We start from the raw sequence: 57,671 nt of genomic DNA, 5'->3' as shown, positions 1-57,671 counted from the left end.
ACCGCGTAACAGGGTCTCGGTGCTTTCCCAGTCAATACAAGCATCGGTTACTGAAACACCGTAGCGCATATCGGCACGAGGTTGCTCAGATGACTGATTACCCTCATGGATGTTACTTTCCAGCATCACACCCGTGATAGAACGATTACCCGCCTGAATCTGTTCAACCACAGATTCAGCAACCGCAACCTGACGACGGTAGTCTTTATTCGAATTACCATGACTGCAATCTATCATTAAGGATGGAACGAGTCCTGCATCCTGCATCTGTTTTTCACACTGAGCGACATCTTGTGCGCTGTAATTAGGTGTTTTACCACCGCGCAAAATCACATGACCATCTGGGTTGCCCTGAGTTTGCAGTAGGCAAACTTGGCCCGACTGGTTAATCCCCATGAAGCGGTGTGGCATAGCGGCGGCGCGCATCGCATTGATAGCAGTGCCCAAACTGCCGTCAGTACCATTCTTAAACCCAACTGGCATGGATAAACCTGAAGCCATTTCACGGTGAGTTTGCGATTCGGTGGTGCGCGCACCGATTGCCGACCAACTAAACAGGTCGCCTAAGTATTGCGGGCTATTCGGGTCCAGAGCCTCCGTTGCCAATGGCAATCCCATACCGACTAAATCCAGCAATAAACGACGGGCAATATGTAAACCCGCTTCCACATCAAAGGAACCGTCCATTGCCGGATCATTAATGAGACCTTTCCAGCCTACCGTGGTTCGTGGTTTTTCAAAATAGACTCGCATAACGATATACAGGCTATCACTCAATTGTGCAGCGAGGGTCTGCAAACGACGCGCATAATCCAGAGCGGCATCCACATCGTGGATCGAGCATGGGCCGCACACCACCAATAGGCGTGGATCGCGTCCCTGAACAATGTCAGCAATGGTTTTGCGTGCGGTTGCAATCGCATACTGATCATTGGCGCTCAATGGAAACTGGTTTTTCAGTTCTTCCGGCGTTATCAGTATTTGTTCAGCACTGATATGGACATTATTGAGCGCATCTTTTTGCATGATCATATTCTTTACCTGTCTCTGTTTAGCGGATGTCATTTTGCGTATTTATCGTTTGAGAGCTTTACAATACCATGACGTGTAAAGTTTTCAATCCATAAGTGTAAATAAATAATTACCACCGAGTTTACAGGCACATTTCAGTCTAACGTTTGCGGTAAGTCTCAGTTTACACCGATGGTCTCAACCTCCCTCGAAGGCCATGATAAAATGCGAGAAATTTGTGGAGGCTATATGTTAAGAGTCATCATCGTCGACGATGAACAACCTGCGCGTGAAGATTTACGCGAGAGATTAAGTGAAGAACAGGATATTGAGATCGTCGCCGAATGTAGCAACGCACTGGAAGCCATCCCTGCAATCCAGCGCCTACAGCCTGATGTCATATTTCTCGACATCCAGATGCCCAGAATAAATGGCCTGGAGCTGGCATCAATGCTGAATCCCGACAACATGCCACATATCGTTTTTGTCACAGCTTACGACGAATATGCCATTCGTGCTTTTGAAGAACACGCCTTTGACTATCTGTTAAAACCACTCGACCAGCAGCGGTTAGCCAAAACGCTAGCTCGCCTCAGAAGAGGTCTTTGTGTAAAAAATAATTTACAAAAAATCACAGAACCGATGCTGCGCCATATTCCTTGCTCTGGTCACAATCGTATCTTTTTACTCAAAATTGAGGAGGTGGAATATCTCAGTTCTGAGCTAAGTGGGGTGCATGTCATCGGAACGGTGCAATCCGGCTATACCCAGTTATCACTCAAAACTCTGGAAGAAAAAACCCCTTTTGTTCGCTGTCACCGGCAATATATGGTCAATACCGAGCAGTTAGGAGAGATTCAGTTGATGGACAATGGCTCCGCAGAAGTGATCACCCGTTCCGGTAAACATATTCCTGTCAGCCGTCGCTACCTGAAACCCCTAAAGGAAAAGTTGGGGATTAGCTGAGGGTTGGCAATCCCATAAGTTACGGACTATTGATAATTTAAAACCACAATGTAACGATAAATACATTTCGTTAGATAATTAACACATTAAAACAAAACAATATTAATACATTATTTTTACATTTTAACTTTTATATATCCTTAATTTTCCGGCATACCACTTTATTTAATTAGAAAAGTCAGCATGGCGATAAAAATAGAGGCAGCTCTCAGATTTAATTAATTACATAACTCAACAATACTCCCTTGATATTAGCCCAAATTTAATCAATGCAATTTATTCTCTGATAGAGAAAGACGAATAAGAGCCATACTCATTGCTTAAAAAAAGCAAATACCACACTGAATTTCATTCATGTCGGAAGCAAGGGAACGTTATGATAACACTGCAATTTATAATTATAATCCTCTGTCTATTACTGGGGACTCGCTACGGTGGTATGGGGCTAGGGTTAATAAGTGGTATTGGCCTCTTTATTCTAACCTTTATCTTTGGCCTCGAACCCGGTAAACCGCCAGTCGATGTCATGCTGACAATATTAGCCGTTATTGGTTGTGCTGCTGTATTACAAACTGCCGGTGGCTTAAATGTCATGATGCAATTTGCTGAACGATTATTACGAAAACATCCTCAGCACATTACGCTATTAGCTCCCTTCACAACCTGGTCATTAACCTTTTTATGCGGCACCGGGCATGTTGTTTATACCATGTTCCCTATTATTTCTGATATTGCCATTAAAAAAGGCATTCGCCCGGAACGCCCAATGGCGGTGGCATCAGTTGCCTCGCAAATGGCAATTACCGCATCCCCGGTATCGGTCGCGGTGGTGTCATTAGTATCAATTATTGGTGCCAATCATGGTATCGGCCATGCATATAGCATTCTGGAAATTTTAGCCGTATCAGTCCCAGCCTCTTTGGTCGGGGTACTGATGGCCGCATTATGGAGCCTTCGCCGCGGCAAAGATTTAGATAAAGATCCTGATTTTCAGGAAAAAATCAAAGACCCAGAACAGCGCGCTTTCATCTATGGCTCAACAGATACGTTATTGAATCAGGTTTTCCCAAAACAAGCTTATTGGTCGACCTGGATATTCTTCGCAGCTATCGCAATCGTAGTATTGCTTGGTGCCTTTGCTGATCTGCGCCCTGCATTTGAAGTTAAAGGTAAAATGCAATCATTGTCGATGAATCTGGTTATTCAGATGATGATGTTAATTGCCGGCGCAGTTATTCTTATTGGCTGTAAAGTTAAACCCAGCGATATCTCTAATGGTGCGGTGTTCAAAGCAGGTATGGTCGCCATATTCTCTGTATTCGGTGTTGCCTGGATGAGTGATACCTTCTTCCAGGCCCATATGGGTGAATTGAAGTTGGTATTAGAAGATGTGGTGAAGAGCCAACCGTGGACCTATGCCATTGTACTGTTCCTGGTATCCAAACTGGTAAACAGCCAAGCTGCGGCACTCGCAGCCATTGCACCGATGGGCTTACAGTTAGGTGTTGACCCTAAAATGCTGATTGCATTCTTCCCGGCGGCCTACGGTTACTTTGTTTTACCGACTTACCCAAGTGACCTTGCCTGTATCGGTTTTGACCGCTCCGGAACAACTAAAATTGGTAAATTCATTATTAACCACAGTTTTATCATTCCAGGTCTTATTGGCGTCATCTGTTCTTGTATTACCGGTTACCTGCTGGTAACGACGTTTATGTAATAGCGATTATAAAACCTCAGAGGCCGATTTATTTCGGCCTTTTTCATTTATTTCCAACTATTATCTGGCGATAAAGTCAATTATTGACATAAAAAGGTGGAGTATTTCGATGGTATATTCACCTCATTAACAATGATATCAACCGAGTGCTGCCATAGTTTATTATCGTTTTATGTTCTTTCACTTCAAAACACACTTTCCCTTTATTACATTTTAAGAATCAACTCATTGGAAAATGACAGTTGTTATAATTAATTATTTAATCGGAAATATCTTCTGAATAACTTTTATCACACCTGATACAATGCGGGCCGCATCACAACATCGTTTTTTCACCATAGGCCTATTATGTTCTCTTTGCGTCATACCAGGGCGTTGCCGTTTTATCTCAGCACACTCGCGTTATCTCTTTTCAGCACTTCTGTTCTTGCTGATGGGACTGTTTTTACTGCCTTAGACGATCCAGCCACAGCCAAAAAGAGCTTCGATGGTACCGTTGAAGCAGGCTATACCGCACAGTCAGGCAATACCACCAACTCGACATTGACCGCTAACTCAACCTTAACCTGGTTCCAGCCTAACACCGCTTATAGTTTGTGGGGAGCGGCCCGTAATACCAGTGCTAACAATGAGCGCTCTTCCGAACGTTATCAGTTAGGTGGCCGTACTCGCTACAATCTGACTGATCGTAACTATCTATTTGGGCAAGCCAGTTGGTTGAGTGACCGTTATAACGGTTTTGATTCCCGCTCTGTTTTAACCACGGGTTATGGTCGTCAGATTATGACCACACCACTGCATAATCTGCGGGTGGAATTTGGTCCGGGCGTTCGCCATGATGAGTTTTATGGCGGTGGACGTGCGACGAAAGCATTGGCTTATGGCGGTGCAAACTATACTTATCAACTGACCGATAATACGGTGTTCAGTGAAGGTGTTTCTGCATTAGCAAACGAAGAAACGACGTTGAACTCCGAAACGGCGTTGAATGTTGCTATCAATAAAAGTTTCGCATTACGCCTGGCTTATGTCGTGACCTACAACACTAAGCCACCTGCCAGTGCACCAAAAAATACTGATACCACAACATCGGTAACTCTGGTTTACGGCCTCTAATCATTATCTATAGCGTGGTGTGATGCCACGCTAATTCCCTCTGATATCCCTTCTATTTATCTTCTATACCCTAAATAATTCGAGTTGCACAAAGGCAGCAACGGAGTAAACCCCCTGGAGCTTGCACGAGTAAGTGACTGGGGTGACAAATCTGCTGGGAGCAGATTTGAACGCGGCTCGCAGCGAAGGCAACTAACGCATATGCAGCTTGAAGTATGACGAGTATAGGAATAAAAAAAGGGGTTAGCACATGGCTAACCCCTTCATAACTATTAACTTTTGGATGAAGCCTGAGCTGTACCTTAGTTAGTGCGGTTAAGGCGCTCTTTGATACGAGCAGACTTACCAGTACGCTCACGCAGATAGTACAGTTTCGCTTGACGAACGGCACCACGACGTTTCACAGTAATGCTGTCGATTACTGGGGAGTGAGTTTGGAATACACGCTCAACACCTTCGCCGTTGGAAATTTTACGAACGGTGAACGCAGAATGCAGACCGCGGTTACGAATAGCGATAACCACGCCCTCGAATGCCTGCAGACGCTTTTTAGAACCTTCAACAACCCATACCTTAACTTCCACGGAATCACCCGGACGGAATGCAGGCACGTCTTGCTTCATCTGCTCTTGTTCGATTTGCTTGATAATATTGCTCATAATAAGTCTCTTACCCTAGGTAAACTGATATATCAGGAAGTTGGCACGCGGCACAACATTCCTTTCATAGTTCTGTTGCTTCAGGGCTTGTGTTCCCGTTGGAACTCAGCCAGCAACACCATTTGCTCGTCAGTCAGAGCTAGGCTTTCCAGAAGTTCAGGTCTTCTAAGCCAGGTACGGCCCAGCGACTGCTTTAAGCGCCAGCGACGAATCTCGGCATGGTTACCCGACAGCAAGACTGGCGGTACTTCCATCCCTGCTAACACCTCAGGACGAGTGTAGTGTGGGCAATCCAGCAATCCATCAACAAAGGAATCTTCCTCCGCCGAAGCCTGATGACCTAGTACACCCGGAATAAACCGGGAGACTGAATCTATCAGCGTCATTGCTGGCAGCTCGCCACCGCTGAGAACGTAATCACCAATTGACCATTCTTCATCAATTTCGGTTTTGATTACGCGCTCATCAACGCCTTCGTACCGACCACACACCAGAATCATCTTCTGATTGGTAGCCAGTTCGCAAACACCCTGTTGGTCCAGTTTGCGCCCTTGAGGTGACAGATAAATCACCTTTGCTCCCTCGCCTGCCGCTGCTTTTGCTGCATGGATGGCTTCCCTTAGCGGTTGCACCATCATCAACATCCCCGGGCCGCCACCATATGGGCGGTCATCCACGGTACGATGCCGATCGTAGGTAAAGTCACGAGGACTCCAACACTGCACGCTCAGCAGGCCATTCTTTACTGCCCGGCCAGTCACCCCGTAATCGGTTATTGCGCGGAACATCTCGGGAAACAGGCTAATAACACCAATCCACATTGTTTTGTTCCACTCATTTTTGCCGTTTAATTCGGAGGTCAAAAACCAGGATCCCAATCTACTTCAACACGTTGAGCAGTGAGATCGACTTTCTTGATAACCTGCCCATGAAGAAACGGGACCAACCGCTCCTTCATACCGAATGCATCTTTCAGGTTTGCCTTCACTACCATCACATCGTTAGAACCGGTTTCCATCATATCGATGATTTTGCCCAGTTCGTAACCCGTGGTTGTTACTACCTGACAACCCATAAGGTCTTTCCAGTAGTAATCATCCTCTTCTAGTGTGGGTAGTTGCTTGGAATCTACGATAATCTCGCAATTAGTCAGTAAATTCGCGGCATCCCGATCGTCAACATCTTTAACTTTGATGATCAGATCTTGACTGTGGCGCTTCCAGTCTTCCAACTCGACATGCTGCCACTTACCACCCTGCTGGATAAACCACGGCTGGTAATCAAAAATGCTTTCGGCGTTCTCGGTGGATGAAAATACTCTGAGCCAACCGCGAATGCCGTAAGTTGAACCCATTTTACCGAGAACAATCGGCTGTTCGGGAACCACTGGATTGAGTTGCTTGCTCATAAAATAACCACCACCGCGACAGATTAAGCTGCTTTCTTAGCGTCTTTGATCAGCGCAGATACGCGATCAGAAACTGTTGCACCCAGGCCAACCCAATGGTTGATACGATCCAGGTCCAAACGCAGAGCTTCAGCCTGACCAGATGCGATCGGGTTAAAGAAGCCTACACGTTCGATGAAACGGCCGTCACGAGCATTACGGCTGTCAGTCACTACTACTTGATAGAACGGACGCTTTTTAGCGCCGCCACGAGCCAAACGAATTGTTACCATAACATCCTCATTAGTTAATAAAACAACTGGACCCCATCGGGGAACGGGGTCCAGTTGCAATATAAAAAGCCCGAAAATTTTACTCATTTTGGCGCAAAAAGCAATCTAAAGCGTAGATTCCTATGCGCTCACTTTGGAATGAGTACAATTTTCTTCGTTTACCGCCATTTTCAGCGGGAAATCTTTGCTCATCATACGCCGGTTAGCACCACTGCGTAAAATGATGTTTAGCGCCCTGGGAAACCCGGTGGCATCATACCTTTCATGCCACGCATCATTTTGGCCAGGCCGCCATTTTTCATTTTCTTCATCATGCGCTGCATGTCATCAAACTGCTTGAGCAAGCGGTTAACATCCTGCACTTGCACACCAGAACCAGTGGCAATACGGCGCTTACGTGAACCTTTGATGATTTCTGGCTTGGCGCGCTCTTTCGGCGTCATCGAGTTGATGATGGCCTCCATCCGCACGGTCACTTTATCATCCATCTGCGATTTCACGTTATCTGGCAACTGGCCCGCACCCGGCATTTTACTTAACATGCTGGCCATACCGCCCATATTGCGCATTTGCTTTAGTTGATCCAAGAAGTCATTGAGATCAAAGCCATCACCTTTTTTCAGCTTGGTGGCCAGTTTTTCCGCTTGCGCACGGTCAACTTTGCTTTCGATATCTTCAATCAGGGAGAGTACATCGCCCATCCCCAGAATACGTGAAGCCACACGATCGGGGTGGAAAGGTTCAAGCGCATCTGACTTTTCACCGACACCGAGGAATTTAATCGGCTTGCCAGTAATATGACGAATCGACAGCGCAGCACCACCACGGGCATCACCGTCAACTTTGGTCAACACCACGCCGGTGAGCGGCAGTGCTTCATTAAATGCTTTCGCTGTGTTAGCCGCATCCTGACCGGTCATGGCATCCACGACAAACAGAGTTTCAACCGGGTTAATCGCGGCATGAATCTGTTTGATCTCGTCCATCATCGCTTCATCGACGTGCAAACGACCGGCGGTATCGACAATCAGAACATCATAAAACTTAAGTTTTGCCTGTTGCAGGGCACGATTGACGATATCAATCGGTTTTTCCTGTGCATCAGACGGGAAGAAATCAATGCCAACACCCTCAGCCAGGGTTTCCAACTGCTTAATCGCCGCAGGGCGATACACGTCAGCGGAAACAACCAGCACTTTTTTCTTCTGTTTTTCTTTAAGGAACTTACCCAGCTTGGCCACACTGGTGGTTTTACCCGCACCTTGCAGACCAGCCATTAACACCACGGCTGGCGGTTGGGCGGCCAGATTCAGTTCGTTATTGACCTCGCCCATCGCGGCGATAAGTTCATTTTTAACGATTTTGACGAATTCCTGCCCTGGCGTGAGGCTTTTATTCACCTCATGCCCGACAGCACGCTCTTTTACCCGGTTTATAAAGTCACGAACCACCGGCAGAGCCACGTCAGCTTCCAGTAACGCCATGCGCACTTCACGCAGCGTTTCTTTAATATTTTCTTCTGTCAGCCGGCCACGGCCGCTGATATTGCGCAGTGTGCGCGATAATCGATCAGTTAAGTTCTCAAACATCGTCTCATACTCAACGTGGAAACAGGCCGCTCTGGCGACACAATGGGGGGATTATAACACGAAGCTTAAACGATCTCTGCCCTCAAGTCTGAGAACGGTTGGAGAGGAACGCGCTCAACGCTATACTGGCTATCTAATTCACTTAGCCGATGCTTAATATACCGCTATGCCTGTGTTCTCCATTTTGGCTTTGATCGCTTATTCACTCAGTCTGGGGTTGATTATCCCAAGTCTGGTGCAGAAAAACAGTGCTTACCGGCGATTAGCGCTGGTTTCTGCCGTCGTGGCGCTAGTGTGCCATGCTATTGCCCTAAAACATCAGATTTTTGATGTCGGCGGCGGACAAAATCTGACGTTATTGAATATCGGCTCAATCGTTGGGCTAATGATCTGCACTATCATGACCATTGTCGCCTCACGGGGACGTGGCTGGTTCTTGCTGCCCATTGTTTATAGCTTCGCTATGATTAATTTGGCACTGGCCAGCTTGCTACCCGGTGAGTTTATTACCCATTTGGAAGCCAGCCCCGAGATATTTGTTCACATTGGATTGGCGCTGTTTGCCTATGCAACACTTATCATCGCAGCTCTCTACGCGTTGCAGTTAGCCTGGCTCGACTATCAGTTAAAGAATAAAAAACTGACATTTAATGCTGACATGCCGCCATTAATGAGTATTGAGCGTAAGATGTTTCATATCACCCAGATTGGGGTGGTATTGCTAACACTGACGTTATGTACCGGTTTACTTTATATGGACAATATATTCAGTAAAGAAAATGTCCATAAAGCGGTGTTATCGATCATGGCCTGGTTTGTCTATATTGTTTTATTATGGGGCCATTATCACGAAGGCTGGCGCGGGCGCAGGGTTATTTGGTTTAGTTTTGCTGGCGCATTTCTGCTTACGCTGGCTTATTTTGGTAGCCGTTTGGTTCAGGAAATCATGGTTAGCTGATACATGTAACAGATGCCATCGTTAGTTACCCCGGCCACAGCCACTAGCTCATGGCCTGTTGAACTGGCAAGGTCCTCACCGTAATAAGGAACACTGCGTTGGATCACGTATCAACTAGCACGCTGATCATCATTCTGGTCATTATGGTCGTGGTTTCGGCGTATTTTTCTGCTTCCGAAACCGGCATGATGACACTTAACCGTTATCGTCTGCGACATCTCTCAAAACAAGGTAATCGAGCCGCTCGCCGGGTTGAAAAGCTACTACGCCGCCCCGATCGCCTAATAAGCCTGGTATTAATTGGCAATAATCTGGTCAATATTCTGGCTTCAGCATTGGCAACAATTGTCGGTATCCGCTTATATGGCAATGCCGGGGTCGCCATAGCCACCGGCGTATTAACTTTTGTGGTGCTTATTTTTGCTGAAGTGATGCCAAAAACAATTGCCGCCCTTTATCCTGAGCGCGTCGCCTTCCCCAGCAGCGTTTTGCTGGCTCCGTTACAAAAAATCATGATGCCACTGGTGTGGTTGCTCAATACCATCACGCGGATACTGATGCGTCTATGTGGTATTAGAGGGAATGTGCACAGCAGTGATGCGGTTAGCAAAGACGAATTGCGCAGTATTGTGAATGAATCACACTCACAAATATCCCGTCGTAATCAGGACATGCTGATATCGGTACTGGACCTGGAAAAAGTGACGGTTAGCGACATCATGGTGCCACGCAATGAAGTTGTCGGCATTGATATCAGTGATGATTGGAAGTCTATTATGCGGCAACTGACGCACTCACCTCATGGCCGCATCGTGTTATATCGCCAATCACTGGACGATGCCATCGGGATGCTGCGCGTACGAGAAGCTTATCGGCTCATGACCGAGAAAAAGGAATTCAATAAAGAGAACCTGTTGCGGGCAGCGGATGAAATCTACTTTATTCCCGAGGGCACGCCTCTGAATGTTCAGTTGGTTAAATTCCAACGGAATAAAGAAAAAGTTGGCATGATTGTCGATGAATATGGTGATATTCAAGGGTTAGTTACCGTTGAGGATATTTTGGAAGAGATCGTCGGTGACTTCACCACCTCCATGTCTCCTAGTCTGGCAGAAGAGGTCAATCCACAGAGTGATGGTTCGGTACTCATTGATGGGAGTGCCAGTGTGCGGGAACTGAATAAAGCGTTCAATTGGTCGCTACCTATTGATGCCCGTACTATCAACGGCATGTTACTGGAAGAACTCGAAGAAATCCCGCAAGTACACGCTCAGGTGCGGATAGGCAGTTACATTATTGATGTACTGGATGTTCAAGACAATATGATTAAGCAGGTGCGGGTAAAACCGATGGCTAACGGTAATAATTCTGAATAATCACCAGCCACACACTTTGCTGGACGAATAAAAAAGACGCCTTATCAGCGTCTTTTTTGCATTTCTCTTTCCAAAACTAGATATGTAGCTCAGCCAGTTTTGTTTCCGATAGCGCCAGTTTTTTACTGTCGTTAATACCCACACCTTGGTCAATAATCCTTTTGGCAATCACCTGCGCTTCTTCCAACGAATGCATATGATAAGTGCCACACTGATACTCATTCAGCTCAGGGATTTTCCGCTGGTCGGTTACCTGCAACACATCAGCCATTGCCGCTTTCCAGGCATCTGCGACACGTTGCTCATCTGGCGTACCAATCAAGCTCATGTAGAAACCCGTTCGGCATCCCATCGGCGAGATATCAATAATTTCCACACCATTACCATTGAGGTGGTCACGCATAAAACCGGCAAACAGATGTTCCAGCGTATGAATTCCTTTCTCTGGCAACACGTCTATATTCGGTTTACAGAAGCGTAAATCAAATACCGTTATCTCGTCACCATGAGGCGTTTTCATCGTCTTAGCAACACGTACAGCCGGCGCCTCCATGATGGTATGGTCTACGGTAAAGCTATCCAATAATGGCATTTAGTCGCCTCCTCATAAAAAAATAATTTTTTATCTGATCTTTTTTCGCAACCCGTGAAACTTTTTCGAATACTGAACGTCTTAATAGGTGAAAGACGCGCATTTGTTATCATCATCCCTGTTATCAGAGATGTTAATTTGGCCACAGTAATGTGGCCTTTTCTTTTTACTGACCGCCGTGAAGCACCAAATACTCTTCAAAGCTTAGCTTATCTTTAAGTTCCAGCTCACGTTGACGCAGCCAAGAAGCAGTCCCCTCTTCGGATAATTGCTCCTCAGTTAGTAATTCCAACGGTTCACTTTGCAGCATTTCCCTGTAGCGCTCCGCTAACTCAAGGCCAACACCGCCAATACCGCCTTCTTTCATCGTTTGCAGAATTCGTGCAGAGAACGTCAGGCTCGGATCATCAAAATATGCCACAAGCTCATCACAAACCTGTTGATATTCAGTGCTATTTTTGCCATCCAAGACTTCTGCAACCCGGCGCAAATCGGCAAACAGATCTTTTCCGACCTGTTGTAACGGCTCTCGGGTATCGTTACATCCCTGGCCGATAGTCTGCCCCGGTTTACGTCCTTCCAAGATGACCCGATTCCAGTTCTTACGGGTACACAGCAGCTCATCACTGCTCATTTCAGGCGCATCCGCCAGCACACACCAGATCAAGAACAGATCGAGGAAGCGCGCTTGTACCGCATCCACACCAATCGGTGAGAATGGATTGATATCCAAGGAACGGACTTCAATATATTCAATACCGCCACGCAACAAAGCATCAGATGGGGATTCGCCAGCACGGGTAACCCGCTTAGGTCGGATAGGGGCGTACAGCTCATTCTCAATCTGCAATACATTGGTATTCAGTTGCAGATGGCGCTCACCGTCTTTTAGCCCCAACGCTGCATATTCTTCTGATGGCGTGTGGATCGCACGCTTCAGCCCATCGACATAGGTATGCAGGTCATTAAACGTGATACCCAAATTGCTTTGTGATTTATTGGTATAACCGAGATCACTGAGGCGCAATGACGTCGCATACGGTAAATAACACATCCCTTCATCATTACGTTCAAACGGTAATGCGGTTTCACGCCCTTGCAGGAATGATGAGCAAATCGCCGGGGAAGCACCGAACAGATAAGGAATAACCCAGCCAAAGCGATAATAATTGCGGATCAGGCGGAAATAACCCGCTGATATCTCTTCTTTGCCACTTTTCTCATCGGTAACACCGGCCCATGCCTGCCAAAATTCCAGCGGCAAAGAGAAGTTATAGTGCACACCGGAAATAGTTTGCATCAACGCACCGTAACGGTTTTTTAAGCCCTCACGGTAAAGTGTCTTGAAGCGACCAATGTTAGAAGAGCCATATTTAGCCAGCTCAATATCCTGCTCGGCCCCAATAAAGCAAGGCATACTCAGTGGCCACATGCGTTCATCACCCAGCTTACGTGCAGTGTAACGGTGAATATCACGTAAGAAAGTCAGTAAATGGTCAATATCACCATCCACCGGAGTAATAAATTCCAGCAGTGCCTCAGCAAAATCAGTGGTAATCCATTGGTGTGTCAGGGCAGCACCCAATGACTCCGGGTGGCCCGTCGAGGCTAATTGGCCATCGGCAGTCACTCTCAATGTTTCCCGCTCGATACCGCGGCGGATCCCTTTCAGGGCTTTAGGGTGCGCTTCCAGCCAAGTCAGCGCGTGTGATACATCCGGGATCAAATCGACCTCCCGCTCTTGAAAACCATAACTCGCCAGCATACTGAAACTGCATAGATGTGACTACGTAAGTTTGTCACACGCTTTACTGCCACCAGGCGATTCCTTGTAACGTAATTACCGTTAACACGATATAACGCAACGCTTTTCCCAGACACAGAAAAAAAACCACAAGACCCCAGGGCATTCGCAACCAGCCTGCCAACACACACATCAAATCGCCTACTATCGGTAGCCAGCTCAATAACAGAGCCGCCGGGCCAAAGCGCTGGAGCCAGCCAAGTGCTGTGCTCATCCCACGCTGTGACTTTAGTTCCGGTAATAAACGGCCTATAACAATATTTGTTAGCCCCCCCAAGGTATTTCCGACAGTGGCAGATAACACCAGCATAATAGCCGGCGCACTGCTTGCCGTTAATAGGGTGACTAATAGAATTTCAGAACTTCCCGGTAAGAGCGTCGCACTGAGAAAGCTGCTGCCAAATAATGAAGCAACAGCCAGCGTGCTACTCACAGCAGACGCACATCAACAGCCGCCATATTTGCTCGCCTCGCGGCCTCGATACCAAAATCAGCATCTTCAAAGACCACACATTGTTCCGCTCTTACGCCCAATAATGCCGCGCAACGTAAAAATGTCTCGGGTTCGGGCTTATGTTGGGTAACATCATCAGCACCGACGATAGCATCAAAATACTTGCGCAGACCTAGATGGCGTAGAAGCAGCTCAGCCATAGCATGTTCGCTTCCGGTGCCTACAGCCATAGGTTTACGCCCATGATAGGCTTTCACCACGTCTATGAGCGGCAGAGGCTTCACATTGTCCAACAGCATCGTTTTCACCAATGCGGTTTTCTCTGCTGCCAGAAAATGTGGGTCCAAATCTGATTGATGATTGGTAATAATTACATGCGCAATCTGCCAGGTTGGTGAACCATTTAGCGCAACCATCGCCTGTTCATCAAAATGCATACCGTAAGGCTTTAGCACCTGCCGCCATGCCTGCCGATGGGTAGACTCGGTATCCAGAATGGTGCCATCCATATCAAAAATCAGGCCCTCATAGCGATCGTACATCGTAGCCCCAAGACCATGAATAAAATGAAAAGCTACTTTATCGCAAACTAACTAAATTGTCGCTCATTGTATAATCAATTGAATTTACTGAATAAAGAATAAGGAAGGCTAAATGAAGTTGCTATTTGATATAGGAGAAACCAATGAATTGAAGTGTTGATTGCAAGATAACAGAATTCAGGTATTTCGCTTTTGCGGGGTGATAGGGAGAAAGAGGCAAAGGCCATAAAGCAGAAAACCCCGCCGTAGCGAGGTTTCATAATATGGTGCACCCAGGAAGATTCGAACTTCCGACCGCTCGGTTCGTAGCCGAGTACTCTATCCAGCTGAGCTATGGGTGCGATTTTTATTTCTAATTTTACGGGGGCGTTTCACAAAGTGAAACTTAACAACAAGATGTATGACCTAGAAGATGGTGCACCCAGGAAGATTCGAACTTCCGACCGCTCGGTTCGTAGCCGAGTACTCTATCCAGCTGAGCTATGGGTGCAATTTAATTCTTTGACACTACCTGATGTTCATTTGACTATTTCACCATACTGCAAAATATGGTGCACCCAGGAAGATTCGAACTTCCGACCGCTCGGTTCGTAGCCGAGTACTCTATCCAGCTGAGCTATGGGTGCATAGTAAATGGCGGTGAGGGAGGGATTCGAACCCTCGATACAGCTTTTGACCGTATACTCCCTTAGCAGGGGAGCGCCTTCAGCCTCTCGGCCACCTCACCATACGCTTCTTTCGATTTGTACCTAACTTGCTTTTGAAGAAGCTCATCGGCACTGCGTGGCGCACATATTACTTTCCCGCACTTATAAGTCAAACAATTTTTCCCAACTCACGTTTATTTGCGCAATTCCCACACAACATGACCAGTTTGACGCCAAAAAGAGTGTTTTATCAACAGGCAAGATTGCATTTTATCAGATATCGCAAAACAGAGAAAAAACAGAAATGATGCAGAGCACGGTGATTAAGCAGCGAAAAAGGATAAATCGTCACGGCCACGGGATGTTAAAAAGAGGAAGAAACGGTGAAACGGGGATAATAAAGAGACTGTAATTAAAATTGTGTATCTGCCTGTTTTTGATATGTTCACTCCAACAATGGAGACAGGCAAATTATGGACGAAAAGAAACTCAAAGCGCTCGCTGCTGAACTGGCTAAAGGCCTTAAAACCGAAGCCGATCTCAATGCGTTTTCCCGCATGCTGACGAAATTAACCGTCGAAACGGCGCTGAATGCTGAATTAACTGATCACCTCGGCCATGAGAAAAATGCCCCAAAATCAGGCTCGAATACCCGCAATGGCTATTCATCCAAAATGCTGTTGTGCGATGATGGCCAGATTGAACTGAGCACACCACGTGACCGTGAAAACACCTTTGAGCCTCAGCTCATCAAGAAAAACCAGACACGTATCACACAGATGGACAGCCAGATTTTATCCCTGTACGCCAAAGGCATGACCACGCGCGAAATTGTCGCCACGTTCAAAGAGATGTACGATGCGGTTAAAGAACAGGTGACAGAGTGGCAAAACCGACCTCTGGACGCACTGTATCCCATTGTTTATCTTGACTGTATCGTGGTGAAAGTTCGTCACGGTGGCAGCGTGATTAACAAAGCCGTATTCCTCGCGCTGGGCATAAATACCGAAGGCCAGAAAGAGCTGCTGGGTATGTGGCTGGCCGAAAATGAAGGGGCGAAGTTCTGGCTCAGTGTGCTGACCGAGCTTAAAAACCGGGGGCTTCAGGATATACTGATTGCCTGTGTGGACGGCCTGAAGGGTTTCCCGGATGCGATAAACAGCGTTTATCCTCAGACACATATCCAGCTCTGCATTATCCATAGGGTGCGTAACAGCCTGAAATACGTGTCGTGGAAGGACTATAAAGCCGTCACCGGCGGGCTGAAAGCTGTGTATCAGGCTCCGACAGAAGAAGGCGCGCTGATGGCGCTGGATACGTTCGCGGATGCCTGGGACGATAAATATCCGCAAATCAGCAAAAGCTGGCGTGCGCACTGGGAAAATCTCAACACCTTCTTCGGCTACCCGCCCGATATCCGCAAGGCCATCTACACCACGAATGCCATCGAGTCGCTGAACAGCGTGATCCGACAGGCGATAAAGAAACGGAAAGTGTTCCCGACAGATGACTCAGTGCGAAAAGTTATTTATCTGGCGATCAAGGATGCTTCGAAAAAATGGAGTATGCCGATCCAGAACTGGCGGCTGGCGATGAGTCGTTTTATTATCGAGTTCGGTGACCGCCTGAGCGATCACCTTTAATACGTTGGCAGTTACACAGAATTATGGACAGGCTCATAATAAACAGCAGTAGCGCCTCGTGTAACACGAGACGCTGCTTCAAAATCAGTAAGTCGTCGGTTGAGACTTTTCTGCTTGGATGCGCTGGTAGATTTCTTCACGGTGAACAGAAACCTCTTTCGGAGCATTTACACCAATTCGAACCTGGTTGCCTTTAACCCCTAATACAGTAACCGTAACCTCATCGCCAATCATGAGTGTTTCACCAACTCGACGAGTCAGAATAAGCATTCTTTGCTCCTTGAAAAATTAAAAGAGTCGGGTCTCTCAGTTTCCCCGCCATTATCCATCATACACCGTGAAAACGTAAGCTATCACATTCACATAAAATGTAAGTAGCTTGGTCGAGTCTCTAACTAATACAAGTTTAGCTGAAGCAAACAACTTTGCGTTTAACTTTGTTTTCGAACTATGACAGGAAAATCGAAAAACGCCATACCTGGTACAGAGATATGGCGCATTGATTTAATAGATCATTATTTATTTACAACCGAGACGCTACCCATGCCTCTACGCTCGCTAATGCTGATGGCAATGCTTGCACATCAGTACCGCCAGCCTGAGCCATATCAGGGCGTCCACCACCTTTACCGCCTACCTGTTGGGCAATATCAGCGATTAGCTCACCCGCTTTCACTTTGCCCGTCAGATCTTTGGTCACACCAACAATCAAGCTCACCTTATCGTCTGCGGCCGTTGCCAGAACAATAATGGCTGAACCCAGTTGATTTTTAAGATCATCAACCATAGTCCGCAGCATTTTTGGTTCAACATTATCCAACTGACTGACTAACAGCTTCGCCCCTTTGACCAATTTAGCGCTGGAAGACAAAGACGCACTTTCCTGAGCTGCCTGCTGATCTTTTAGCTGTTGGAGTTCACGTTCAAGCATTTTACTGCGATCCAGCACCGCACGAACTTTATCTGCCAGATTATGGGTATCACCTTTCACCAGATGAGCAACATCCTGTAGCAGGTCACTTTGCTGATGTAGTTGCGCAATAGCACCTTCACCGGTCACCGCTTCAATACGACGGATACCCGCAGCCGTTCCTGACTCTGACAAGATACGGAACAGACCAATATCACCGGTACGGCTGGCATGGATACCACCGCAAAGTTCGGTAGAGAAATCGCCCATAGTCAAAACACGAACCTGGTCGTCATACTTCTCGCCAAACAGTGCCATCGCACCTTTTTCTTTCGCAGTATCCAGTTCCATAACTTCAGTTTCAACTGGCAAGTTACGGCGAATCTGCTCATTCACCAGATCTTCTACCTGACGGATCTGTTCTGGCTTCATCGCTTCAAAATGAGAAAAGTCGAAACGTAGATATTTGTCATTAACCAACGAACCTTTCTGCGCCACATGCTCACCCAAGGTCTTACGTAGAGCTGCGTGCAGTAAGTGAGTTGCTGAGTGGTTCAGGCGAATGCGATTACGGCGAGCGACATCCACTTGAGCGTCAACACTGTGATTAACCCGCAAAGTACCTTGAGTCAATTGGCCCAGATGACCAATAGCCTGGCCGTATTTCTGAGTGTCCACCACAGTAAAGACCGCAGTCGCATTTTTCAGTTCGCCTTTATCGCCAACCTGACCACCAGACTCACCGTAGAATGGCGTTTGGTTCAGAACAACAACGGCCTCTTCACCTGCATGAATCTCATCAACAGCTTCACCATTGCGGAACAACGCAGTCACGGTTGCCTGCTGATGAACATGGTCATAGCCCGAGAACTGGCTTGCGCTATCGACGCGGATTAAGCTGTTATAATCGGCACCGAAACCGCTGGACTCACGGGCTCGGCGGCGCTGAGCTTCCATTGCTTGCTCAAAGCCAGCTTCATCCACTTTCAGATTGCGCTCACGGCAAACATCAGCGGTTAAATCAACCGGGAAACCGTAGGTGTCATACAGGCGGAAAGCGGTTTCACCATCAAGGGTATCACCGGTCAGTTTGCTAAGTTCTTCATCCAGCAGGGCTAAACCGCGTTCCAATGTGCGAGCAAACTGCTCTTCTTCGGTTTTCAGCACTTGCTCAACCATTGCCTGTTGCTGTTTTAGCTCATCAGCGGCAGGCCCCATAACGGCGATTAATGGCGCAACCAACTTGTAGAAGAAAGTCTCTTTCGCACCCAACATATTTCCGTGACGAATGGCACGACGAATGATGCGACGTAAAACATAGCCACGGTTTTCATTCGACGGAATTACCCCATCAGAAATCAGGAAAGCACAAGAGCGGATATGGTCGGCAATGACTCTCAGCGATTTGCTGGAAAGGTCAGCCGCACCCGTAACTTCCGCTACCGCTTTAATCAAATCGCGGAACAGGTCAATTTCGTAGTTGGAGTTAACATGTTGTAATACCGCAGCAATACGCTCAAGCCCCATACCGGTATCAACCGATGGCTTAGGCAATGGCAGCATGGTGCCATCAGACTGGCGGTTAAACTGCATGAAGACGATGTTCCAGATCTCGATATAGCGATCACCATCTTCTTGCGCAGAGCCTGGAGGCCCACCCCAAATATGGTCACCATGATCAAAGAAAATCTCTGTACATGGGCCGCAAGGACCGGTATCCCCCATTTGCCAGAAGTTATCTGACGCAAAAGCACCACCTTTGTTATCACCGATACGAATAATACGTTCACAAGGAACACCAACTTCGTTAGCCCAGATTTCATAAGCTTCATCATCGGTTTCATAGACGGTTACCCAAAGTTTTTCTTTCGGTAAGTTAAACCACTGTTCGCCGGTCAATAATTCCCAGGCAAAACTGATAGCATCATGTTTAAAGTAATCACCAAAGCTGAAGTTACCCAACATTTCGAAGAATGTGTGATGACGCGCGGTATAACCTACGTTTTCCAGATCGTTATGCTTACCACCTGCACGCACACAGCGCTGAGAAGTGGTTGCACGAGAATAGGCCCGTTTGTCCAAACCTAAGAAAACGTCCTTAAACTGATTCATCCCCGCATTGGTAAACAATAGCGTCGGGTCATTATTAGGAACCAAAGAGCTGCTTGATACAACCTGGTGTCCCTTGCTATGGAAGAAATCGAGAAACGCTTGACGAATCTCAGCGGTGCTCTTGCTCATAATTGCCCCGGAAACAAGCTAAAAGAATGGCCCGTAAGCATATTGCGTATCAATAATTGATAGCGCCGTGGGTAAGCTCACGAACAAAAAGTGGGGATAAGATAAATTTTCTTAGGAGGGAAGTAAAATCCCGCGTGCAATCATTCGTCAAAATCATTGTAAATCGACTGAATTTCTTCCTGAAAGAAGCCACGATAGAGAAGATAACGCTGAACTTTGGCCTTTTCTTTCCATTCAACAGGCAAAGTTTCACTAAATTTACGTTGTGCAACTTCTTTTGCCCGCTGGCACCAGTCGATCTCACTGATTTCAAAAGCGGCCTGAATTCGTTCTTTAGCGACACCTTTTTGCATCAATTCCGAATGGATACGCTGTGGCCCATATCCTTTCCGACTACGGCTATTGATATAACTGGTTGCAAAGCGGGAATCATCTAGCCAATCGTGTTGATAGCAGTAAGCGATGACTTGTTCAATCATTTGAGGGGTGATATCTGCAACAGGGTCGCTATTTTCATTGCGGGTACGTTTCCCCCAATTTCCTTTTGCTGAAAACGGCTGTACTGCCAGCTTACGGCGCACTTCAGATTCACTATGGTCACGCTGAGATAGCAATCTCATCGCGCGACTTAACAGGTCATTCATATACCCTTCTTACTTGAAGTTACCACTGTGTTAGCTGCAACTCCAATTATATTGGTTATAGGCATACCTTGAAGCCTCTATGTTCACCATCATTTACTAAAACGGCCCACTTATTGAGTGAGCCGCTTGTTAACTGCTTAATTTATCAACCAGGTCGATAACCTTGTAGATTAAAACTCTTCGCTGGTTTCGTCAGTTTCATCGGCCAAGGCTGCTACAGCCACAACAGGTTGCTCTCCATTGCCACCATTGAGTAGCATTTCACGCAATTTTTTATCCAATTCAGCGGCAATTGCCGGATTTTCTTTTAAATAATTGCTGGCATTCGCTTTACCCTGACCAATCTTGTCACCGTTGTAGCTATACCATGCACCGGCTTTCTCAATCAGTTTATGCTTAACACCTAAATCAACGAGTTCGCCGTTAATATTGATGCCTTCGCCGTAAAGAATCTGGAATTCAGCTTGTTTAAATGGCGCTGCAATTTTGTTTTTTACTACTTTAACGCGGGTTTCACTACCGACGACCACATCACCATCTTTCACGGCACCGATACGGCGGATATCCAAACGAACCGAAGCATAAAATTTCAGGGCATTACCGCCAGTCGTGGTTTCAGGGTTACCAAACATAACGCCGATTTTCATACGAATCTGGTTGATAAAGATCAGTAAGGTATTTGCATTTTTTAGGTTACCAGCAAGCTTACGCATCGCCTGGCTCATCATACGTGCCGCAAGGCCCATGTGAGAGTCACCGATTTCACCTTCAATTTCAGCTTTTGGTGTTAATGCAGCTACGGAGTCGACGATGATAACGTCAACTGCGCCCGAACGAGTCAGCGCATCACAGATTTCCAGTGCTTGCTCGCCGGTATCTGGCTGAGAACACAGTAAGTTATCAATATCTACGCCTAACTTTTTAGCATAAATTGGGTCAAGAGCATGTTCCGCATCGATAAATGCGCAAGTTTTGCCTTCACGCTGCGCAGAGGCAATAACCTGTAACGTCAGTGTCGTTTTACCAGATGATTCAGGGCCATAAATCTCAACGATACGCCCCATTGGTAAACCACCCGCCCCCAACGCGATATCAAGAGAAAGTGAACCGGTAGAGATGGTTTCAACATCCATTGAGCGGTCTTCGCCAAGGCGCATGATAGAGCCTTTGCCGAATTGTTTTTCAATTTGGCCCAGTGCTGCTGCTAACGCCTTTTGTTTATTCTCATCAATAGCCATTTTTACTCCCTCTCTGGGATGCCGGGTTGCCCCTGTCATCACCACTGAATGTTGTTTTGTGCAGGAAATTACCGCTAATTATACTGTACAATCATACAGTATCAAGCCTATTTTTACAGAAAATCATCGAATAGTGTTTGTAGTGCGAAAACAGCCGCTTGCAGCCTGACTTCGTCACGATCACCGGAGAATATTTGTTTTTTTGCACTAGCCTGACCGTCACGCGTCGCAAAAGCGAACCACACAGTGCCTACCGGTTTCTCCGCAGTGCCACCATCAGGCCCGGCAATTCCGCTTATCGATACCGCGAAGTCTGCATTAGCCGCTCGCAATGCACCCCATGCCATTTCCCGAACAACAGCTTCACTGACTGCGCCATACTCGGCTAAAGTGCTTTCTTTTACACCCAGTAAATCATGTTTTGCCGCATTGCTGTACGTGACAAAGCCGCGGTCAAAATAGGCTGAACTGCCCGCGATATCAGTCAATGCTTTAGCAACCCAGCCTCCAGTACAGGATTCAGCACAGGTCACCCAAGCAGCCCGCTGTTTAAGCTTACCCCCAATAGCAATACTGAGCTGGCGTAATTGTTTCTCGCTCATTGTTGCCCCTATTTTAGTTAATTTTCCTCTGGCCGATAATAACACTTCTTTCGCTCGTAATAGTGGCCGCTGTTAGTTATGCGAAACGTCTCGCAGGATGTAATGAAAAAAAGTACATTCCCGTACAAAGCTTTACCTCAGGGGCTTAGCTGTTAGTATCCAAATAAAGAAGATGCGACTGGCGACATTTGGAGTACCGGTAATTCACCGGCATGATGAACTTAGGACGTGACAGTGAAAAAGATTCTCAACGCCTTCTTCCCCCTCTATAGCGCGACGGTGCTGATGCTATTAGGGTCAGGTTTATTAACCACCTATATCTCGTTACGCTTGACTGCCATCCATGTTTCCGGCGCATTAATCGGGGCAATCATCGCTGCAAATTATATTGGTTTGGTGATTGGAGGCAAAGTCGGCCACTTCCTGATAGCTCGGGTAGGCCATATCCGTACCTACGTAGCCTGTGCGGGTATTATTACGGCTGCGGTATTAAGTCATGGCCTTACGGAATATATCCCTGCCTGGGTGGTTCTACGCTTGATTATTGGTCTCTGTATGATGTGTCAGTTTATGGTGTTAGAAAGCTGGCTAAATGATCAAGCGGAGTCTAACCAGCGCGGCACCGTGTTTGGCTTTTATATGGCGGCAACCTATGCCGGTATGGCATTGGGCCAGGTCGTATTGATGCTTCAACCTGAGCTGGGTTTAAGCACTCTCATGATTATTGCCTTGTTTTTTGCCCTGTGTCTGGTGCCAGTTGCATTGACGACACGCAGTAATGCTCAGCAGATGTCACCCGCGCCGATGGAGTTAAAATTCTTTATCGGTTCGATTCCCAAAGTGCTTGCTTCAACACTCGTGATCGGCATGATTGTTGGCTCGTTTTATGGTCTTGCCCCGGTTTATGCCAGCCTGCAATCGCTATCAACACAAGAAACCGGGCTATTTATGGCATTGTCTATCTTTGCTGGGTTAGTCGCACAACTGCCACTGAGCTGGTTGTCAGATCGGTATAATCGAACCCTGTTAATTCGTATTAATGCCCTCTTACTGGCATTGACCGCGCTGCCATTAGCTTTGGTTCCCCATATTTCTTTCCATTTTTTACTGGGGCTGGGGTTTATCGTCAGTATGCTGCAATTCACGCTTTACCCGCTCGTAGTCGCCCTGGCTAATGATCTGATTGAACCAGAGCGTAGAGTGTCGCTGGCGGCTTGTTTACTGATGTCATTTGGTGTCGGGGCCAGTATTGGGCCGCTTGTGGTGGGTGCACTGATTCAACCTCTGGGTGGCAATATTCTGTATGCGTTCTTTGCGTTATGCGGTGTTGGCCTCATTACACTGAGCAGGACGGTTAAACAGGATCAGGATGAATTTGTCAACGATGCTCCTGTGCCACATATGGCTATACCCGACAGCCTGGTCAGTTCTCCGCTGTCACCGGCGCTAAACCCTAGCTTTGACGAGCAAATGATCCACGATGTTATGCCGCCGCCAGACCAATCAGAAGCAGAACAAAAACCCGAAGAAAGCCTGTCAGGAGGGAGACATCAATAGTAGTAACACCAATCATGACATACATGGGGATATCAATACCTGCTGATTTCCTTAGTATTAATTAACGTCAGCAAGCTACAACAAGCCGTGATCCATTCGACGGAATAGAGTAATGCCAATCGACATACTCGATACAAATACAGTGAGCCATCTATTTCGACGCCACCCTAATGTTTTGATAAACATACAACAGGTGAAACTTTCAGATATCGGTATCTCCAGTATTACAGAAGCTGAATTGCTCTACGGAATGGTAAAACGCTAAAAACAACAGTAGCAACCTTTCTGGGCTCGGTGACCTTGTAAACCTGGGATAGTGAGGCAGCAGAATGCTACAGCAAACTACGTGCAAAAATGGAAAAGAAAGGGCATGTGATGGGGGCGCTGGATCAATTGATTGCTACTCATGCGCCCAGTATTGGAGCCATTTTAGTGACAAACGATAAAGCATTTTCTATGGCTCCAGCCTCCCCAGTAGAAGACTGGGCCAAAGAAAGCAAGGGCTAATCAGTTGGGGAAATACCCGTTAGTGGGGTATGTATTCTTTTAGCACTAGCGATATAACTCAACTGCTGCCGGTGTCACCTGCAATTCATGTTGCCAATGGGTGAGCGTCAGGGTTGCCAGTTGAGCCAGCCCTTGATAAAACGGGTGCCCGGCGTCAGATTGCAGCAAAGCCAGATAGCGATAACCCCAAGGCAGTAAGTAATCTGCCAGTAACTCGGGTAAATCGGCTGGTTGATGCTCTGCCAGCCAGGCTGCCATCATTAGCATTAAACCAAACTGATCTTCCGGCTCATCCTGATCCAATGTTACTTCCACTTGCTGCTGCGCCATCCAGTGACGCAGTTTTAAGGTGGAATCACCAAATAACACATTCTCTTTATCGAGATAAACAGAACCCCAAAGCGGCGCAGGCAAAGCATAAGGGCCAATAAACAGCCGTTGCCAAGCCTCTTCTCGCGTTTCTTCGGTTACTGATTGTGCCAGTAAAGCCGCAATAGCTAGCCGTTGCTGCTCCGAGCCATAAGGCCACTGTGCCGCCCATAAACCATGACTTAATTGCGCCACAATATCATGGCATGCCGGGCTGTCTGGCTCGCAATAAAACAGTGCGCCCAACACCCGGCCTGTCAATGCAATCTGCTGATAAATCATGTCATTCCTACCGTCATATGCAGCCCGTAAAACACGCCGCGGCCAATCAATTCAGCGACAATAATCAATAACATGACAAATATCATCCCCAGTGTCATAGGTGTGCGCCCTCGAATTAAGGGGCAAATCCAACAGCCTAATCCTAATACCAGCAACACTAAACGCCAGACCATCAAGGTGCCGTAATCAGGGATGAGCTGAGAGGCTTGCTGCACCGAGCTGTAAATCAGCGGCAAACTCGCGGCCTGCGTAATGACACTGGCGAGACTGATAATCAGCGCTAACACACTGATCATCGGCAGCTGTAGCATCGCCCGCCCATTGATATCCGCCCATTGCAGCAGTAAATAACCCAACATTGGCCCGCCAATAAAGACGGTCAGCACGAAGCCCAGCGGGGTATAAAGGTTATCCCAGGTGGGTACTGTATCAATGGAGTAAACCCGACACATGGCATAAACGAATACCACGCCCAGCATCATTGCCACCACCAACCAGATTTTACCAAGCAGCGCGGGCATCTTATCCAAAATCGCCAGCAACCAGTAAAAACCCGCTACGGCAAAGAACACCGAACCGGCGGCTATCTCATTACTCAGCGCCGATTCTCCGACCCGATTTAACGAGTTGAATGCTCGCATGGGCGAACCCAAATGCAGTGTCGAGGCAATGAAAGCCAAGGCCATCAATATCCACAACGCAAACATGCTGCGGTGAACACGCTGTTGTTGCCCACGACTCAAACCGCCAAATATCAATGCCAGCCCAAGAACAATAAAGCCTCCGACTACGCACTGCCCCAGTACCGTAAAGACCATCAGTGGCCATTCATGCCATCCCATACCCATGCTATACCTCCTTCGGATTTGCCAGATGACCGGTGGTATCTCTGACCGGGCGGCTGTTGGCATTCGGTTTCACGACAATATTCGGTAAGGTGAAATGCGCGGCAGGCAGCGGAGCAACTTCGGCCAATTCACCGTATTTCTCACGCAGCTCATCGATAGGTGCCATATCCAGCGCTCGTAATGGGCAGGAGTCGACACAAATCGGCTTCTTACCGGCGGCGACTCTCTCATAGCAGCCGTCACACTTGGTCATATGCCCTTTTGCTTCGTCGTACTGCGGCGCACCATACGGGCAGGCCATATGGCAGTAACGGCAACCGATACAAATATCCTCGTTCACTACCACAAAACCATCATCGCGCTTATGCATCGCGCCAGTCGGGCACACTTTGGTACAGGCGGGGTCACTACAGTGGTTGCAGGCAATAGAAAGATAGTAAGCGAACACATTCTGGTGCCATGCGCCGTTAGCCTGCTGCCAGTCACCTCCGGCATATTCGTAAATGCGCCGGAAGCTCACATCGGTTGATAAGTTTTTGAAATCTTTGCAAGCCAGCTCGCAAGTTTTGCATCCCGTGCACCGGCTGGAGTCGATGTAAAAACCATATTGCGTAGTCATCAGTCAGCTCCTTATGCCTTGGTAACTTGAACGAGGTTGGTATGGGATGGGTTCCCTTTAGCCAACGGAGAAGGGCGCTGTGTGGTCAATACGTTGATACTACCCGCTCTGTCGATGCGATTTTCATCCGGGCTGTACCACGCCCCTTCCCCCAGTGCCACAACGCCCGGCATCATGCGCGGCGTGACTTTGGCGTTAATCTGAACTTCGCCACGGCCATTGAATATCCGCACCATATCGCCATTTTTGATGTCGCGTTCTCTGGCATCGAGTGGGTTAATCCACATTTCCTGACGGCAAGCGGCTTTCAGTACCTCGACGTTGCCGTAAGTCGAGTGAGTTCGGGCTTTGTAATGGAACCCGGTGAGTTGTAATGGATACTTCTGGTTTAGGGGATCGTCAAAACTTTCGAATCCCGCGGCATACACTGGCAGCGGGTCAATAACATCATCCGGTTGTAGCTCCCAGGTCGCGGCAATTTGCGCTAACTCGGCAGAGTAGATTTCAATTTTGCCCGATGGCGTGGTGAGCGGGTTAGCAACCGGATCGGCGCGGAAGGCTTTATAGGCAACATGATGCCCTGCCGGATCGCGTTTTTTGAAAATGCCCTGTTCGCGGAATTCCTCAAAAGAAGGCAGTTCAGGAATGGCTTCCTGTGATTGCTGATAGAGATGACGCAGCCAGCCCTCTTGTGTGCGCCCTTCGGTAAATTGCTGCTCCACCCCCATACGTTTTGCCAACTCACGGGTCATTTCATAGATGTTTTTGCACTCAAAGCGCGGTTTGATGACCTGATCGGCGAAGATCACATATGCCATGTTGCCACTCGATGCATCGAGGCAGAAGTCCATCTGCTCGGAAGCGGTACAATCTGGCAGAATGATATCGGCATATTGAGCTGACGAGGTCATATGGTTATCGATGACCACAATCATTTCGCATTTCTTATCATCTTGCAGAATATTATGAGTGCGATTGATATCTGAATGCTGGTTAATCAGGCAGTTGCTGGCATAGTTCCAGATAAACTTGATGGGTACATCCAGCTTATCTTTACCCCGGACTCCGTCGCGGGTCGCGGTCATTTCAGGGCCGCGCTCAATGGCATCAGTCCACAAAAACATCGAAATGCTGGTTTTAATTGGATTTTCCAACGTCGGCATTCGGACAAACGGCAGGCCATAGGAACCTTCACGCGCCCCAGAATTACCACCATTGATCCCCACGTTACCGGTCAAGATAGCCAGCATGGCAATTGCGCGACTGGTATTTTCGCCGTTAGCATGGCGCTGTGGCCCCCACCCCTGCGCGATATAAGCGGGTTTCACCGAGCCGATTTCGCGGCCCAACTTAATTATTTTTGCGGCAGGAATACCGGTGATAGCCTCCGCCCACTGTGGCGTTTTGGCGGTTTTATCTGTGCCCTGCCCTAAAATATAGGCTTTATAATGACTATTCTTCGGCGCACCTTCGGGGAGGGTTTTCTCGTCATAGCCCACGCAATATTTATCGAGGAACGGATGATCCACCAGATTCTCGCTGATCATGACATAAGCCAGTGCGCAGGCCAGTGCAGCATCCGTCCCCGGCCGCAGCGGAATCCATTCATCCTCACGGCCTGCGGCGGTATCGGTATAACGCGGATCAATAACAATCATTTTGGCGTTAGACTTCTCCCGTGCCTGCTCCAGATAATAAGTGACGCCGCCTCCGCTCATCCGGGTTTCGCCGGGGTTGTTGCCAAACAACACCACCAGTTTGCTGTTTTCAATGTCTGATGGGCTATTACCGTCGGCCCAACCGCCATAGGTATAATTCAGACCGGCTGCAATCTGTGCGGTGCTGTAATCGCCATAATGATTAAGATAGCCGCCGCAGCAATTCATCAATCGGGCCAATAAGGTTGAACCCGGTGGCCACGAGCGAGTCATAGTGCCGCCTAGCGTTCCCGTGCCGTAGTTCAAATAGATGGCTTCATTTCCATACTCATTAATGATGCTTTTCATGCTGGCAGCGAGGGTATCAAACGCCTCATCCCATGAAATACGTTTAAACTTGCCTTCCCCGCGTGCGCCCACGCGTTTCATTGGGTATTTCAATCGGTCGGGGTTATACACCCGCCGACGCATTGAGCGGCCGCGTAAACAGGCACGCACCTGATGCAAACCCTCAAAATCATCGTCACCGGTATTATCCGTTTCGACGTATTTAATTTCCCCATCAACCACATGCATCCGTAGTGGGCAACGGCTGCCGCAGTTAACGGTGCAAGCACTCCATATCACTTTGCCATCATTAGCCGGGTTTATTGCAGATTGAACAGCCTGTGCGGTGCGGGAAAACGGCAGCGAAAACGCCCCGGTTGCCACGGCAAGGCCGCCGACGACTGTCGTTTGGACAAGTTTTCGGCGCGTAATTTCTGCCGTTAACAGTCGGGATTGGTTGGTCTCTTTCATAAGACTCCCACTTGGTTGCATTCCAGAAAAAGGAGAACATCGCAAAGGATGAAATCCGATTAATTCAAAAAAATGAGTTATTCAGCGGGAGGGATGGTTAAGGCAGAGCGCAGTGGCTCAGTTATAGCCGTTGTTATAGTTAGGATATTAAATCGACCTTCCCGCAGCCATTGACCCTACCCCTTTTGGGTAGGGCGGGAGTTGTTTGGTATCAATAAAGTCATGAGGATTAAACTTTCCTCATGACTTTATAACCAATTTGTGACGAATAACCGTTCTTTCAGCAAGCTTGATGATAAAGCGTCATAATCTCATCAACCGAGGCTTCACGCGGATTGCCCCCCGTGCAGACATCGGCAAAGGCTGCAACCGCCAGTGCGGGAATATCATCAGCCCGCATCCCAACAGCACTGAGAGAAGCTGGGATACCAATATCACGATTCAGTGCAAATACCGCCTGAATGGTTTGCTCGCGCACCTGATCCAGCGGCAAACTTGATGCATTATCCAGCCCCATCGCCACTGCGATTTGACGGAAGCGCTCACCGGTATAAGCCGCGTTATAGCGCATGATATAAGGCAATAAAATGGCATTAGCTACGCCATGTGGCATGTTGTAAAACGCCCCAAGCGGGTGAGCCATGCCGTGGACCAATCCTAACCCCACATTGGAAAAGCCCATACCGGCAATATATTGCCCAAGCGCCATATCTTCGCTCGCTGTGGCATCACCTTTTACTGCTGCGCGCAGGGAACGGCTGATAATCTCAATGGCTTTGAGATGCAAAGTATCGGTCAGTTCCCAAGCGCCTTTGGTCAAATATCCCTCAATAGCATGGGTTAACGCATCAACCCCGGTCGCCGCTTTTAGCGCCGCGGGCATGCTGTCCATCATATCGGCATCAATAAATGCTACGGCGGGAATGGCATGAGGATCGACGCAAACAAATTTACGCCGCCGCTCTTCGTCAGTAATCACATAATTAATGGTCACTTCCGCAGCCGTCCCGGCAGTGGTAGGGATAGCGAGAATAGGTACGCAAGGTTTACGGGTATTTGCAACACCTTCCAGACTACGCACATCGGCAAACTCAGGGTTATTGATAATAATACCAATAGCTTTGCAGGTATCCTGTGGCGAGCCGCCCCCCAGGGCTATCAGGTAATCCGCCCCACTTTGGCGAAAAACATCTACTCCTTGTTGCACAATACTGATCGTCGGATTGGGTTTAACGGCATCAAAAATGGCGAAATCCAAACCGGCCTGTTCCAGGCGACTGATTAAACGGGTCGCCACACCACATTCGAGCAGCATTTTATCCGTGACGACCAATGCTTTTTGATAACCCCGCTGGGTAACCTCATCGGTCAATGCCGCCAATGAGCCACGACCAAACCACGCCGTTTCATTTAAAATCATTCTATTCATGATTGATTCCTCAGTGTTTTTGTCCACCTGCTATTTTTAGCCACAAGCTAGTCTTCAACCCGCAAACCGTAGGTTTTGAATTTCTCCAATACCACACTGATCTCTTCTTTCGATAACACCGGCACCTCATCAACAATCGGTAAAATCGCCAGTAGCAATGTGGCCAAAACCTCCACCTCATGGGCCAACCACAGTGCTTTCGCCAGGTTTTCTTCACAAGCAATCAGGCCATGATGCTGCAACAAAGTGGCTTTACGATTTTTCATCGCCACAGCGACATGTTCAGAAAGCGCTTTGGTGCCAAAGGTGGCATATGGCGCACACGGGATATCATCGCCACCCGCAGCAGCAATCATGTAATGAATGGCAGGAATCGGACGATTTAGAATCGAAACTGCCGTGCAATGAACTGAATGGTTGTGCACCACAGCATTAGCATCGGGCCGGGTTTGGTAAACGGCCTGATGAAAGCGCCATTCACTGGAAGGAACTTTGCCCGCCTCGTGGTGACCGTCGGCATCAATATAAACAATATGTGACTCGGTGAGCTTGTCATAAGCAATACCGGACGGCGTAATCAAAAAACCCTCTTGATAGCGCACGCTAACATTACCAGCCGTTCCCTGATTCAGGCCTAAGCGGGTCATTTCAAGGCAGGTATTAATAATGTCGCGCGCCAATGCTTCTTTTTTCATTTGTTCCTCTCCTGGGATGCAAATATCTAAATGTAAAAATGCATTAAATAATGTATTGGGTTAACAATCGTGAATATGAGACATATTTTTCGCTCATTTAATTAAAGTAAAAAATGAAGCACGCAAAAGTGTGAGCCAGGTCATAAGTATTCATTGTTTAATGCCGATTTAAGTATTGTTTATTTTTATAAAATGTCCGTTTGAAAATACAATATGACTAAACGGTCAAATATCCATTTACATATATATTTATGACTAATTGACCGTTTGTGACAGAAATAAAATAATCGGTCATTAGCTGTGTGTATTTGAAACACAATTCATTTCAAACGGTCATGAATTGTTTTTATTTAAAGTGATTACCATCACAAAATATCAGCATTGAGTTATCAATGTGATTCAGCTCATACTTTTTAGCTATTTTTACCTTATAAAGAACGGGACTTAACGCAATGAGGATATTTTAATTTGGACTCAGACAATTCATGTCGACCAGAGAGAAATATCATTCATTAAACAAAAAATTTCCGTCGAATATTACGAACTTTCGAACGAGTGAAGTATCTGACGAGGGCACCATGGGAAATATTTTAATACAAACAGATAGCACCAAAATTTCCGCCTCGGTAAGTGACGAGTCGGCAAATAAAAAAAGATATCTGATTCCTTTCGCGTTGCTGTGCTCGCTGTTCTTTCTTTGGGCAGTAGCAAACAACCTAAATGATATTTTATTACCTCAGTTTCAGCAGGCATTTACGCTAACCAATTTTCAGGCTGGCCTGATTCAATCCTCATTCTATTTCGGTTATTTCCTGATCCCCATCCCGGCTGGCATCTTGATGAAAAGATTCAGTTATAAAGCGGGGATCATCACCGGTCTTCTGTTCTACGCCTTTGGCGCAGCCCTGTTTTGGCCTGCCGCAGAGACGATGGATTACACTTTGTTTTTAATCGGTTTATTCATCATCGCAGCCGGTTTGGGTTGCCTGGAAACAGCCGCCAACCCCTTCGTTACCGTATTAGGGCCTGAGAAAACCGGCCATTTTCGGATCAACCTGGCGCAGACATTTAACTCCTTTGGTGCCATTATCGCCGTGGTATTTGGGCAAAGCTTAATCCTCTCCAATGTCCCCCATCAGACACAGGAAGCATTAGATAAATTGTCGGTTGAGGATTTGAATAGTTATCACCATAGCTTGGTCAAAGCGGTACAACTACCCTATTTGATTATTGTGGCAGTGGTTATTTTTGTTGCGCTATTAATTCTTATCACTCGGTTCCCTGCAATAAAAAGCGAGTCTGATGACACGCACAATGGCTCTTTCTTTGCATCATTACCACGTTTATTAAAAATAACCCACTGGCGCTGGGCAGTATTAGCGCAGTTCTGTTATGTCGGCGCACAAACAGCCTGTTGGAGTTATTTAATTCGCTATGCTATAGAAGAACTGCCAAATGTCACACCCGGATATGCTGCTAATTATTTAACGGCCACTATGGTGTGTTTCTTTATCGGCCGATTCAGTGGGACTTGGTTAATTACCCGCTTTGCGCCTGAGAAAGTATTAGCCGCTTATGCATTAATTTCAATGTTACTTTGTATTATCTCGGCAACCTTTGGGGGACATATTGGATTATTAGCGCTGACATTATGCAGCATGTTTATGTCAATACAGTACCCTACCATTTTCTCTTTAGGCATTAAGAATCTAAATCAAGACACCAAATATGGTGCGTCCATCATTGTAATGACTATTGTCGGTGGTGGTATTGTGACACCTATTATGGGGCTGGTCAGTGATGCAGCGGGAAATATACCGACAGCAGAACTTATTCCGGCACTGTGCTTCGCTATTATTTTTATTTTCGCCAAGTTCAAAACTGTACCTACGAATTAATTTCGCGGGCGACTGATAAATTAAATTTGCTACAGAACATAAGGATCTATTATGAAAAAGACAATTCAATTACCAAAAATTGGCATTCGTCCAGTTATTGATGGCCGTAGAATGGGGGTGCGTGAATCGCTGGAAGAACAAACCATGAAAATGGCTCGTGCCACCGCAGAATTTCTGCAAGAAGTGGTGCGCCATCCGTGTGGAACCCCTGTTGAATGCGTCATTGCTGATACCTGTATTGCTGGCATGGCAGAATCTGCCGCTTGTGATGATAAATTCAGCGCACAGAATATCGGGCTGACCATTACCGTGACACCTTGCTGGTGCTACGGCAGCGAAACCATTGATATGGACCCATTCCGTCCGAAGGCTATTTGGGGCTTTAATGGCACCGAACGCCCAGGAGCCGTTTATCTGGCAGCGGCACTGGCAGCACATAATCAGAAAGGCCTACCCGCGTTCTCAATTTACGGCCATGACGTACAGGATGCCAATGACACCCGTATCCCCGCCGATGTGCAAGAAAAGCTGCTGCGTTTCACCCGTGCAGGGTTAGCCGTCGTCAGCTTGAAAGGCAAAAGCTACCTGTCACTGGGGGGCGTCTCTATGGGGATTGCCGGCTCCATCGTTGACCATAACTTCTTTGAATCCTGGTTAGGGATGAAAGTGCAAGCGGTTGATATGACTGAATTGCGCCGCCGTATTGATCACAAAATCTATGATGAGCAAGAACTGGAACTGGCGTTATCCTGGGCCGATAACAACTTCAAGTTCGGGCCAGATAAAAATGCCGAACAGTATCGCCGCTCACCACAAAGCAGCCGCGCGGTTCTGCGGGAAAGCCTGCAAATGGCCATTTGTATCCGCGATATGATGCAAGGTAACGCTAAGCTGGCAGCCAAAGGTTTTGGTGAAGAAGCCTTGGGTTATAACGCCATCGCGGCCGGTTTCCAGGGGCAGCGTCACTGGACGGATCAATACCCGAACGGTGATACCGCCGAAGCACTGTTGAACAGTTCATTTGACTGGAACGGGGTGCGTAAACCTATGGTTATCGCCACCGAAAATGACAGCCTAAATGGAGTGGCGATGCTGTTTGGTCATACCCTCACCGGCACCGCACAAATCTTTGCCGATGTGCGTACCTATTGGTCACCGGAAGCAGTATTACGGGTAACAGGGCATCAACTTGAAGGAGCAGCCGAACACGGCATTATCCACTTGATTAACTCGGGTTCCGCCGCACTGGATGGCACTTGTTGCCAAAACGATGCGCAGGGTAAACCCACCATCAAACCACACTGGCAAGTCAGCCAGCAAGAAGCCGATGCCTGTTTGGCGGCGACTGAATGGTGCCCGGCTATCCATGAATACTTCCGTGGCGGTGGCTTCTCTTCACGCTTCCTGACTCGGGGTGGTGTGCCATTTACCATGAGCCGTATCAACCTGATTAAGGGAGTCGGGCCAGTATTGCAAATTGCTGAAGGCTGGAGTGTTGAGCTGCCAAAATCGGTGCATGACACGCTGGATAAACGCACCGATTCAAGCTGGCCAACAACCTGGTTTGCCCCACGCCTGACTGGCAAAGGGCCATTCAGTGATGTGTATTCGGTAATGGCGAACTGGGGGGCTAACCACGGCGTACTGACTATCGGCCATGTGGGTGCCGACTTGATTACATTGGCATCGATGCTGCGTATTCCGGTTTGCATGCATAACGTGGAAGAAGAAAGTGTTTACCGGCCAACGGCTTGGGGTGCACACGGTATGGATATTGAAGGACAGGATTACCGTGCTTGCCAGAATTACGGCCCATTATATAAAAAATAATACGGTGTTTGAGTAAGGTCGCAGGGAAGCGGCTCTTATCAGACGGCTAATAACATCAAACCAAGAGGAAAGCCCCTTGGTGCGAGTGACAGGAGCCTTTATGAAGCGCGATGTGGTCATCGTTTTAGATTGCGGCGCAACCAACATCCGGGCGATTGCAGTCAATCCTCAAGGTGTCGTGGTGGCCAAAGCCGTTCAGCCAAACCACAGCCAGCCCGATCCGGCCAATCCGCAATGGCAATTGTGGCCGCTGGAGGGCATTTTGCAGAGTTTTGCCCAGTGCTGCCGCCAACTATTGCCGCAGATCTCTCAATGCAAGATCCACGCGGTGACCGTAACCACCTTTGGCGTGGACGGCGCTTTAGTCGACGCCAGTGGCAACATGCTGTACCCGATTATCAGTTGGAAGTGCCCGCGCACAGTGGCGGTCATGGACGATATTACCCGCTATATGTCTGCCGAAAAACTACAGCAGATATCCGGCATTGGTCAGTTCAGCTTTAACACCTTATACAAGCTAATTTGGCTGCAAGAGAATCGGCCAGATTTAGTCAAGCAGGCCCACGCCTGGCTATTTATTTCATCATTGATTAACCAGCGCCTCACCGGGGAATTTACCACGGATCGCACGATGGCTGGCACCAGCCAGTTGTTAGATGTGAAACAAGAACAATTCAGTAGCGCTATTTTACAAAAGATAGGTATTCAGGCCGATTTATTCCCTCCGATGGTCGCCGCAGGGGAAATCATCGGCCAGTTGTTACCGGGCATCGCCTCCGACCTGGGGTTACCGGCAGGTTTACCGGTGATTTCAGCCGGTCACGATACTCAATTCGCTTTATTTGGTTCAGGTGCAGATTTAGACCAACCGGTACTGTCATCCGGCACTTGGGAAATTTTGATGGTGCGCACGCCGAATGTGAATACCACCCTGCTGCCACAATTTGCCGGTTCGACCTGTGAGTTGGATAGTTGCCCGCGCTTATTTAACCCCGGTTTACAGTGGCTAGCCTCTGGCGTGTTGGAGTGGGTCCGCCAACTCTATTGGCATGACGATGCCTGTGCCAACGTTTATCAGCAGATGATTGCCGAAGCGACCACTATTGCACCCGGTGCTGAGGGCATGCGCATGGATTGTAACTTGCTGGGAAACTCGCACCATAACTTGTCCGGCGGTTGGCAAGGTGTTTCGCTGTCGAGCCGACGTGGGCACTTTTACCGATCCGCATTAGAAAGTCTTGCCTGGCAATTGAAAGATAACCTGGCGGTGCTGGAAAGGATTGGTGAGTTCCGTACTCGGGAATTGCTGTTAGTCGGTGGTGGCAGCCGCAATGCACTGTGGAACCAGATCAAAGCCGACGTGCTAAATCTGCCCGTCAAAGTTATTGATGAGTCTGAAACAACCGTGCTGGGGGCGGCGCTGTTTGCCTGGCACGCAACAGGTTATTACGCCAGTGCTGAAGAGGCCCGCGCACAGGTCAATTATCACTATCAATATTATCAGCCAGGCGACCAACAGCCGCTTTATCAGGCAATTACCGCGATGGCTGCGACTATATCGCTAAAAGGAGAGTGTCATGCTTAAAACCATCTCGCCACTGTTGTCACCACAACTGCTAAAAACATTGGCAGAAATGGGCCACGGCGATGAAATAATTTTCTCTGATGCCCATTTCCCCGCCCATGCCATTGGTAAAAATGGTGGGCCGCAAGTGATTCATGCCGATGGGCTATCGGTCAGTGCCTTGTTGCAGGCCACCATCCCTTTATTCGAATTAGACAGTTATGCCCCGCCACTGGTGATGATGGCGGCAGTCGATGGCGACACGCTGGATGCTTCAGTGGAGAAACGCTATTTACACGCCCTCTTCGGCACAGAAAACCCCTTGCCGGTAGAGCGCATTGACCGCTATGCCTTTTACCAACGCGCCGAACAAGCATTTGCGATCGTCATCACAGGAGAGACCGCCAAGTATGGCAATATTCTATTAAAGAAGGGGGTGACGCCTGTTTTTTAAATCGATGATCACGTAACCTCACGCCTTTAGCCATGTATTTAGTGCTGGTATTAATCTGGCATAAGATACATGGCATCGCTGATGGAGAAGATCATGAAAGCGTCCCGTCACCAGGAAATCCTGCAACATATCAAACAGCATGAAACGCTGACGACGGCAGACTTGGCTAACTTACTTGCGGTCAGTCAGGAAACTATTCGCCGCGACCTGAATGAACTCCAGACGCAAGGCTTGATCATCCGCCAGCACGGGCGAGCCAAAAGCATTAAACGCGCCACTAAAGACAGTGGTGATCCTTTCACCACCCGTCTGAAAAGCCATCTCTCCAGCAAAGCCAGCATTGCCGCACATGCTTTATCTCTGATTGATAGTGGAATGGTGATAGCACTGGATGCCAGTTCCACCTGCTGGTATTTAGCCAAAAAACTGCCGGATATTGATATCACGGTGTTTACCAACAGTGTGCGAATTTGTCAGGAATTGGCGAAACACCAAAATATCGAATTGATCAGTGCCGGGGGGCAGTTACAACGCAAATATGCCTGTTATGTGAATCCGGCTCTTTTTTCGTTACTGAAAACTATCGAAATTGACCTGTTTATCTTCTCATGTGAGGGTATCGATACTGACGGCATTATGTGGGATTCCAACCCATTTAATGCCGAATTCAAGACCATGATCCTTAAGCGCGCCACACAATCCATTTTGCTGATTGATAAAAGTAAGATGTGCAGAACCGGCGAAGTGAAAATCGGCACACTTGATGATGTTGAACAGGTTATTTCGAATATCGATGCTGAATAACGCCCTGTGGCGTAGTCGCCATCAGGCGGGGCAAACAATAGGGCCATAGAAATAGCCGGTACATGTGGTGCCCAATGCGGAAAAAAACTCAATGTTAAGAACACACATTGAGAAATTTAAGCGCACCACCGAGGCGCTGAACACTGTCATGTAACTGTGTGACATGCAGAATTTAGCGATAAAAAACAGGCTTATTGCAGCGTTAGATATTGGCAGTCGGTCAGTGTCCCACCATCATCCTGCCAGCACCATCGATAAGTGCGGAAAATGAGATCCACCCTTTATAAACAGGGCGGAGCCATCGCCTCGCACCGACAATCTATAGTAAAATTCTTGTTAAAGTCATATCCCCAAAGAGATTGCAGCGGCAGGTAGGCGGCAAGTAAATGACAAATCGGTCGGAGAGCGGTTTGAACAGCGCTTGTGCTGGCCCGTAGGGTGAGTGAACGCCGCTAACCCCCAGTGGCTTCAAGTTCGAAGGGGAAACAAAAAATATCGGCTTGGTTCCACTAACGATTGTTTCTGTTACCGAACACTTTCGCTAACTGATGTTGAATGTGAGAAAAATATGTCAAACAAACCGTTCCACTATCAGGATCCCTTCCCGTTAAAGGAAGACGATACTGAGTATTACCTTGTCAGTAATAATCATGTTTCGGTCACACAGTTTGAAGGCCACGACATGCTGAAAGTCGAGCCAGAAGCCCTGACTCTCCTCGCCCAACATGCTTTTCACGATGCCTCGTTCCTGCTCCGCCCCGCTCACCAAAAACAAGTTGCGGCCATTTTGGATGACCCACAAGCCAGCGAAAACGATAAATACGTAGCCCTGCAATTCCTGCGCAATTCTGAAATCTCCGCCAAAGGGATTTTACCGACCTGTCAGGATACCGGCACCGCCATTATCGTGGGGAAAAAAGGCCAGCGCGTTTGGACCGGCGGGAATGATGCCGAGGCACTGTCGCGCGGCGTATATAACACGTTCATTGAAGACAACCTGCGCTACTCGCAAAACGCGGCGCTGGATATGTACCAAGAAGTGAACACCGGCACCAACCTGCCAGCGCAAATCGATCTGTACAGTACCGAAGGTGAAGATTACAAATTCTTATTTGTCACCAAAGGCGGTGGTTCGGCGAATAAGACTTACTTGTATCAGGAAACTAAGGCTCTGCTCTCTCCGGGGAAATTGAAAGACTATCTGGTTGAGAAAATGCGCACCTTGGGTACGGCTGCCTGCCCGCCATACCATATCGCCTTTGTTATTGGCGGCACCTCGGCTGAAAGCACGCTCAAAACCGTTAAACTGGCTTCCACCAAGTATTACGATGGTCTGCCAACTGAGGGCAATGAGCACGGGCAAGCTTTCCGTGATATCCAATTGGAGCAAGAACTGCTGGAAGCCGCACAGGATTTGGGTCTGGGCGCGCAATTTGGTGGTAAATACTTTGCGCATGATGTGCGGGTGGTGCGTTTGCCGCGTCACGGAGCCTCCTGCCCAGTCGGCATGGGGGTTTCCTGCTCTGCTGACCGGAATATCAAAGGTAAAATTAACCGCAAAGGTATCTGGCTGGAGAAATTGGAGCAAAACCCAGGAAAATATATCCCTGAGCACCTGCGCCATAGCACCGAAGGCAAAGTGGTTAAAATCGATCTTAACCGCCCGATGGCCGATATCTTAAAAGAGCTGTCACAGTATCCGGTATCAACCCGCCTGTCGCTGACCGGCACTATTATTGTTGGCCGTGATATTGCTCATGCCAAATTAAAAGAACGGCTGGATAACGGCGAAGGTTTACCGCAATACATTAAAGATCATCCGATCTACTACGCGGGGCCTGCGAAAACCCCGGAAGGTTATGCTTCTGGTTCACTAGGCCCCACCACCGCTGGGCGCATGGACTCCTACGTTGATCTGCTGCAATCCCACGGCGGCAGTATGATCATGTTGGCAAAAGGCAACCGCAGCCAGCAAGTCACCGATGCTTGCCACAAGCACGGCGGCTTCTATCTGGGCAGCATTGGCGGCCCCGCAGCCGTCCTGGCGCAAAACAGTATCAAGAGTTTGGAATGTGTGGAGTACCCTGAGCTGGGTATGGAAGCTATTTGGAAGATTGAAGTGGAAGACTTCCCGGCCTTTATCCTGGTGGATGATAAAGGTAATGATTTCTTCCAGCAGATTCAGGCATCAAGATGTAATCGTTGCGGCTAAATAAACTGAGTGAAATCGGCCCTGATGATTGATATCGGGGCTTTTTTTGCGCGTAATGCTGCACATAAGGACAAATCTCACACTCTTGCTCGCAATAAAAATGTGATCATAATCGAAATTTTGTCGTCAATATTATTACCACTCAATGACTCAATTCACTTCGACAGATGCTTCGCTGTCGACTCATCAGTGGTCGCATCATTCTCCACCACACTCAACAATACATCCAGCAAGCCTGGGAAGCGGGCATCGATATCATCACGCCGCAGTGACAGCAAACTCTCGCGCCCACAAGGGCGTTGCCAGATAACACCACTTTCCCGCAGCACCCGCCAGTGATGGGTCAGCGTGGATTTAGATAAGCCGTGTACCAAAGTACCACAGGCATGTTCTCCCCCCGCTGCCAGCCTGCGCACTACTGCCAACCGCAACGGATTACCTAAAGCCGTCAGCACATTTTCCAGCCGGATCTGCTCACGCTCAGGATGATTTGCAATCATAGTATTCCTATAAATAAGTGACAGGCCAAACTGCCTGATTCGGCTACTGCGACACGCTCTTAGCGCGCGGCAATATAGCCTATTCCCCATGCTGACCCTACAAATAAGTCTAGTACTACGCTGCCACCTCAGGCATTACTCGCGGCTATTGTTGCACAATTTAAGAACTAATAATTAAATTGTACGTGTATATTCGTACAATTAGAATATACTGATCACGATCATATGAAGGTAAACAGTAACGTAAAACATAAACCAACAACTTCCCGGCAGAGCAGCAAACCGCCCGCCCCGAAATTGCCATTATCTTTTAAGGACTTAATATGGCACGTAAAACTCCTATCGAGCGCTATCGCAACATCGGTATCTCCGCCCATATCGACGCCGGTAAAACCACCACCACTGAGCGTATTTTATTCTACACCGGCGTCAGTCATAAGCTGGGGGAGGTGCATGATGGTGGTGCGACAACTGACTGGATGGCTCAGGAGCAGGAACGTGGCATTACCATTACATCGGCTGCCGTGACCTGCTTCTGGCAAGGGATGGACAGAACCTTACCCGAGCACCGCATTAATATTATCGACACCCCCGGGCACGTGGATTTCACCATTGAGGTGGAACGCTCCATGCGGGTACTCGACGGTGCAGTCATGGTGTATGACGCGGTCGGTGGTGTGCAGCCACAATCGGAAACCGTCTGGCGTCAGGCCAATAAATACCGGGTTCCACGGCTGGCATTCGTCAATAAAATGGACCGTCCGGGCGCTGATTTTTTCCGCGTACGCCAGATGATGATTGATCGTCTGAAAGCCAATCCAGTGCCAATTGTGATTCCCATCGGCAGTGAAGAGCACTTTACTGGCGTGGTCGATTTACGGCTGATGCGTGCCATTATCTGGGATGAAGCCTCTCAGGGCATGACGTTTAGCTATGAGCCAATTCCGGAAAACTTACTGGCAACCGCCAATGAGTGGCGTGAGGAAATGGCCTCCGAGGCGGCTGAAGCCTCTGAAGCGTTGATGACAAAATATCTGGAGACAGGCGACCTGACGGTGGATGAAATCACCCAAGGGCTGCGTATGCGTACCATTGCCGGCGAAATCCAGCCAATGCTGTGCGGCAGTGCCTTTAAGAATAAAGGCGTGCAACGGATGCTTGATGCGGTAGTTGAATTGATGCCCTCGCCAGTGGATATTCCGCCGGTCAGTGGCACCGATGAAGATGGCAACGACGTCAGTCGCCGCGCCGATGATAATGAAAATTTCTCGGCGCTGGCGTTCAAACTGATGACTGACCCTTACGTCGGCCAGCTAACCTTTGTGCGAGTTTATTCCGGCGTACTGAGCAAAGGTGACAGCGTGTACAACCCGATTCGCGGTAAGAAAGAGCGTATTGGCCGCATCGTCCAAATGCACGCCAATAACCGGATAGAAGTGGATGAAATCCGCGCTGGTGATATCGCCGCTTGTGTGGGGTTGAAAGATGTCACCACCGGAGAAACCCTGTGCGACCCGGATGCCGTCATTACCCTGGTGCGCATGGAATTCCCAGAGCCGGTGATTTCGCAGGCGATTGAACCAAAGACCAAAGCCGATCAGGAAAAAATGGGGATCGCGTTGCAACGGTTGGCGTCAGAAGATCCGTCTTTCCGTATTCGTACTGACGAAGAGTCCGGCCAGACCATTATCTCCGGTATGGGTGAGTTGCATCTGGAAATCATTGTTGACCGCATGAAACGTGAGTTCGGTGTCGAAGCCAATATCGGTAAACCGCAGGTGACCTACCGTGAAACCGTGCGCAAAACCGTAACCGACGTTGAAGGTAAATTCGTGCGCCAGTCCGGAGGGAAAGGGCAATATGGTCATGTGGTTTTCACCCTCGAACCACAACCCACAGGTAGCGGCTTTGCCTTTGTTGATGCGACTAAAGGCGGCGTGGTGCCGCGTGAGTTTATCGGAGCCGTCGAAAAAGGTGTGCTCGAAGCCACTAATACTGGTGTGCTGGCCGGTTATCCGGTGGTGGATGTGAAAGTCACCTTGACGTTCGGTTCCTATCACGAAGTGGATTCATCGGAATTGGCGTTTAAAATGGCCGCGATTTTTGGTTTTAAAGACGCCGCCAAACTCGCCTCACCGGTGATTCTGGAGCCAGTGATGAGTGTGGAAGTGGAGACACCAGAAGAGTACGCCGGTAATGTGATGGGCGACCTTTCCTCTCGTCGGGGCCTGGTGCAAGGGATGGAAGAAATGATCGGTGGCGGGAAAATTATCCGTGCCGAAGTGCCGTTATCCGAAATGTTCGGCTACTCCACCGTGCTACGTTCCATGTCACAAGGCCGTGCAACTTACACCATGGAGTTCAAACACTATGCCGAAGCGCCACGTAATGTTGCCGACGCCATTATTGCCGCGCGGAGTACCAAAGACTAAAGCTGAGTAAAGGTTGAATCGCAGTAAACTATAACGCCGCAGGCCATTTTAACCTGCGGCGTTTTATTGTGATGAAAAGCAATCAAATCCTCGCCGTCGCAAGATACTTTTTCATCTCTTCGCCAGGAACCATACCGCCGCCGGTTGCCCACACCAGATGGGTCGCATTGTGCATTTTTTCCGCGCTAAGATGCTGATTACGCAAATAGTCAGAACTCATACTCACCCGTGCAGGGCCTGGCATCCCAGCCAGTGCAGAAGGTTCCAATTGAATGCCCTCATCACGATTTAACAAGCCCAGCAGGGCATACATTTCAGCATCACTTAAAGTATAAAAACCGTCGAGTAAGTGTTCCATCGCACGGCCAACAAACCCTGATGCCTGACCTACCGCTAAACCATCTGCGGCGGTTATGTTGTCGATACCGATATCCTGCACAGAAATACCATCGTGCAAACCGGTGTACACCCCCAATAACATGCACGGTGAATGGGTTGGCTCGGCAAAAATACAGTGTACATGATCACCCAATGCCAGTTTCAGGCCGAACGCTACACCACCGGGGCCGCCACCCACGCCACAAGGTAGATAGACAAACAGCGGGTGATTTTCATTCACCACAATCTGCTGTTCGGCAAGCTGCCTCTTCAACCGGTTGCCCGCCACCGAATAGCCAAGGAACAGGGTTTGCGAGTTCTCATCATCAATAAAGAAACAATTCGGGTCAGATTCGGCCTCTTTACGCCCTTGCGCTACCGCCACGCCATAGTCCTGTGCATACTCAACCACGTTTACCCCATGCTCGCGGAGTTTCTGTTTTTTCCATTCGCGCGCATCGGCAGACATATGCACACTGACGCGAAATCCCAGCTTGGCACTGATGATGCCAATCGACATGCCCAAGTTACCGGTCGATCCCACCGCAATGCGATATTGGCTGAAGAATTGGCGGAAATCATCCGAGAACAATTTACTGTAATCATCGGTTTCAACTAATAAATCGGCATGTAACGCCAGCTTTTCAGCATGGGTTAACACTTCATAAATACCGCCGCGCGCTTTAATCGAACCAGAGATAGGTAAATGGCTGTCTTTCTTCAATAACAGTCGACCGCTAATTTCAACGCCGTATCGCTGTTGCAGCGTCTCTTTCATGGAGGGAATCGCCACGATATCAGATTCAATAATGCCGTGAGTCTTTTGTGTTTCAGGGAATGCCAGACACAAATAAGGCGCAAAGCGTTGCAGCCGTGCCTCGGCATCCGCGACATCGTACTCGGTTAATCCAACATACGGCAGCCCCTGCTCTAGTGTGGTAGCAAGCGGGTTAAACCAGGTCACCGTCTCTAAATTGATAAGCTTTTTGACCAAAGGGAAGCCGGCAACTAATTTATCAATGTCAGTGCTGTTCATAAAATGTCTCTTTTCGATCATATGATGTAAGGAAGCAGGAAAGTGATACCCGATGCGATAACGGCGGCGGTGGTATCATATTTAACAGACTCATTCAGTGTCATACCACCGTATTGTTTACCCGCCAGCATAACGAGTCAGTGACAATGGTGAAACCAATAACTCCGGAACTAATCGATTTATGAGCTGATATTTGGATACGCCGTTAATATCGGTGCCGCAATTATTATCGCATCCATCATGGTGACAGTGGCAGAACCCACAGCCGCATATAGAATCTACCACTTAATTCAGCAGAATTGGGTTACTGACAAACACCAATATTGAATAAAGCGCAGTACCTTTCCTCTATTAATTTCTAACGAGTGGCATAAATAGGCTTCTTCATACTTAACCATTTTCTAAATTGTTATTTTAATAAGTTAGCGAAATAGATTAACTACGTTCGTAAAGTAGCCTGATGTTATCATCAGTAAGAATAAAACATTGAAGCGGAAAATATATCCGAGGTCGACACTGATGCTGAAGATGCCGTCTAATAAATCATATTTATCATTACTTCTATATGATAAATAAAAGAAAAAATGCTGATTCTAGCTAGAGAGGTCTCCCACACCTTTAAGTGAGAACTTTCCTACAACGATGGACACAGATTCCCATACTTTACCTAAGGTTATCTAGTTACTATCCCTTTCACGGCTTAACATAATAAATACTCATTAAATTGAATGCATCGTATTTAGACTAATACGCAATAATTCTCTCTATTTAATTATCTCACCCCAAAAAAAGCCTGAATAATAATGCATCAATTGAGAATGCATGAAAGCTAATGACTTTATAAAATAAAATTGGAATTTACCTCTATGAATAAAAACATCAGGAAAACTTACCTTAGCGTAGCTATTTCATCCATTATTTACACCTCAAGCTCGATAAGTGCCAATGCAGTGCCCTGTGTCGGATATGTGGTTACCGGCATTTGTGAACAAACAAAATCTGGCGAAGGTGAATTTCACAGTATTTCATTAGGTGATGGCGTAATTACTGGCACTGAAGATAATCATTTTATATTTAATGGCGAAGGATATAAATTATATTATCCTCACGATCATTTCTCCGCAGCAATCGCCTTAGGTACTATCCGTTATACCGAAGTGAATAACAGTACTTTTACCATAACTGGCACCCATTATCAGGGCGGCCCAACTTATGAAGGTCGTGCAGAAAATACTACGTTAAACAATAGCCTGATGTGGGTTATGACCTCGGCTGACCAGACGATAGCCAAAGGCAATTCAGCAATAATTGTTTCTACCCAGTTTGCTATGAATGGCTCAACTTATACTGAGACGAAAGAAGACGACAGCATTGAATTTGATCCCTACATCACCAATAGCCGCTATCAAGATACCTCTTATGAAATGCTGTGGGGTATGAAAAAGAGGCCAAAAACTGGGATACCAAAGCCACATCCTATGACTCAGAATTTGTTGACTCCAGCCGACAGATCGTTGCGGCTAATGGCCATAGTGTTGATGCGAAATTTTACGACAAAGCTAATCAACGTATTGATGATACTGGCCTTGTCAGCGCTGCAACCTTTAATGGCACTGCTTATCAGAATATCTATTCCGGCGGTGAATCACATAACACCACCTTACTTGATAAGGCCTATTCTTGGGTGCGCGCCGGAGCAAAACTAACCGGCCTGACGCAGGTAAACAATGCAGCTACAGTCTATCTTGATAGTGCGGCAACCACTGGTGCATATGCTGAAAATGTGGTTCTTAATGGCGAAAATACCCGTTTGATGGTGCGCTACAATGCGGCAACCGATGCCGCCGCAACCGTTGATAATCTGGCGTTGAATGGCGGCAGAGTGGTTTTCCAGTCAGGAACGGAGGTGAACTATACCTCGTTGAATATCGGCAACCTTTCCGGTTCTGGCGCTTTCCAGTTCAATACGTCTATCGCAGAAGGTAAAGGCAACTTTGTCACTATCGCTAATGGCAGCGGCTCACATAAAGTCATCGTAAACGACTCAGGTAGTGAGATAACCGCACCGGATACGACAACGCTAGATCTTATCCACGATCTCAGCGGTGATGCGACATTCTCACTGGCTTCACTCTCAGGTGCTAACATCACCGAAGTGGATGGTGGTACTTATGTATATAGCTTGAATAAATGGGATAACACCACACGGGCAGGGGGCAATCTATGGTATTTAGGCAGTGATCTGAATACCGGTGTCGCGCCTGCACCTGAGCCAACGCCTGAACCAGCACCTGTGCCACCTGCTCCTGAGCCAGAGCCAGAACCTCAACAACCGAATCCTACCCAGCCAGGCCCAGCCGCCAAAACAACGCCATCAACGGATGCAGTATTAAGTATGGCTTCATCCAACCAATTTATTTTCGATGGTGAATTACAAAACCTGCGCCTGCGTAAAGGTGACCTTAACCGCAGTAAAGGCGATAACGGCGGTGTTTGGGGCCGCTATTTAACCAATAATAGTCGTATTAATACCGCGCACGATGCTGCTTACCGCTTGCAGCAGAATGGCGTTGAAATCGGTGCTGATAAAGTATTGGGGCTTTCTTCCGGCCAACTGGTATTAGGTGGTTTTACTTCTTATAGCAATAACCGAGTGAAACATGCTCGTGGTGGCAATAGTACCGTCGACAGTTATAGCCTGGGTGCTTATGGCAGTTATTTCGATAACACGGGTTATTATATTGATGCGGTACTTAAAGCGAACCGTTTCAATAATTCTCTGAATGCAAATATGACCAATGGTAGCCAGGTCAAAAGCGATTATAACCAGAATGCAGTAGGTGGATCGCTGGAAGCGGGCTACCACTACAGACTGTCTGAGAATTGGTTTGTCGAACCTTATATCCGAACCAGCTATTTTACTGCACAAGGCAAAGATATTGTGCTGAATAATGGCATGAAAGCAGGCCTTGATAATAATCGTTCGGCTAAAGGTGAAATAGGGACTCAAATAGGAACAGAATTTGACCTAAAAAATGGCGCTATCATTCGGCCTTACGCCAAAGTTGCGGTTGAAAGAGAATTCATTAAGTCAAACAGCGTCACTATCAACCAAGTTAATGACTTTAATAATAATCTCTCTGGCAATACCGGAAAATATGGTTTGGGAGTCGACCTCAATTTGACCAGACAAGCGTCAATTTATGCGGAAGCTAACTACCGTAAAGGGAGCTACGTTGAGTCCCCCATCATGGCTAACATAGGTTTCCGGGTTAATTTCTAACATACTTAGCAATAATGGGTTTCTCGCAGTATTTGATCGTAAATGCTGCGGAAACTTTTTATTCCCCTCATTGTGAACTCACCCTAAATAAATCCTGGAACATCCTTAAAAAATACAGAATATTCTTGTAACCCTCTGGAAGTGAATGCTTTTTTTAAAAGTTTATTGCTTAAAAATAAGACATAACGTTATTCTCATAGATACATATAACAAAAATGCAATAGAAATCCAGATAGGAGAAGTCTGTATGGATCGTCGTACCCTTTTAAAATCGTCAGGTTTGCTGCTGGGTGGGTTAACGTTAAATAGCCTTATTCCTAGCGCGCAGGCAAATAGCGAAAAAATAAAACAACCCGTACCGGTGCCTGGCGAGCTGCGGCCACTGCTGTTAAATTTTAATGAGAATTCACTGGGAATGTCGCCTAAAGCACATCAGGCCATTATCGCGGTACTACCGACAGCATGTCGTTACCCGGATGCCGCCCGTGAGCAATTAATTGAAAATATCGCCACAGAATATCAACTAAAAACTGAAAATATTTCATTGGGAAATGGTTCATCTGAAACTATTCAAGCGATAATTCAAGCCATCATCCGCCAGGCCGAACAGGATAAGACGCCAATCCAGCTAGTGGTGCCAGACCCAACCTTTAATTATGCCGAGTTGTATGCCAAACCTTTCGCTATCCCGATTGAGAAAGTCGTTCTAACCAAAGAAATGGCCTTTGATCTGCCCGTTATGCAGAAAAAAGTGGCAGATTTCAAGGGCCGCTCGATTGTCTATCTATGCAATCCCAATAACCCGACTGCCACCATCACCCCAGCGAATCTGATTGAAGCCTGGGTTAAAAATGCCTCACCGGATACGTTGTTTATTATTGACGAAGCTTATGCAGAATTTGTCAGTGATCCTGCGTTTCGCAGTGCTATCGGACTGGTACAGGCCGGTCATAAGAACCTAGTCGTGACACGGACATTCTCAAAAATATTTGCGCTGGCAGGTTTAAGAATAGGTTATGGCGTCGCACACCCAGAACTGATTGCTGCTGTTGAGAACTTCGTTTCGTTAGATAACACCAATACAGCCGGTGCTGTCGCGGCATTAGCCTCATTGCAGGATAAGCCTTTCGTGCAATACAGCCGCCAGTCTGCTGATCAGGCCCGCCGTATTGTTACGACCGCGTTGGATGAACTTAAATTGATTTATGTACCATCGCAGGCAAACTTTGTCTTCCATCAGGTAAATGGCGATGTCAAAACCTATCAAAACCGGATGAAGCAATATCATGTGTTTGTCGGGCGTGAATTTCCCCCCGCCGTAGGTTGGAATCGCCTAACGTTAGGAACGCCGGAAGAAATGATGGCATTTGTTACGGTGTTAAAAATGTTCCGCACCAAAGGCTGGGTGTAATCCTCGCGAAACAATCGCGGGGGATAACCTCCGCTATTGTTACTCTGATTGGCCCTACCCGTCTTTTATAAAAATAACAGGAGTAAAAATGAAGAAATTATCGCTGGGAATAATGGTATTGGCTTTAATCAGTAGCCAGCAAGTATTGGCAAAAAATTGGCAGGAAATTAAGCAAAGTGGGGAATTACGCATTGGCGTGCCTGGTGATTATGCTCCGCTGGCATTTCACGATAAGCAAGGTAAGTTAATTGGCTACGATGTGGATATGGCAAAATCACTGGCTGATAACCTAAATCTTAAGGTTAATTTTGTCATGACCAGTTGGCCAACACTTTCCGAGGATTTGGCGGCAGATAAATTTGATATCGCGATGGGCGGTGTAACGGCAACACCGGGACGCGCAGCACAATTTGTCTTATCCAACGCCGTAGTGAAAAACGGTAAAATTGCTCTCGCCAATTGCCAGCAATCCCAGAAATTCCCAACGTTGGAGGCTATTGATCGCAAATCCGTTAAAGTCATCGTCAATCCGGGCGGCACCAATCAATCGTTTGTTGATGCCAATATCAAGCAAGCGCAGATTATCCGAACCAAAGATAATGTAGCTAACTTGCAAGGCGTGCGGGATAAGAGCGCTGATATTATGTTCACCGACTTGATCGAAGGGGATTATTATCAAAGCAAAGAACCGGGCGTATTTTGTGTAGCGACAGCCGAAGTATTACCCGGTACTGGCAGTTATAAAGTTTATATGATGGCTAAAGATAATAAGCATCTGCTAAATGAAGTTAATCAATGGCTGAGCGGTCAGACAAAATCCACATTGGCACATAAATGGAACATCTCAGAATAAACGAATAATAAATTGTTATCTCTTAATAGTAAAAGACGACCGTTGATGACGAGAGTCTTTTGCTAATAAAGACTTAAGCTGTCAAGCCACCGTCCAATACCAGTGTTTGGCCCGTCATATAACGGCTATCATTACCAATCATAAAGGCACTGACGCGCGCGACTTCCTGTGCATTCCCCAAACGCCGCAGTGGGATCTGTTTGCGTAGCCCTTTTAAAGCTTCCGCAGGCATCGCGCGAGTCATATCACTATCGATCACCCCCGGCAGCAGGCAGTTTACCCGAATACCAAAGCGCCCCATTTCCAGTGCCAGCGAGCGACCAAGGCCAATCATCGCAGCTTTACTGGCAGCATAAGCGCTCTGCCCGACGTTACCCTTAATGGCCGTAACCGACGACATCAATAGCACCGCCCCCTCTCCCTGTATCATCATTTGAGGTAATAGATGTTTATTCCAATAAAAAACCGCATTCAAATTGGTATCCAACACATTACGCCAGTTATCACCATCTTGCTGAATATGTAGGCCATCGCCAGTGATACCCGCATTATGGATGACGGCACCGGGTGGCCCGTACTTTTCCAGTAACTGCGGGGCCAATGCATCGACATCACTCTGATTGCTGCCATCACAACGATAACTTTTCACCCAGCCAGCCAGCCCTTCACAGTGACTGATCACATCACGACTTTGCTGCTCATCATTGCGCCAGGTAAAAATAACATTCCACTCGTTAGCCAGCTCCTCAACCAAGGCTCGTCCAATACCGCGACTGCCTCCGGTAATTAACACCCATTGCCTGCTCATAATATTATTTCTTCTGTTCTGCTAACTTCTGGCAAAGTTCGCCTAAAGTCATGTTGGGATTTTCCATAAACATCTCGGCATTCAATGTGGCAGCAAACTCACGTTTAGCCAGCACCATCAATTCGACATAATCCAGGCTATCCAGTTTTAGTTGATGCAGTGACATCTCAGGCGACAGCACTGACATTTCCAGATCTTTAGCGTCACACAACATTTCGCAAACGGTGTCATAAACCTGTTGATACTTTTCCATGATGAACTCCTGTTAATGCGCGGCTAATGGCCACGTTTTTAATGTTACAGCGGTGGTGATTAAAGGCCCGGCATCTGAACGGGCCTGAATAGCCGAACGCAATACCCATCCATCATATTGATTTCCCACGATTAACGTCGGTTCAATGGCATAGTGCAGGGCGCTACGAACAAATAAATGTGGGTTATTGATACTCATGAAATCAGCACTGAACTGCACGTCATGGTGGGTCTGAATGACCGGGACGTGGCGGAAGATGTCAATCAAGGTATCGGCCTGAATAACCGATAAAATTTGTTTAGCCGCTACCAGCGTTTGCGGGGCAGCAATTAACAATTTAAACAGCAATGCATCGAAGAACCCCCAACACTCAGCAGCTGATGTGGCATCGCCCGGAAACTGCTGGCTAAATTGATGTACTTCGCTGCCGCCAAGCGAAGCCCACGATCCGCATTTAGTCAGTGTTAACGGGGAGGTGCTGCGCAATTTGCTGCTAAAGCAGTTCTCACCACTGCCGCTATTAATCAGGTTAGCGCTAACCTGCGCGTTCGCCAGACTCAGTTGCAACTGATAAGCGCTATCGCACAACACCGGTTGGCGCAGACGGGCGTTAAAACGCAAAAAATCAGCGGTTGGCGATAGCGGCAATAGCGCGCGGCTAAGTTGGTACTTAAGATCCAGCATCGCCCGCATTCCATGCACTGTAACTTGTTGTTGCCCCAGAAGTTGTGCATGTTTAAGATCAAAGTGGATCGGATTATGATCACCAGAAAATTCAGCCCAGCGTTCCGCATCACTGCGACTGTAGTTATAGCTAAACGTCGTGTTGTCGTTGGCTATCATACTCAATCCAGCCCGATGACCAGTGCGGCATTCGCCCCGCCGAAACCAAAGCTAAGGTTCAGGGTATTGCGCAAGGCTTTTGGCCGGTGGCCCTCTTTGATGTAATCCAGGTCGCACTGCGGATCGGCATTTTTAAGATGACAAGTGGCTGGCATAATCTGGTGTTTCAGTGCTTGCAGGCAGATAATCGATTCAAAGCTGCCAGCCGCAGCAATCAAATGGCCCGAATAGGATTTGGTACTAGACAGTGGCGTGCTATATGCCGCGTCACCAAACACCTGTTTGATGGATTGAGTTTCATTGAGATCGTTAAGCTGGGTCGAGGTGCCGTGAAGATTGACGTAATCAATCTCTGCTGCGCTCAAACCTGCTTGCTCGATAGCGCGCTGGATGGTTTTAACCCGCGCCACTTTATCTTCTGCTGGTGCAGTAAAATCAAAGGCATCGGAATAGTTACCGTAACCTTTAATCTCGCCAAGGATAGCAGCACCGCGTGCCAATGCCGCTTCCCGCTCCTCCAAACACAGCACCGCAGCACCTTCGGAAAGCACAAACCCGTTGCGATCCAGACTAAACGGGCAACTGGCTTTAGTGATATCGTCCTGCTCGCGCGCTAATGCACCGAGAATATCGATATTCCATATCGCCGCATCACTGCGCAGTGATTCGCCCGCGCCAGCCAGCATCATAGAGGCCCGCCCGCTGCGGATCACTTCAAAGGCATCGCCGATGGCAATCGTCCCGGTAGCACAAGCAGCGATGGGCGAATTCTGATAACCACGTAACCCCCAATATAAGCTGCACGCCGCAGTACCGGCATTGGGCATCGACAGAAAACAACCAAACGGCGTGCCTAATCCAGTTTGCAGAAAACCGTCATAGTTATCATGAGTTTCATCCTGCCCGGCCCAACCGCTGCCGATGATAGTGCCGCAATCCAGCAAATCATAATAATCGTCAAGCGACTGTTCGCCGAAAGCCATTCCCATCGCCTCCCGTGCTGCCGCCAGTGCCAGGCGAGCATAACGAGGCAGACGACGGCGAATAGCCGCAGGCACTGATTTCAAATTAGGTTCGGCATCCAGCAAACCAAAAAAGCGCGATTGGATCCCCTGCGCAGATTTGTCGTAATCGCGATAACCCAATTGATAATCCATGATAGCCGCCCAGCTTTGCTCCGCATCCATGCCCAGCGGGGTGACAGAGCCATAACCGGTTACCACCACACGACGCTGTTTTGCTGTATTTGTCATGATTTAATTCCTTTACTGTCATCGCTACCACCGCCTAACGCCAACCACAATTTCATGGTGGCATTCAGGTAGTTATATTGAAGTTCGAGCAAACTGGTTTCACTGGTTAGCAGAGCATCCTGCGCATCCAGTAAGGTCTGAAATGAAACGGCACCGGCCTGATACTGGCTGCTGGTCAGGGTAAGCCGACGCTGGCTGAGTTGCAGGTTTTGCCATTGATTCTCTTTTTGCAGTTGGTAACTCACCCGCTGAGTCATTGCGTCATCCACATCTTTCAACGCACTGTAAACTTTGCGGCGAAAATCGACGGCCGCCAGTTTCACATCCAGCGTTGACTGTTCGATGGTGAGCTGCACGGTATTCCACTGTAAGAATGGCAGCGCACTGCTTACGCTTAAGGTGCGGCTGGGGTTGCTAAACCACTGTGAGAAGATGGCGCTACCAGCATCCAGACTGGCACCGAGCGAGAGCGTCGGGTAAAAATTGAGTTTAGCCATATCCGATCCGGCCAATGCAGCCCGCAAACGCCACTCGGCAGCTTGCACATCAGGCCGCTGGGCGATGACCTGTAGCGGTAAACTTGCGGAGATTGGCACTTGTTGCTGTAAATCCAGTGAGTTACGTTCAGCCTGACGGTAGTCCGGTGCACGGTTAAACAGCACCGCCATTGCATTGCGCGCCGCTTCCCGCTGCTGTTGCAGATTCTGATACTGATTCTGTCTGTCCAGCAGTGCCTGCTGCGCCTGCAATAACTCAATCTCACTGGCATCCCCCGCCCCTAATCGTGAACGCACCAGCTTGAGGCTGTCCTGCGCGATAACCACTGCCGCCTGTTGATAGCGCAATTGCTGATTGAATTTAGCAATCTGCCAGTACACGTCAGCGGTAGTACCAATCAGGGAGAGTGCTGTCTCCTGACGGTCTTGCTCGGTGGCATTTACTGTCCATTGTGATTGATCACGGGCGCGGGCCAGTTTGCCCCACAAATCCAGTTCGTAGCTCAAACCTAACGAAGTGCTGTAATTCTCACGCGGTTGGGTATTCTCATTCAAAGAGCGGGTATTACTGCCAGCGCCATTCAGCGTGATATTGGGATGCAAATTGGTATTAGTCAGCCCAGCGCTTAGCCTTGCTTGCTGCAACTTAAGCCCGGCAACCGTCAGATCATTGTTGCTGACCAACATGCGGTTGATATTTTCAGTGAGCGTTGGATCATCAAAATTCTCCCACCAATGCACACTGTGATTCAGGTAACCGCCACCGCTATCCTTGATGCGCCAGCTATCAGGCACCGACAACATCGGCCGCTGATAATCACTTTTCAGCATGGAACCGCAACCGGTGAGCAGCAGTGTAATAATTACAGTATTGATGACTCTTTTCATTCTCGGGCCAACGCCTGTGTTGGATGCAAACGGGCTGCATTGCGCGCTGGGAAAAAGCCAAATCCCAAACCAATCAGTGCGGAGAAACTGCACGCCAGCACCATCGGTAACCAGGTAAAAACCAAGGTGAATGCTTGAGTAAACCAGGAGAAAATCACCCCGGCCAGCGCAGAACCGGCAATGCCAATCAAACCGCCTAGGGTGCAAATAACCACCGCTTCAATCAAAAACTGAAGCATGATGTCACCGGGGCGAGCACCCACCGACAGGCGGATACCGATTTCGTGAGTGCGCTCCGTGACCGAAACCAGCATGATGTTCATCACACCCACACCGCCCACCAGCAGCGAGATTGCAGCAATCGCGGTAATTAGCAGCGTCATTGAGTCTGAGGTTTTCTGAATTGCGCGGGTCATCTGGTCGTTGGTTAGAATAAAAAAGTCACGCTGCCCGTGGGCCTGCTCCAGTACCTTTTCGACATCACGCTGCACCTCATTGAGGTGATAACCTTCCCGTACCCGTAAGGTAATTAATTCCAAAGGCATATCACCAGAGATACGTTCAGTCAGTGAGGTATAGGGCATCCACGCCGTCAGTAACCCACCAAACTGCGTTCCTTTTCTTTTGGCGATAGCAATCACTCGCAACGGAATTCCCTCCAACTGTACAATTTCGCCAATCGGGTTTTCACCCGCAGCAAACAGGGTGTCTCTCAGTTCCGGTTGCAGAATAATGACCGCTTCACGCTCGTTAACATGGTGCTGGGTAAATCCAGCACCTGCAATAAAATCAATCCCTTGCACATGGAAAAATCCGTTACTAACACCCGAAAGTGTCACCATCACTTGTTTATCACCACGCACCGCAGCGGCCACTCTACTCACCACCGGCGACAGGCTTTCAACATAAGGTTGACGACGCAGCAATTCGACATCAGCCAGTGTGAGTGAACGCTCAAAATCAGGGCGAGGCTTATCCCAACCCAATCCTGGGCGGATATCCAGATTACTGGTACCAAGCTGACTGATTTCACTGAGAATCTCCTGACGAGCGCCTTCCCCTACCGCCATTGAAGATATTACCGACGAGATGCCGATAATGATCCCCAGCATCGATAAGAAGGCGCGGATACGGTGGCCGAGCAGTGAGCGCCAGGCCATTTTTATTGCTTCACGCACACTCAACCACCAGTGTGGGCGGCCTGTGGCGGCAGTGGCAGGCAGCGCAGCATGTGCTGCCGTGAGGTTTAATGCCACGTTATGACCATCGGCAATGATTTCGCCGTCGCTTATCTCGATAATACGCTGTGCCTGATTAGCGATATTGCGGTCATGAGTCACGATAATAATGGTATGACCGGACTGGTGCAGGCCGTGCAAAATCCCCATCAATTCTTGCCCGCTGGCACTGTCCAGCGCACCGGTGGGTTCATCTGCCAAAATGATGCTGGCACCGTTCATCAGTGCTCTGGCTATACTGACCCGCTGTTGTTGCCCCCCCGATAGCTGAGCTGGCTTATGCAGCAGATGGCCACCCAGCCCTAAACGATTGAGCAGGTAAACCGCACGCGTCTGACGTTCAACCGGCGTCATCGCGGTATAAAGTGCCGGAATCACGATATTTTCGGTGGCAGTTAAATAAGGCATCAAGTGATAGCGCTGAAAAATAAAACCGATGTACTGGCTTCTCAATTGCGCCAACTGTTCACTGCTTGCCTGGCCCGTCGGGATGCCGTGGATAGCCATTTCCCCCTGCGTCGGTTTGTCCAGGCAGCCAATAATATTCATCAGCGTCGATTTACCCGATCCGGAAGCCCCGATGATAGCCACCATCTCGCCACGGTTTATCGACAGTGAGATATTCTTCAATACCGCAACAGACTGCGTTCCGGAGGTAAAGTGGCGATAAATCCCCTTTAACTCGATCAGCGCCGAGTCTTTTGCACTGTTTTCGCTAAACGTCTTTATGATCATAATGATGCCCCCATAACGACCACCTGATCACCTTGCGCTAACCCCTCTTTCACCTCGGCATACTGACCATCTCGCAGGCCAACCCGCACCCAGCGCACAGCACGCTGTTGACCATTAATCACCTCGACCCGATAACGCTTATCGGGCTGCTGTACCCCTAATGCAGACAAAGGCACCCGCAGCACATTCTTCGCCTGCGCAGTGATGATAAATACCTGCGCCGTCATAGAGGTGCGTAACAAACGTTCGCTATTGGCGATACTGAAAATACCGTTGTAATACACCGCGGAAGGCTGCGAATTACTCACCGATCCAGATCCATCCTCACGCAAGCTATCGGCAGACGCCTCTTGAATGGCATCCATCCGGCTCTCGTAACGGCGATCGGGATTCGCCACCACATAGAACCACAACAGCTGCCCGACACTGACTTTGAGAATGTCAGTTTCTGAAATACGGGTGTGGACGGTCATGGTATCGACATTCGCCAATACCAGAATGGTTGGCACCGTTTGAGAGGAAACAATGGTTTGCCCCTCTTTAGTGACGATACCCAGCACTTCGCCATCAATCGGTGCCATGATGCGGGTAAAACCCAGATTGGCTTTTGCCGTTTCCAACGCCATCTGGCTCTGCACTATCTGCGCTTCATTGACGCGAACTTGCGCCAGTTGGCTGTCGTACTGCGCCTGCGCTTTTTCCAGTGCACTTTTTATCCCTGAACCTTCCCGAGCCAGTGTTTTCTGCCGCTGAAACTCCAGCAAATATTGCCGTGAAAGCGCCTGAGCCGCTTGTTTTTGCGCCTGCGCACTTTGTAATTCAGCTTCAGATTTGCGCAGCGCGTTCTGTTGCAATGTGGGATCGATCTCTGCCAATAACTGGCCGCGCTTAACTCGATCCCCTTGTTTAACATAGAGTTTGGTTAACTGACCGTTGACCTGTGCGCCAACATTAACCTGCAACGACGGCTTTAAACTGCCGGTCGCCATGACATTCTTTTCTATGTCACCACGACTGAGAGTTTCAGTTAACGGCGCAGCCTGTGGCGTGCGCTGACTCAACGAAAGTGCAATCCCTACGCCAATAATAATCAGCAAAACGATAAGCCCGATAAGCGACAGGCGTTGTTTTGGATTTTTCAAGTTGATGCGCATCATTGAGCTACCGCGGGCGTCAGGTGATTTGATGCCATTGGCCGAGAAAAACGCGCCAATTGGCTGTCATGCAAGCGGAAGATCCGGTCAAACATCGGCAACACACTTTCACTGTGAGTCACGGTAATCAGGGTTTTACTATATTCGCGACAATGAGACAGCAAGGTCTGCATCACCTGATGAGCCGTCTCTT

The 57,671-nt window shown here is 48.1% G+C and carries 48 protein-coding genes, 4 tRNA genes and 1 pseudogene (2 of these 53 cut by a window edge); 18 read left to right on the top strand and 35 right to left on the bottom strand.

Annotated features, from left to right (window positions below; genetic code table 11):
* Positions 1-1,026: the 5' portion of a 3-deoxy-7-phosphoheptulonate synthase gene (locus YALDO0001_RS06910; protein ID WP_042548682.1), read on the bottom strand. Its footprint begins 54 nt before the window's first position; only the first 1,026 of its 1,080 coding nucleotides appear in the window; its start codon is at positions 1,024-1,026; the stop codon falls past the left edge of the window.
* A gap of 234 nt (positions 1,027-1,260) precedes the next feature.
* Here YALDO0001_RS06910 and btsR point away from each other — a divergent pair, with 234 nt between their 5' ends.
* The 3 genes from btsR to YALDO0001_RS06895 all read left to right on the top strand — a co-directional run bounded on the left by btsR (position 1,261) and on the right by YALDO0001_RS06895 (position 4,813).
* Positions 1,261-1,977: a two-component system response regulator BtsR gene (btsR, locus tag YALDO0001_RS06905; RefSeq protein WP_004701288.1), complete on the top strand. Its 717-nt coding sequence runs from the start codon at positions 1,261-1,263 to the stop codon at positions 1,975-1,977.
* Positions 1,978-2,353: 376 nt separating this feature from the next.
* Entirely contained in the window at positions 2,354-3,697 is a 1,344-nt protein-coding gene (locus tag YALDO0001_RS06900) for an anaerobic C4-dicarboxylate transporter (protein ID WP_004701287.1), read from the top strand.
* A gap of 348 nt (positions 3,698-4,045) precedes the next feature.
* A complete protein-coding gene (locus YALDO0001_RS06895; protein WP_004701284.1) occupies positions 4,046-4,813 on the top strand; it encodes a DUF481 domain-containing protein in 768 nt (255 codons plus the stop codon).
* Between the two features lie 302 nt (positions 4,814-5,115).
* Here the strand turns inward: YALDO0001_RS06895 and rplS are convergent, their stop codons facing one another.
* The 5 genes from rplS to ffh form a co-directional block, all read right to left on the bottom strand.
* Positions 5,116-5,472: a 50S ribosomal protein L19 gene (rplS, locus tag YALDO0001_RS06890; protein ID WP_004393427.1), complete on the bottom strand. Its 357-nt coding sequence runs from the start codon at positions 5,470-5,472 to the stop codon at positions 5,116-5,118.
* Positions 5,473-5,552: 80 nt separating this feature from the next.
* Complete coding sequence (gene trmD / locus YALDO0001_RS06885) at positions 5,553-6,293, bottom strand: tRNA (guanosine(37)-N1)-methyltransferase TrmD (RefSeq protein ID WP_004701281.1); 741 nt, start codon at positions 6,291-6,293, stop codon at positions 5,553-5,555.
* 38 nt (positions 6,294-6,331) lie between these two features.
* Positions 6,332-6,880, bottom strand: coding sequence for a ribosome maturation factor RimM (gene rimM, locus YALDO0001_RS06880; protein WP_004701280.1), 549 nt, complete (start codon positions 6,878-6,880; stop codon positions 6,332-6,334).
* Between the two features lie 23 nt (positions 6,881-6,903).
* Positions 6,904-7,152, bottom strand: coding sequence for a 30S ribosomal protein S16 (gene rpsP / locus YALDO0001_RS06875; RefSeq protein ID WP_042548681.1), 249 nt, complete (start codon positions 7,150-7,152; stop codon positions 6,904-6,906).
* A gap of 227 nt (positions 7,153-7,379) precedes the next feature.
* Entirely contained in the window at positions 7,380-8,741 is a 1,362-nt protein-coding gene (gene ffh / locus YALDO0001_RS06870) for a signal recognition particle protein (protein WP_004701276.1), read from the bottom strand.
* 166 nt (positions 8,742-8,907) lie between these two features.
* On the opposite strand from ffh, the gene YALDO0001_RS06865 reads away from it, so the two are divergent.
* Complete coding sequence (locus YALDO0001_RS06865) at positions 8,908-9,699, top strand: cytochrome C assembly family protein (RefSeq protein WP_004701274.1); 792 nt, start codon at positions 8,908-8,910, stop codon at positions 9,697-9,699.
* 98 nt (positions 9,700-9,797) lie between these two features.
* Complete coding sequence (locus YALDO0001_RS06860) at positions 9,798-11,075, top strand: HlyC/CorC family transporter (protein ID WP_042839521.1); 1,278 nt, start codon at positions 9,798-9,800, stop codon at positions 11,073-11,075.
* 76 nt (positions 11,076-11,151) lie between these two features.
* Here YALDO0001_RS06860 and luxS read toward each other — a convergent pair whose 3' ends face one another.
* The 8 genes from luxS to YALDO0001_RS06820 all read right to left on the bottom strand — a co-directional run bounded on the left by luxS (position 11,152) and on the right by YALDO0001_RS06820 (position 15,194).
* Complete coding sequence (gene luxS, locus YALDO0001_RS06855; RefSeq protein WP_042839519.1) at positions 11,152-11,667, bottom strand: S-ribosylhomocysteine lyase; 516 nt, start codon at positions 11,665-11,667, stop codon at positions 11,152-11,154.
* Positions 11,668-11,833: 166 nt separating this feature from the next.
* Entirely contained in the window at positions 11,834-13,432 is a 1,599-nt protein-coding gene (gene gshA, locus YALDO0001_RS06850) for a glutamate--cysteine ligase (protein ID WP_004701268.1), read from the bottom strand.
* A gap of 43 nt (positions 13,433-13,475) precedes the next feature.
* Positions 13,476-13,904, bottom strand: a complete 429-nt coding sequence (locus tag YALDO0001_RS06845) for a YqaA family protein (RefSeq protein ID WP_042839518.1) — start codon at positions 13,902-13,904, stop codon at positions 13,476-13,478.
* Positions 13,901-14,467 carry a fructose-1-phosphate/6-phosphogluconate phosphatase gene (gene yqaB, locus YALDO0001_RS06840; RefSeq protein WP_004701264.1) on the bottom strand — a complete coding sequence of 189 codons (567 nt, stop codon included), beginning with the start codon at positions 14,465-14,467 and terminating at the stop codon, positions 13,901-13,903. The genes YALDO0001_RS06845 and yqaB overlap by 4 nt, the downstream gene beginning before the upstream one ends.
* A 264-nt stretch (positions 14,468-14,731) precedes the next feature.
* Positions 14,732-14,808 (bottom strand) — tRNA-Arg (locus tag YALDO0001_RS06835).
* A gap of 72 nt (positions 14,809-14,880) precedes the next feature.
* Positions 14,881-14,957 (bottom strand) — tRNA-Arg (locus YALDO0001_RS06830).
* A gap of 59 nt (positions 14,958-15,016) precedes the next feature.
* Positions 15,017-15,093: transfer RNA gene (locus YALDO0001_RS06825), tRNA-Arg, on the bottom strand.
* A gap of 8 nt (positions 15,094-15,101) precedes the next feature.
* Positions 15,102-15,194 (bottom strand) — tRNA-Ser (locus tag YALDO0001_RS06820).
* A 393-nt stretch (positions 15,195-15,587) separates the two neighbouring features.
* Between YALDO0001_RS06820 and YALDO0001_RS06815 the strand changes: the two genes are divergently transcribed.
* Complete coding sequence (locus tag YALDO0001_RS06815) at positions 15,588-16,757, top strand: IS256 family transposase (RefSeq protein ID WP_004701261.1); 1,170 nt, start codon at positions 15,588-15,590, stop codon at positions 16,755-16,757.
* An 84-nt stretch (positions 16,758-16,841) separates the two neighbouring features.
* Here the strand turns inward: YALDO0001_RS06815 and csrA are convergent, their stop codons facing one another.
* From csrA to pncC, 5 genes are all read right to left on the bottom strand, one after another.
* On the bottom strand, positions 16,842-17,027 hold the full coding sequence (gene csrA, locus YALDO0001_RS06810) for a carbon storage regulator CsrA (protein WP_002209449.1): 186 nt from the start codon (positions 17,025-17,027) through the stop codon (positions 16,842-16,844).
* 253 nt (positions 17,028-17,280) lie between these two features.
* Entirely contained in the window at positions 17,281-19,908 is a 2,628-nt protein-coding gene (gene alaS / locus YALDO0001_RS06805) for an alanine--tRNA ligase (protein WP_042839517.1), read from the bottom strand.
* A gap of 140 nt (positions 19,909-20,048) precedes the next feature.
* On the bottom strand, positions 20,049-20,552 hold the full coding sequence (recX, locus tag YALDO0001_RS06800) for a recombination regulator RecX (protein ID WP_004701258.1): 504 nt from the start codon (positions 20,550-20,552) through the stop codon (positions 20,049-20,051).
* 170 nt (positions 20,553-20,722) lie between these two features.
* Positions 20,723-21,790 (bottom strand): recombinase RecA, encoded by a 1,068-nt coding sequence (gene recA / locus YALDO0001_RS06795; RefSeq protein ID WP_004701256.1) that lies wholly within the window; start codon positions 21,788-21,790, stop codon positions 20,723-20,725.
* Between the two features lie 113 nt (positions 21,791-21,903).
* Positions 21,904-22,392: a nicotinamide-nucleotide amidase gene (gene pncC / locus YALDO0001_RS06790; RefSeq protein WP_042839516.1), complete on the bottom strand. Its 489-nt coding sequence runs from the start codon at positions 22,390-22,392 to the stop codon at positions 21,904-21,906.
* Between the two features lie 234 nt (positions 22,393-22,626).
* Here pncC and YALDO0001_RS06785 point away from each other — a divergent pair, with 234 nt between their 5' ends.
* Positions 22,627-23,949 carry an MFS transporter gene (locus YALDO0001_RS06785; RefSeq protein WP_042839515.1) on the top strand — a complete coding sequence of 441 codons (1,323 nt, stop codon included), beginning with the start codon at positions 22,627-22,629 and terminating at the stop codon, positions 23,947-23,949.
* A gap of 354 nt (positions 23,950-24,303) precedes the next feature.
* Entirely contained in the window at positions 24,304-24,456 is a 153-nt protein-coding gene (locus tag YALDO0001_RS22335; protein ID WP_004701250.1) for a PIN domain-containing protein, read from the top strand.
* Positions 24,457-24,501: 45 nt separating this feature from the next.
* Here the strand turns inward: YALDO0001_RS22335 and dmsD are convergent, their stop codons facing one another.
* The 6 genes from dmsD to YALDO0001_RS06750 form a co-directional block, all read right to left on the bottom strand.
* A complete protein-coding gene (gene dmsD / locus YALDO0001_RS06775) occupies positions 24,502-25,107 on the bottom strand; it encodes a Tat proofreading chaperone DmsD (protein WP_042839514.1) in 606 nt (201 codons plus the stop codon).
* A complete protein-coding gene (locus YALDO0001_RS06770) occupies positions 25,104-25,955 on the bottom strand; it encodes a dimethyl sulfoxide reductase anchor subunit family protein (RefSeq protein WP_004701246.1) in 852 nt (283 codons plus the stop codon). Before YALDO0001_RS06770 ends, dmsD begins: the two co-directional genes overlap by 4 nt.
* Position 25,956: 1 nt before the next feature.
* Entirely contained in the window at positions 25,957-26,574 is a 618-nt protein-coding gene (locus YALDO0001_RS06765; protein ID WP_042839512.1) for a DMSO/selenate family reductase complex B subunit, read from the bottom strand.
* A gap of 11 nt (positions 26,575-26,585) precedes the next feature.
* Positions 26,586-29,030, bottom strand: coding sequence for a dimethylsulfoxide reductase subunit A (gene dmsA / locus YALDO0001_RS06760; RefSeq protein ID WP_004701242.1), 2,445 nt, complete (start codon positions 29,028-29,030; stop codon positions 26,586-26,588).
* 280 nt (positions 29,031-29,310) lie between these two features.
* Positions 29,311-30,462: a lactaldehyde reductase gene (fucO, locus tag YALDO0001_RS06755; protein WP_042839530.1), complete on the bottom strand. Its 1,152-nt coding sequence runs from the start codon at positions 30,460-30,462 to the stop codon at positions 29,311-29,313.
* A gap of 44 nt (positions 30,463-30,506) precedes the next feature.
* Positions 30,507-31,154 carry an L-fuculose-phosphate aldolase gene (locus YALDO0001_RS06750; RefSeq protein WP_004701238.1) on the bottom strand — a complete coding sequence of 216 codons (648 nt, stop codon included), beginning with the start codon at positions 31,152-31,154 and terminating at the stop codon, positions 30,507-30,509.
* 578 nt (positions 31,155-31,732) lie between these two features.
* On the opposite strand from YALDO0001_RS06750, the gene fucP reads away from it, so the two are divergent.
* The 6 genes from fucP (at position 31,733) to fumA (ending at position 39,916) form a co-directional block, all read left to right on the top strand.
* A complete protein-coding gene (gene fucP / locus YALDO0001_RS06745; protein WP_004701236.1) occupies positions 31,733-33,052 on the top strand; it encodes an L-fucose:H+ symporter permease in 1,320 nt (439 codons plus the stop codon).
* 51 nt (positions 33,053-33,103) lie between these two features.
* A complete protein-coding gene (locus YALDO0001_RS06740; protein ID WP_004701235.1) occupies positions 33,104-34,882 on the top strand; it encodes an L-fucose isomerase in 1,779 nt (592 codons plus the stop codon).
* 100 nt (positions 34,883-34,982) lie between these two features.
* Positions 34,983-36,467, top strand: coding sequence for an L-fuculokinase (gene fucK, locus YALDO0001_RS06735; RefSeq protein WP_042839511.1), 1,485 nt, complete (start codon positions 34,983-34,985; stop codon positions 36,465-36,467).
* Positions 36,460-36,900 carry an L-fucose mutarotase gene (gene fucU, locus YALDO0001_RS06730; protein ID WP_042839510.1) on the top strand — a complete coding sequence of 147 codons (441 nt, stop codon included), beginning with the start codon at positions 36,460-36,462 and terminating at the stop codon, positions 36,898-36,900. Before fucK ends, fucU begins: the two co-directional genes overlap by 8 nt.
* Positions 36,901-36,969: 69 nt before the next feature.
* Positions 36,970-37,704, top strand: coding sequence for an L-fucose operon activator (gene fucR / locus YALDO0001_RS06725; protein WP_004701227.1), 735 nt, complete (start codon positions 36,970-36,972; stop codon positions 37,702-37,704).
* A gap of 568 nt (positions 37,705-38,272) precedes the next feature.
* The gene (fumA, locus tag YALDO0001_RS06720; protein WP_004701223.1) at positions 38,273-39,916 is read left to right on the top strand and encodes a class I fumarate hydratase FumA; all 1,644 of its coding nucleotides are present in this window, start codon (positions 38,273-38,275) and stop codon (positions 39,914-39,916) included.
* 155 nt (positions 39,917-40,071) lie between these two features.
* On the opposite strand, the gene YALDO0001_RS06715 is transcribed toward fumA, so the two are convergent.
* Positions 40,072-40,416 (bottom strand): ArsR/SmtB family transcription factor, encoded by a 345-nt coding sequence (locus tag YALDO0001_RS06715; protein WP_004701222.1) that lies wholly within the window; start codon positions 40,414-40,416, stop codon positions 40,072-40,074.
* 323 nt (positions 40,417-40,739) lie between these two features.
* Between YALDO0001_RS06715 and fusA the strand changes: the two genes are divergently transcribed.
* A complete protein-coding gene (fusA, locus tag YALDO0001_RS06710) occupies positions 40,740-42,848 on the top strand; it encodes an elongation factor G (RefSeq protein ID WP_004701220.1) in 2,109 nt (702 codons plus the stop codon).
* Between the two features lie 82 nt (positions 42,849-42,930).
* Here fusA and dsdA read toward each other — a convergent pair whose 3' ends face one another.
* The gene (dsdA, locus tag YALDO0001_RS06705; protein WP_004701219.1) at positions 42,931-44,262 is read right to left on the bottom strand and encodes a D-serine ammonia-lyase; all 1,332 of its coding nucleotides are present in this window, start codon (positions 44,260-44,262) and stop codon (positions 42,931-42,933) included.
* An 866-nt stretch (positions 44,263-45,128) separates the two neighbouring features.
* Here dsdA and YALDO0001_RS06700 point away from each other — a divergent pair.
* From YALDO0001_RS06700 to YALDO0001_RS06690, 3 genes and pseudogenes are all read left to right on the top strand, one after another.
* Positions 45,129-47,545: pseudogene (locus YALDO0001_RS06700) on the top strand (autotransporter outer membrane beta-barrel domain-containing protein).
* Between the two features lie 247 nt (positions 47,546-47,792).
* The gene (locus YALDO0001_RS06695; protein ID WP_004701210.1) at positions 47,793-48,956 is read left to right on the top strand and encodes a pyridoxal phosphate-dependent aminotransferase; all 1,164 of its coding nucleotides are present in this window, start codon (positions 47,793-47,795) and stop codon (positions 48,954-48,956) included.
* A gap of 88 nt (positions 48,957-49,044) precedes the next feature.
* Complete coding sequence (locus YALDO0001_RS06690; protein ID WP_004701208.1) at positions 49,045-49,809, top strand: transporter substrate-binding domain-containing protein; 765 nt, start codon at positions 49,045-49,047, stop codon at positions 49,807-49,809.
* 73 nt (positions 49,810-49,882) lie between these two features.
* Here YALDO0001_RS06690 and YALDO0001_RS06685 read toward each other — a convergent pair whose 3' ends face one another.
* The 8 genes in view from YALDO0001_RS06685 to YALDO0001_RS06650 are tightly spaced (at most 12 nt apart) and all read right to left on the bottom strand, a layout consistent with a single transcriptional unit that may run on beyond the window.
* Positions 49,883-50,617, bottom strand: a complete 735-nt coding sequence (locus tag YALDO0001_RS06685; protein WP_042547901.1) for an SDR family NAD(P)-dependent oxidoreductase — start codon at positions 50,615-50,617, stop codon at positions 49,883-49,885.
* 4 nt (positions 50,618-50,621) lie between these two features.
* A complete protein-coding gene (locus YALDO0001_RS06680) occupies positions 50,622-50,870 on the bottom strand; it encodes an acyl carrier protein (protein WP_004701204.1) in 249 nt (82 codons plus the stop codon).
* 12 nt (positions 50,871-50,882) lie between these two features.
* Entirely contained in the window at positions 50,883-51,713 is an 831-nt protein-coding gene (locus YALDO0001_RS06675; RefSeq protein ID WP_004701203.1) for a MaoC/PaaZ C-terminal domain-containing protein, read from the bottom strand.
* Between the two features lie 2 nt (positions 51,714-51,715).
* Complete coding sequence (locus tag YALDO0001_RS06670; protein ID WP_042839508.1) at positions 51,716-52,966, bottom strand: beta-ketoacyl-[acyl-carrier-protein] synthase family protein; 1,251 nt, start codon at positions 52,964-52,966, stop codon at positions 51,716-51,718.
* Entirely contained in the window at positions 52,963-54,351 is a 1,389-nt protein-coding gene (locus tag YALDO0001_RS06665) for an efflux transporter outer membrane subunit (protein WP_042839507.1), read from the bottom strand. The genes YALDO0001_RS06670 and YALDO0001_RS06665 overlap by 4 nt, the downstream gene beginning before the upstream one ends.
* The gene (locus tag YALDO0001_RS06660) at positions 54,348-56,324 is read right to left on the bottom strand and encodes a MacB family efflux pump subunit (RefSeq protein ID WP_042839506.1); all 1,977 of its coding nucleotides are present in this window, start codon (positions 56,322-56,324) and stop codon (positions 54,348-54,350) included. The genes YALDO0001_RS06665 and YALDO0001_RS06660 overlap by 4 nt, the downstream gene beginning before the upstream one ends.
* Positions 56,321-57,478 (bottom strand): efflux RND transporter periplasmic adaptor subunit, encoded by a 1,158-nt coding sequence (locus tag YALDO0001_RS06655; protein ID WP_042839528.1) that lies wholly within the window; start codon positions 57,476-57,478, stop codon positions 56,321-56,323. The genes YALDO0001_RS06660 and YALDO0001_RS06655 overlap by 4 nt, the downstream gene beginning before the upstream one ends.
* A protein-coding gene (locus YALDO0001_RS06650) for a peptidase domain-containing ABC transporter (RefSeq protein WP_004701194.1) crosses the window boundary here: on the bottom strand, positions 57,478-57,671 show its final stretch. 1,957 nt of this gene lie beyond the right edge of the window; 194 of the gene's 2,151 nt are visible here — the last part of the coding sequence; the start codon falls outside the window, past its right edge; the stop codon is at positions 57,478-57,480. Before YALDO0001_RS06650 ends, YALDO0001_RS06655 begins: the two co-directional genes overlap by 1 nt.

Origin of the sequence: Yersinia aldovae ATCC 35236, from assembly GCF_000173735.1 — a bacterium.
GTDB lineage: Bacteria > Pseudomonadota > Gammaproteobacteria > Enterobacterales > Enterobacteriaceae > Yersinia > Yersinia aldovae.
The sequence above is the reverse complement of the archived record's forward strand: the minus strand, read 5'-3'. Positions and strand labels throughout refer to the sequence as shown.

Bases quoted from the DNA above. Each gene is read 5' to 3' on its own strand.
- csrA (WP_002209449.1), bottom strand. From the start codon at position 17,027: ATGCTTATTCTGACTCGTCGAGTTGGTGAAACACTCATGATTGGCGAT.
- dmsD (WP_042839514.1), bottom strand. From the start codon at position 25,107: ATGATTTATCAGCAGATTGCATTGACAGGCCGGGTGTTGGGCGCACTG.
- YALDO0001_RS06900 (WP_004701287.1), top strand. From the start codon at position 2,354: ATGATAACACTGCAATTTATAATTATAATCCTCTGTCTATTACTGGGG.
- YALDO0001_RS06695 (WP_004701210.1), top strand. From the start codon at position 47,793: ATGGATCGTCGTACCCTTTTAAAATCGTCAGGTTTGCTGCTGGGTGGG.
- rplS (WP_004393427.1), bottom strand. From the start codon at position 5,472: ATGAGCAATATTATCAAGCAAATCGAACAAGAGCAGATGAAGCAAGAC.
- alaS (WP_042839517.1), bottom strand. From the start codon at position 19,908: ATGAGCAAGAGCACCGCTGAGATTCGTCAAGCGTTTCTCGATTTCTTC.
- YALDO0001_RS06690 (WP_004701208.1), top strand. From the start codon at position 49,045: ATGAAGAAATTATCGCTGGGAATAATGGTATTGGCTTTAATCAGTAGC.
- btsR (WP_004701288.1), top strand. From the start codon at position 1,261: ATGTTAAGAGTCATCATCGTCGACGATGAACAACCTGCGCGTGAAGAT.
- YALDO0001_RS06770 (WP_004701246.1), bottom strand. From the start codon at position 25,955: ATGGGTATGGGATGGCATGAATGGCCACTGATGGTCTTTACGGTACTG.
- YALDO0001_RS22335 (WP_004701250.1), top strand. From the start codon at position 24,304: ATGGAAAAGAAAGGGCATGTGATGGGGGCGCTGGATCAATTGATTGCT.
- YALDO0001_RS06765 (WP_042839512.1), bottom strand. From the start codon at position 26,574: ATGACTACGCAATATGGTTTTTACATCGACTCCAGCCGGTGCACGGGA.
- YALDO0001_RS06680 (WP_004701204.1), bottom strand. From the start codon at position 50,870: ATGGAAAAGTATCAACAGGTTTATGACACCGTTTGCGAAATGTTGTGT.
- YALDO0001_RS06865 (WP_004701274.1), top strand. From the start codon at position 8,908: ATGCCTGTGTTCTCCATTTTGGCTTTGATCGCTTATTCACTCAGTCTG.
- YALDO0001_RS06815 (WP_004701261.1), top strand. From the start codon at position 15,588: ATGGACGAAAAGAAACTCAAAGCGCTCGCTGCTGAACTGGCTAAAGGC.
- fucR (WP_004701227.1), top strand. From the start codon at position 36,970: ATGGCATCGCTGATGGAGAAGATCATGAAAGCGTCCCGTCACCAGGAA.
- fucU (WP_042839510.1), top strand. From the start codon at position 36,460: ATGCTTAAAACCATCTCGCCACTGTTGTCACCACAACTGCTAAAAACA.
- recA (WP_004701256.1), bottom strand. From the start codon at position 21,790: ATGGCTATTGATGAGAATAAACAAAAGGCGTTAGCAGCAGCACTGGGC.
- YALDO0001_RS06665 (WP_042839507.1), bottom strand. From the start codon at position 54,351: ATGAAAAGAGTCATCAATACTGTAATTATTACACTGCTGCTCACCGGT.
- YALDO0001_RS06675 (WP_004701203.1), bottom strand. From the start codon at position 51,713: ATGATAGCCAACGACAACACGACGTTTAGCTATAACTACAGTCGCAGT.
- pncC (WP_042839516.1), bottom strand. From the start codon at position 22,392: ATGAGCGAGAAACAATTACGCCAGCTCAGTATTGCTATTGGGGGTAAG.
- ffh (WP_004701276.1), bottom strand. From the start codon at position 8,741: ATGTTTGAGAACTTAACTGATCGATTATCGCGCACACTGCGCAATATC.
- YALDO0001_RS06740 (WP_004701235.1), top strand. From the start codon at position 33,104: ATGAAAAAGACAATTCAATTACCAAAAATTGGCATTCGTCCAGTTATT.
- YALDO0001_RS06715 (WP_004701222.1), bottom strand. From the start codon at position 40,416: ATGATTGCAAATCATCCTGAGCGTGAGCAGATCCGGCTGGAAAATGTG.
- yqaB (WP_004701264.1), bottom strand. From the start codon at position 14,467: ATGTACGATCGCTATGAGGGCCTGATTTTTGATATGGATGGCACCATT.
- rimM (WP_004701280.1), bottom strand. From the start codon at position 6,880: ATGAGCAAGCAACTCAATCCAGTGGTTCCCGAACAGCCGATTGTTCTC.
- YALDO0001_RS06660 (WP_042839506.1), bottom strand. From the start codon at position 56,324: ATGATCATAAAGACGTTTAGCGAAAACAGTGCAAAAGACTCGGCGCTG.
- fucP (WP_004701236.1), top strand. From the start codon at position 31,733: ATGGGAAATATTTTAATACAAACAGATAGCACCAAAATTTCCGCCTCG.
- recX (WP_004701258.1), bottom strand. From the start codon at position 20,552: ATGAATGACCTGTTAAGTCGCGCGATGAGATTGCTATCTCAGCGTGAC.
- dsdA (WP_004701219.1), bottom strand. From the start codon at position 44,262: ATGAACAGCACTGACATTGATAAATTAGTTGCCGGCTTCCCTTTGGTC.
- fusA (WP_004701220.1), top strand. From the start codon at position 40,740: ATGGCACGTAAAACTCCTATCGAGCGCTATCGCAACATCGGTATCTCC.
- YALDO0001_RS06655 (WP_042839528.1), bottom strand. From the start codon at position 57,478: ATGCGCATCAACTTGAAAAATCCAAAACAACGCCTGTCGCTTATCGGG.
- YALDO0001_RS06685 (WP_042547901.1), bottom strand. From the start codon at position 50,617: ATGAGCAGGCAATGGGTGTTAATTACCGGAGGCAGTCGCGGTATTGGA.
- dmsA (WP_004701242.1), bottom strand. From the start codon at position 29,030: ATGAAAGAGACCAACCAATCCCGACTGTTAACGGCAGAAATTACGCGC.
- YALDO0001_RS06670 (WP_042839508.1), bottom strand. From the start codon at position 52,966: ATGACAAATACAGCAAAACAGCGTCGTGTGGTGGTAACCGGTTATGGC.
- fumA (WP_004701223.1), top strand. From the start codon at position 38,273: ATGTCAAACAAACCGTTCCACTATCAGGATCCCTTCCCGTTAAAGGAA.
- gshA (WP_004701268.1), bottom strand. From the start codon at position 13,432: ATGCTGGCGAGTTATGGTTTTCAAGAGCGGGAGGTCGATTTGATCCCG.
- rpsP (WP_042548681.1), bottom strand. From the start codon at position 7,152: ATGGTAACAATTCGTTTGGCTCGTGGCGGCGCTAAAAAGCGTCCGTTC.
- trmD (WP_004701281.1), bottom strand. From the start codon at position 6,293: ATGTGGATTGGTGTTATTAGCCTGTTTCCCGAGATGTTCCGCGCAATA.
- fucK (WP_042839511.1), top strand. From the start codon at position 34,983: ATGAAGCGCGATGTGGTCATCGTTTTAGATTGCGGCGCAACCAACATC.
- YALDO0001_RS06750 (WP_004701238.1), bottom strand. From the start codon at position 31,154: ATGAAAAAAGAAGCATTGGCGCGCGACATTATTAATACCTGCCTTGAA.
- luxS (WP_042839519.1), bottom strand. From the start codon at position 11,667: ATGCCATTATTGGATAGCTTTACCGTAGACCATACCATCATGGAGGCG.
- YALDO0001_RS06895 (WP_004701284.1), top strand. From the start codon at position 4,046: ATGTTCTCTTTGCGTCATACCAGGGCGTTGCCGTTTTATCTCAGCACA.